The 55,797-nt window shown below is 75.7% G+C and carries 56 protein-coding genes (1 of these 56 only partly in view); 36 read left to right on the top strand and 20 right to left on the bottom strand.

What is annotated here, in order from left to right; all coding sequences use genetic code 11:
• Window positions 1–17: 17 nt before the first annotated feature.
• The 9 genes from QRT03_RS06960 to QRT03_RS07000 all read left to right on the top strand — a co-directional run bounded on the left by QRT03_RS06960 (window position 18) and on the right by QRT03_RS07000 (window position 14,283).
• Complete coding sequence (locus tag QRT03_RS06960; protein ID WP_286051782.1) at window positions 18–1,058, top strand: glycosyltransferase; 1,041 nt, start codon at window positions 18–20, stop codon at window positions 1,056–1,058.
• Window positions 1,055–2,617 carry a glycosyltransferase family 4 protein gene (locus QRT03_RS06965; protein ID WP_286051783.1) on the top strand — a complete coding sequence of 521 codons (1,563 nt, stop codon included), beginning with the start codon at window positions 1,055–1,057 and terminating at the stop codon, window positions 2,615–2,617. The genes QRT03_RS06960 and QRT03_RS06965 overlap by 4 nt, the downstream gene beginning before the upstream one ends.
• Window positions 2,614–5,337 (top strand): glycosyltransferase family 4 protein, encoded by a 2,724-nt coding sequence (locus QRT03_RS06970; RefSeq protein WP_286051784.1) that lies wholly within the window; start codon window positions 2,614–2,616, stop codon window positions 5,335–5,337. Before QRT03_RS06965 ends, QRT03_RS06970 begins: the two co-directional genes overlap by 4 nt.
• Entirely contained in the window at window positions 5,334–7,550 is a 2,217-nt protein-coding gene (locus QRT03_RS06975; protein ID WP_286051785.1) for an ArnT family glycosyltransferase, read from the top strand. The genes QRT03_RS06970 and QRT03_RS06975 overlap by 4 nt, the downstream gene beginning before the upstream one ends.
• 8 nt (window positions 7,551–7,558) lie before the next feature.
• The gene (locus QRT03_RS06980; RefSeq protein ID WP_286051786.1) at window positions 7,559–8,761 is read left to right on the top strand and encodes an acyltransferase family protein; all 1,203 of its coding nucleotides are present in this window, start codon (window positions 7,559–7,561) and stop codon (window positions 8,759–8,761) included.
• An 85-nt stretch (window positions 8,762–8,846) separates the two neighbouring features.
• On the top strand, window positions 8,847–10,166 hold the full coding sequence (locus QRT03_RS06985; protein ID WP_286051787.1) for a hypothetical protein: 1,320 nt from the start codon (window positions 8,847–8,849) through the stop codon (window positions 10,164–10,166).
• Window positions 10,167–10,233: 67 nt separating this feature from the next.
• Window positions 10,234–11,562 (top strand): hypothetical protein, encoded by a 1,329-nt coding sequence (locus tag QRT03_RS06990; protein WP_286051788.1) that lies wholly within the window; start codon window positions 10,234–10,236, stop codon window positions 11,560–11,562.
• Window positions 11,563–11,755: 193 nt separating this feature from the next.
• Window positions 11,756–13,063 (top strand): hypothetical protein, encoded by a 1,308-nt coding sequence (locus QRT03_RS06995; protein WP_286051789.1) that lies wholly within the window; start codon window positions 11,756–11,758, stop codon window positions 13,061–13,063.
• 95 nt (window positions 13,064–13,158) lie between these two features.
• Window positions 13,159–14,283, top strand: coding sequence for a glycosyltransferase family 4 protein (locus QRT03_RS07000; protein WP_286051790.1), 1,125 nt, complete (start codon window positions 13,159–13,161; stop codon window positions 14,281–14,283).
• On the opposite strand, the gene QRT03_RS07005 is transcribed toward QRT03_RS07000, so the two are convergent.
• Window positions 14,268–15,035, bottom strand: coding sequence for a PIG-L deacetylase family protein (locus QRT03_RS07005; RefSeq protein WP_286051791.1), 768 nt, complete (start codon window positions 15,033–15,035; stop codon window positions 14,268–14,270). The two genes, QRT03_RS07000 and QRT03_RS07005, sit on opposite strands and share 16 nt — an antisense overlap.
• Window positions 15,036–15,813: 778 nt before the next feature.
• On the opposite strand from QRT03_RS07005, the gene QRT03_RS07010 reads away from it, so the two are divergent.
• On the top strand, window positions 15,814–17,169 hold the full coding sequence (locus tag QRT03_RS07010) for a UDP-glucose dehydrogenase family protein (RefSeq protein ID WP_286051793.1): 1,356 nt from the start codon (window positions 15,814–15,816) through the stop codon (window positions 17,167–17,169).
• Between the two features lie 64 nt (window positions 17,170–17,233).
• Here the strand turns inward: QRT03_RS07010 and QRT03_RS07015 are convergent, their stop codons facing one another.
• Entirely contained in the window at window positions 17,234–18,094 is an 861-nt protein-coding gene (locus tag QRT03_RS07015; RefSeq protein ID WP_286051794.1) for an NAD(P)H-binding protein, read from the bottom strand.
• Window positions 18,095–18,180: 86 nt separating this feature from the next.
• Between QRT03_RS07015 and QRT03_RS07020 the strand changes: the two genes are divergently transcribed.
• The gene (locus tag QRT03_RS07020) at window positions 18,181–18,858 is read left to right on the top strand and encodes a TetR/AcrR family transcriptional regulator (RefSeq protein ID WP_286051795.1); all 678 of its coding nucleotides are present in this window, start codon (window positions 18,181–18,183) and stop codon (window positions 18,856–18,858) included.
• Here the strand turns inward: QRT03_RS07020 and QRT03_RS32145 are convergent.
• Window positions 18,821–19,549, bottom strand: coding sequence for a GbsR/MarR family transcriptional regulator (locus QRT03_RS32145; RefSeq protein ID WP_425604787.1), 729 nt, complete (start codon window positions 19,547–19,549; stop codon window positions 18,821–18,823). The two genes, QRT03_RS07020 and QRT03_RS32145, sit on opposite strands and share 38 nt — an antisense overlap.
• 180 nt (window positions 19,550–19,729) lie before the next feature.
• On the opposite strand from QRT03_RS32145, the gene QRT03_RS07035 reads away from it, so the two are divergent.
• On the top strand, window positions 19,730–20,809 hold the full coding sequence (locus QRT03_RS07035; protein ID WP_286051796.1) for a serine hydrolase domain-containing protein: 1,080 nt from the start codon (window positions 19,730–19,732) through the stop codon (window positions 20,807–20,809).
• On the opposite strand, the gene QRT03_RS07040 is transcribed toward QRT03_RS07035, so the two are convergent.
• Complete coding sequence (locus QRT03_RS07040; RefSeq protein WP_286051797.1) at window positions 20,775–21,578, bottom strand: helix-turn-helix domain-containing protein; 804 nt, start codon at window positions 21,576–21,578, stop codon at window positions 20,775–20,777. The genes QRT03_RS07035 and QRT03_RS07040 overlap by 35 nt on opposite strands.
• A 50-nt stretch (window positions 21,579–21,628) precedes the next feature.
• Here QRT03_RS07040 and QRT03_RS07045 point away from each other — a divergent pair, with 50 nt between their 5' ends.
• Entirely contained in the window at window positions 21,629–22,045 is a 417-nt protein-coding gene (locus QRT03_RS07045) for a DUF2000 domain-containing protein (RefSeq protein ID WP_286051798.1), read from the top strand.
• A 125-nt stretch (window positions 22,046–22,170) separates the two neighbouring features.
• On the opposite strand, the gene QRT03_RS07050 is transcribed toward QRT03_RS07045, so the two are convergent.
• Window positions 22,171–23,040, bottom strand: coding sequence for an adenylate/guanylate cyclase domain-containing protein (locus QRT03_RS07050; RefSeq protein ID WP_286051799.1), 870 nt, complete (start codon window positions 23,038–23,040; stop codon window positions 22,171–22,173).
• Window positions 23,027–23,665 carry a TetR/AcrR family transcriptional regulator gene (locus QRT03_RS07055; protein ID WP_286051800.1) on the bottom strand — a complete coding sequence of 213 codons (639 nt, stop codon included), beginning with the start codon at window positions 23,663–23,665 and terminating at the stop codon, window positions 23,027–23,029. The genes QRT03_RS07050 and QRT03_RS07055 overlap by 14 nt, the downstream gene beginning before the upstream one ends.
• Window positions 23,666–23,800: 135 nt before the next feature.
• Here QRT03_RS07055 and QRT03_RS07060 point away from each other — a divergent pair, with 135 nt between their 5' ends.
• From QRT03_RS07060 to QRT03_RS07075, 4 genes are all read left to right on the top strand, one after another.
• Window positions 23,801–25,369, top strand: a complete 1,569-nt coding sequence (locus tag QRT03_RS07060; RefSeq protein ID WP_286051801.1) for a class I adenylate-forming enzyme family protein — start codon at window positions 23,801–23,803, stop codon at window positions 25,367–25,369.
• Between the two features lie 99 nt (window positions 25,370–25,468).
• On the top strand, window positions 25,469–25,948 hold the full coding sequence (locus QRT03_RS07065; protein ID WP_286051802.1) for an SRPBCC family protein: 480 nt from the start codon (window positions 25,469–25,471) through the stop codon (window positions 25,946–25,948).
• A 71-nt stretch (window positions 25,949–26,019) separates the two neighbouring features.
• Window positions 26,020–26,745 carry a DUF1990 family protein gene (locus tag QRT03_RS07070; RefSeq protein WP_286051803.1) on the top strand — a complete coding sequence of 242 codons (726 nt, stop codon included), beginning with the start codon at window positions 26,020–26,022 and terminating at the stop codon, window positions 26,743–26,745.
• Window positions 26,746–26,902: 157 nt separating this feature from the next.
• Complete coding sequence (locus QRT03_RS07075; protein WP_286051804.1) at window positions 26,903–27,232, top strand: hypothetical protein; 330 nt, start codon at window positions 26,903–26,905, stop codon at window positions 27,230–27,232.
• Between the two features lie 10 nt (window positions 27,233–27,242).
• Here QRT03_RS07075 and tatC read toward each other — a convergent pair whose 3' ends face one another.
• Together tatC and QRT03_RS07085 are read right to left on the bottom strand one after the other, a co-directional pair.
• Complete coding sequence (gene tatC / locus QRT03_RS07080) at window positions 27,243–28,226, bottom strand: twin-arginine translocase subunit TatC (protein WP_425604800.1); 984 nt, start codon at window positions 28,224–28,226, stop codon at window positions 27,243–27,245.
• A 65-nt stretch (window positions 28,227–28,291) separates the two neighbouring features.
• Window positions 28,292–29,347 carry an endonuclease/exonuclease/phosphatase family protein gene (locus QRT03_RS07085; RefSeq protein WP_286051807.1) on the bottom strand — a complete coding sequence of 352 codons (1,056 nt, stop codon included), beginning with the start codon at window positions 29,345–29,347 and terminating at the stop codon, window positions 28,292–28,294.
• A gap of 141 nt (window positions 29,348–29,488) precedes the next feature.
• Between QRT03_RS07085 and QRT03_RS07090 the strand changes: the two genes are divergently transcribed.
• The 3 genes from QRT03_RS07090 to QRT03_RS07100 all read left to right on the top strand — a co-directional run bounded on the left by QRT03_RS07090 (window position 29,489) and on the right by QRT03_RS07100 (window position 32,535).
• Window positions 29,489–30,274: a hypothetical protein gene (locus QRT03_RS07090; RefSeq protein ID WP_286051809.1), complete on the top strand. Its 786-nt coding sequence runs from the start codon at window positions 29,489–29,491 to the stop codon at window positions 30,272–30,274.
• Window positions 30,275–30,437: 163 nt separating this feature from the next.
• Window positions 30,438–31,700, top strand: a complete 1,263-nt coding sequence (locus QRT03_RS07095; RefSeq protein ID WP_286051810.1) for a hypothetical protein — start codon at window positions 30,438–30,440, stop codon at window positions 31,698–31,700.
• A gap of 16 nt (window positions 31,701–31,716) precedes the next feature.
• Complete coding sequence (locus QRT03_RS07100; protein WP_286051811.1) at window positions 31,717–32,535, top strand: SCO4651 family lipoprotein; 819 nt, start codon at window positions 31,717–31,719, stop codon at window positions 32,533–32,535.
• A 7-nt stretch (window positions 32,536–32,542) separates the two neighbouring features.
• Here the strand turns inward: QRT03_RS07100 and QRT03_RS07105 are convergent, their stop codons facing one another.
• From QRT03_RS07105 to QRT03_RS07115, 3 genes are all read right to left on the bottom strand, one after another.
• Window positions 32,543–33,574 carry an endonuclease/exonuclease/phosphatase family protein gene (locus QRT03_RS07105; RefSeq protein ID WP_286051812.1) on the bottom strand — a complete coding sequence of 344 codons (1,032 nt, stop codon included), beginning with the start codon at window positions 33,572–33,574 and terminating at the stop codon, window positions 32,543–32,545.
• Window positions 33,571–35,040: a DUF2235 domain-containing protein gene (locus QRT03_RS07110; protein ID WP_286051813.1), complete on the bottom strand. Its 1,470-nt coding sequence runs from the start codon at window positions 35,038–35,040 to the stop codon at window positions 33,571–33,573. The genes QRT03_RS07105 and QRT03_RS07110 overlap by 4 nt, the downstream gene beginning before the upstream one ends.
• A gap of 79 nt (window positions 35,041–35,119) precedes the next feature.
• Complete coding sequence (locus QRT03_RS07115; protein WP_286051814.1) at window positions 35,120–35,401, bottom strand: hypothetical protein; 282 nt, start codon at window positions 35,399–35,401, stop codon at window positions 35,120–35,122.
• Window positions 35,402–35,663: 262 nt separating this feature from the next.
• Here QRT03_RS07115 and QRT03_RS07120 point away from each other — a divergent pair, with 262 nt between their 5' ends.
• Both QRT03_RS07120 and zwf read left to right on the top strand, forming a co-directional pair.
• Entirely contained in the window at window positions 35,664–36,899 is a 1,236-nt protein-coding gene (locus tag QRT03_RS07120) for an erythromycin esterase family protein (RefSeq protein ID WP_286051815.1), read from the top strand.
• Window positions 36,900–36,969: 70 nt separating this feature from the next.
• The gene (gene zwf / locus QRT03_RS07125) at window positions 36,970–38,466 is read left to right on the top strand and encodes a glucose-6-phosphate dehydrogenase (RefSeq protein ID WP_286051816.1); all 1,497 of its coding nucleotides are present in this window, start codon (window positions 36,970–36,972) and stop codon (window positions 38,464–38,466) included.
• A gap of 38 nt (window positions 38,467–38,504) precedes the next feature.
• Here the strand turns inward: zwf and QRT03_RS07130 are convergent, their stop codons facing one another.
• The 3 genes from QRT03_RS07130 to QRT03_RS07140 all read right to left on the bottom strand — a co-directional run bounded on the left by QRT03_RS07130 (window position 38,505) and on the right by QRT03_RS07140 (window position 39,389).
• On the bottom strand, window positions 38,505–38,666 hold the full coding sequence (locus QRT03_RS07130) for a hypothetical protein (protein ID WP_286051817.1): 162 nt from the start codon (window positions 38,664–38,666) through the stop codon (window positions 38,505–38,507).
• Between the two features lie 46 nt (window positions 38,667–38,712).
• Window positions 38,713–39,024 (bottom strand): hypothetical protein, encoded by a 312-nt coding sequence (locus tag QRT03_RS07135; RefSeq protein ID WP_286051818.1) that lies wholly within the window; start codon window positions 39,022–39,024, stop codon window positions 38,713–38,715.
• Window positions 39,025–39,185: 161 nt separating this feature from the next.
• Window positions 39,186–39,389 carry a hypothetical protein gene (locus QRT03_RS07140; RefSeq protein ID WP_286051819.1) on the bottom strand — a complete coding sequence of 68 codons (204 nt, stop codon included), beginning with the start codon at window positions 39,387–39,389 and terminating at the stop codon, window positions 39,186–39,188.
• Between the two features lie 314 nt (window positions 39,390–39,703).
• On the opposite strand from QRT03_RS07140, the gene QRT03_RS07145 reads away from it, so the two are divergent.
• Window positions 39,704–40,231 carry a hypothetical protein gene (locus QRT03_RS07145; RefSeq protein ID WP_286051820.1) on the top strand — a complete coding sequence of 176 codons (528 nt, stop codon included), beginning with the start codon at window positions 39,704–39,706 and terminating at the stop codon, window positions 40,229–40,231.
• A gap of 3 nt (window positions 40,232–40,234) precedes the next feature.
• Here QRT03_RS07145 and QRT03_RS07150 read toward each other — a convergent pair whose 3' ends face one another.
• From QRT03_RS07150 to QRT03_RS07160, 3 genes are all read right to left on the bottom strand, one after another.
• Window positions 40,235–42,037 carry a hypothetical protein gene (locus QRT03_RS07150; protein ID WP_286051822.1) on the bottom strand — a complete coding sequence of 601 codons (1,803 nt, stop codon included), beginning with the start codon at window positions 42,035–42,037 and terminating at the stop codon, window positions 40,235–40,237.
• A gap of 166 nt (window positions 42,038–42,203) precedes the next feature.
• Window positions 42,204–42,359 (bottom strand): hypothetical protein, encoded by a 156-nt coding sequence (locus QRT03_RS07155; protein ID WP_286051823.1) that lies wholly within the window; start codon window positions 42,357–42,359, stop codon window positions 42,204–42,206.
• A 76-nt stretch (window positions 42,360–42,435) separates the two neighbouring features.
• Complete coding sequence (locus tag QRT03_RS07160; RefSeq protein WP_286051824.1) at window positions 42,436–42,738, bottom strand: hypothetical protein; 303 nt, start codon at window positions 42,736–42,738, stop codon at window positions 42,436–42,438.
• 201 nt (window positions 42,739–42,939) lie between these two features.
• Between QRT03_RS07160 and QRT03_RS07165 the strand changes: the two genes are divergently transcribed.
• A complete protein-coding gene (locus tag QRT03_RS07165; protein ID WP_425604788.1) occupies window positions 42,940–44,043 on the top strand; it encodes a potassium channel family protein in 1,104 nt (367 codons plus the stop codon).
• Here the strand turns inward: QRT03_RS07165 and QRT03_RS07170 are convergent.
• Together QRT03_RS07170 and QRT03_RS07175 are read right to left on the bottom strand one after the other, a co-directional pair.
• Complete coding sequence (locus QRT03_RS07170) at window positions 44,012–44,359, bottom strand: hypothetical protein (protein WP_286051825.1); 348 nt, start codon at window positions 44,357–44,359, stop codon at window positions 44,012–44,014. The two genes, QRT03_RS07165 and QRT03_RS07170, sit on opposite strands and share 32 nt — an antisense overlap.
• 62 nt (window positions 44,360–44,421) lie before the next feature.
• Window positions 44,422–44,586, bottom strand: coding sequence for a hypothetical protein (locus QRT03_RS07175; protein WP_286051827.1), 165 nt, complete (start codon window positions 44,584–44,586; stop codon window positions 44,422–44,424).
• Window positions 44,587–44,812: 226 nt separating this feature from the next.
• On the opposite strand from QRT03_RS07175, the gene QRT03_RS07180 reads away from it, so the two are divergent.
• From QRT03_RS07180 to QRT03_RS07205, 6 genes are all read left to right on the top strand, one after another.
• Window positions 44,813–45,874: an LCP family protein gene (locus QRT03_RS07180; RefSeq protein WP_286051828.1), complete on the top strand. Its 1,062-nt coding sequence runs from the start codon at window positions 44,813–44,815 to the stop codon at window positions 45,872–45,874.
• Window positions 45,875–45,878: 4 nt separating this feature from the next.
• Window positions 45,879–47,384, top strand: coding sequence for a mycofactocin dehydrogenase MftG (gene mftG, locus QRT03_RS07185; RefSeq protein ID WP_286051829.1), 1,506 nt, complete (start codon window positions 45,879–45,881; stop codon window positions 47,382–47,384).
• A 136-nt stretch (window positions 47,385–47,520) separates the two neighbouring features.
• Window positions 47,521–47,736 (top strand): hypothetical protein, encoded by a 216-nt coding sequence (locus QRT03_RS07190; protein WP_286051830.1) that lies wholly within the window; start codon window positions 47,521–47,523, stop codon window positions 47,734–47,736.
• A 43-nt stretch (window positions 47,737–47,779) separates the two neighbouring features.
• Window positions 47,780–49,063 (top strand): hypothetical protein, encoded by a 1,284-nt coding sequence (locus QRT03_RS07195; RefSeq protein ID WP_286051832.1) that lies wholly within the window; start codon window positions 47,780–47,782, stop codon window positions 49,061–49,063.
• A gap of 8 nt (window positions 49,064–49,071) precedes the next feature.
• A complete protein-coding gene (locus QRT03_RS07200) occupies window positions 49,072–49,482 on the top strand; it encodes an SRPBCC family protein (protein ID WP_286051833.1) in 411 nt (136 codons plus the stop codon).
• 81 nt (window positions 49,483–49,563) lie between these two features.
• Window positions 49,564–50,298 carry a hypothetical protein gene (locus QRT03_RS07205; protein WP_286051834.1) on the top strand — a complete coding sequence of 245 codons (735 nt, stop codon included), beginning with the start codon at window positions 49,564–49,566 and terminating at the stop codon, window positions 50,296–50,298.
• 52 nt (window positions 50,299–50,350) lie between these two features.
• Here the strand turns inward: QRT03_RS07205 and QRT03_RS07210 are convergent, their stop codons facing one another.
• On the bottom strand, window positions 50,351–50,809 hold the full coding sequence (locus QRT03_RS07210; protein ID WP_286051835.1) for a universal stress protein: 459 nt from the start codon (window positions 50,807–50,809) through the stop codon (window positions 50,351–50,353).
• 177 nt (window positions 50,810–50,986) lie between these two features.
• Between QRT03_RS07210 and atpF the strand changes: the two genes are divergently transcribed.
• From atpF to QRT03_RS07240, 6 genes are all read left to right on the top strand, one after another.
• Complete coding sequence (atpF, locus tag QRT03_RS07215; RefSeq protein ID WP_286051836.1) at window positions 50,987–51,493, top strand: F0F1 ATP synthase subunit B; 507 nt, start codon at window positions 50,987–50,989, stop codon at window positions 51,491–51,493.
• 300 nt (window positions 51,494–51,793) lie between these two features.
• Complete coding sequence (locus QRT03_RS07220) at window positions 51,794–52,336, top strand: hypothetical protein (RefSeq protein ID WP_286051837.1); 543 nt, start codon at window positions 51,794–51,796, stop codon at window positions 52,334–52,336.
• 151 nt (window positions 52,337–52,487) lie between these two features.
• Window positions 52,488–53,009: a hypothetical protein gene (locus tag QRT03_RS07225; RefSeq protein WP_286051838.1), complete on the top strand. Its 522-nt coding sequence runs from the start codon at window positions 52,488–52,490 to the stop codon at window positions 53,007–53,009.
• A 76-nt stretch (window positions 53,010–53,085) separates the two neighbouring features.
• Entirely contained in the window at window positions 53,086–53,880 is a 795-nt protein-coding gene (locus tag QRT03_RS07230) for an arsenate reductase/protein-tyrosine-phosphatase family protein (RefSeq protein ID WP_286051839.1), read from the top strand.
• A 150-nt stretch (window positions 53,881–54,030) separates the two neighbouring features.
• Window positions 54,031–54,471, top strand: coding sequence for a hypothetical protein (locus tag QRT03_RS07235; protein WP_286051840.1), 441 nt, complete (start codon window positions 54,031–54,033; stop codon window positions 54,469–54,471).
• A gap of 708 nt (window positions 54,472–55,179) precedes the next feature.
• On the top strand, window positions 55,180–55,797 hold the 5' portion of the coding sequence (locus QRT03_RS07240) for an RDD family protein (protein ID WP_286051842.1). 183 nt of this gene lie beyond the right edge of the window; the window shows 618 of its 801 coding nt (coding positions 1–618); its start codon is at window positions 55,180–55,182; the stop codon falls past the right edge of the window.

The following is a 55,797-nucleotide window of genomic DNA, read 5'->3' on the forward strand; positions in this document are numbered from 1 at the left end:
TCTGAACGGTCGATTCTATGGGGGTGCAGAACGTGATGGACGGCTCCGGGGACGCCCTGTCCCCGCACCCGGCTCTGCGTGGGGCGGGCGACCTCCGCCCCGCGGACCTCGTGGACACGCTACGGAGCAGCGAGCTCGTCGACGTCGTGGACGACGCCGTCGTCGCGGCCGTCGCGCGGGAGGTCTCGCGGGCGACCGGGGAACTGACCGAGCGGACCCCCGCGTCCACCACCGAGGCGGGGGCCCGCACGCCGGTGGACCTCGAGGTGGTCATCCCGGCCTACAACGAGTCCGGGCGGCTGCCCGCGACGCTCGCGGCGATGACCGCGTTCCTGTCCGAGCAGCCGTGGACCTCGCGCATCGTCGTGGTCGACAACGGCAGCGTGGACGACACCGCGGCCGGCGTCCTCCACGTCACCGGCCGGGCGTGCAACGTCGCCACCGGCTGGTGCGTGGAGGCGGTCGCGATCGGCTGCTCGCAGGCCGGCAAGGGCGCGGCGGTGATCCGCGGGCTGCGGACCAGCCGGTCGCGCGTCGTGGGGTTCACCGACGCCGACCTCTCGACGCCGCTCGAGACCTTCCTGCCCGTGATGGGCGCGCTGGACCACGGCGCGACCGCGGCGATCGCGTCGCGGCACGCGCCCGGCGCGTCGATCGCCACGAAGCAGCCGCTCGGCCGGCGCCTCGGCGGCAACGCGTTCCGGATGCTGTCGCGCCCGCTGCTGCCCGGCATCCACGACACCCAGTGCGGGTTCAAGTTCTTCGACCGCGAGGCCGTGCAGAGCGCGCTGTGGAAGTGCCGCTCCACCGGGTTCGCCTTCGACGTCGAACTGCTGCGCCACATCCGCGACGACGGCGGCCGCATCGAGGAGGTGCCGGTCACCTGGACCGACACCACCGGCTCCACGCTGCGCCCGGTCCGCGACGGCCTCGCCGCCTTCACCGCCGTGGCCAAGCTGCACCGCCAGCTCAACCGCGGCAGCGGCCCGGCCCTGCCCGGCCGCACCACCTCCCCGGCCACCGTGACCGACACCGCGACCATCGGGAGCGCCCCGTGACGACCACCCTGTCCCGCCCGGAGGAGACGCTCCCCCCGGTCCGCCTGGTCCCCGTCCTCGGCCGGGCCACCGCGCAGCTCGCGGGGTGCCGCGTGCTCGTCCTGAACTGGCGCGACGTCCGGCACTCGCAGGCCGGCGGCGCCGAGGCCTACGCCCACGAGATCTCGCGCCGCTGGGTCGAGGCCGGCGTGCACGTCACGTGGCTGACCGCGCGGGACGCGGGGCAGAGCGCCCGCGAGGAGATCGACGGCATCGAGATCCGGCGGGCCGGCGGCACGATGGGCGTCTACCTGCGCACCGCGGCCCGGCTGCTGCGCGGCGGCCGCCGCTTCGACGCCGTCGTCGACTGCCAGAACGGCATCCCGTTCTTCTCGCCGCTGTTCACGCGCAACGCCGTCCCGGTGGTCCAGCTCGTCCACCACGTCCACCAGGACCAGTTCTCGACGCGGTTCGGTGCGGGCGGGTCCCTCGTCGGCCGGCTGCTCGAGGGCCGCGTGGCCAAGCGCGTCTACCAGGGCAAGCGCACCGTGGCGGTGTCCGCCTCGACCCGCCAGGAGCTGCGCCGCCGGCTGAAGTTCGACGGGCCCATCGACGTCGTCCCGAACGGCATGAACACCGCCATCTCCTCGGGCGTGCGCCGCCGCGCGGAGAAGCCGACGATCGTGCTGACCAGCCGGCTGGTCACGCACAAGCGCGTCGACCTGCTGCTGCACGCGATCTCCGCCGCGCTGCCGGACGTGCCGGACCTGCAGGTCGAGATCATCGGCGACGGCCCGGACCTGACGAACCTGCGCCGCATGGCCGTCGAGCTCGGGCTCGGCCGCGTCGTGCGCTTCCACGGGCGGCTCCCGAACGACGAGCGGGACGCCCTCATGGAGTCCGCCTGGCTCACCACCTCCACCTCCGACGGCGAGGGCTGGGGCCTGGTCGTGCTGGAGGGCGCCGCGGCCGGCGTGCCGTGCCTCGCGATCCGCACCACCGGCATCCGCGACTCGGTCCTGGACGGCGTCACCGGCTGGCTCGTCGACGGCATCGACGACTTCGCCGCGGCCCTCCCGCGGACCCTGGCCGAGCTCGCCGACCCCACCCGGGCGAACGAGGTCGCCGACGCGTGCCGGACGTGGGCGAGCTGCTTCTCGTGGGAGCGCTCCGCCGAGCTGCTCGCGGGGTCGGTGCTCTCCGAGATGCGCGCGTTCCACCGCACCCAGGCCGACTCGAACCTCCCACCGGCCGACCGCTCGGCGCTGCACCGCGCCGCGACCCGCCGTCGGGCCCGGTCGGACATGACGGTGCTGGCCCGCTTCACCCACGACGAGCCGACCGAGGCCGCGGCCACGCTGCGGCTCACCGACGAGGTGTCGATCTGCCTGGGCCGCAACCAGGTCCTGGCGCTGCTGCGCGGCTGCGACGAGGTGGACGCGCTCGGGGTCATCGGCCGACTGGGCGCGAAGGAGCCCCACGTGCGGCTCGCGAGCCGCCCCGAGCTGCTCGGGGGACCGGCGATCGTCGGCCTCACCTCGGGCGAGACCCTGCCCTCGGACGTCGCTCCGGCCCGATGACCGCGCGGGACACCGCCGAGCCGCTCGACGTGGGGACCGCCGCGCTGCTGGCCACCGAGGGTGCCCCGCCGCCCGCGCCCGGCAACCGCGCCACCGGCGGGACGGCGACCCTGCTCTCCGCCTCCGGCGGGCTGGTCGGGCTGCTGAGCTACGCGGTCACGCTCGTCATGGCGCACCTGCTCGACGCGGCCGCCTACACGGCCTTCGCGGCGGCGGTCGCGGTCGTCGGGACGGCAGGGGTGGCCTCGGCCGCGCTCATCCCGTTCCCGCTCGCGCACGTGGTCCGGGCCCACCCGGACGGACACCCGGAGCGGCGCGCGGCCACGGCCTTCGCGGTCGGGGTGTCCGTGCTCGTCGGGCTCGTCGCCGCGGTGGTGCTCGGGCTCGTCGTGGGTCCGGTGTCGGACGTGCCGACCGCGCTCGCGGCCGCGGTGTCGGGGCTCGCCCTGTTCGCGGTCGCCCCGATCTGGGGGTTCCTGCAGGGCGAGGACCGGTTCGGGCGGTACGCGGCGCTGACGGTCGGCGAGGTCGCGGTGCGCCTCGTCGCGAGCGTGGTCGCCGTCGTCGTGGGGGCCGGGGCGTGGGGCGCGGTCGGCGGGTTCGCCGTCGGCGCCCTCGCGATCCTCGCGGTGTCCGCCACCCCGCGCACCGGCCCGTTCCGCGGGCTCCGGTTCGCGACGATCACCCGCGCGCTCGCCGACCGGGCGCGGTGGGCGGAGACCGGCGGGGTCGCCGTGACCCAGGCCGTGCTGTCGGCGCTCGCCGCCGCGGACGCCGTCGTCGTGGCCCTCGCGGTCACCGACGCGACCGCCTCCGCCGGATACCAGGCGATCTCGACCCTCGCCAAGGCCCCGGTGTACGTCGCGGTCGGGACGGCGCTCGTCAGCTTCCCGGTGCTGCGCGTCGCCCACGGCCGGGACCGGGAACTGCGGATGCGCGAGGCCCTGGTGTCCTTCGTGCGCCTCGTCGTCCCGGCCGCCGCCGTCGTCGCGACGGTGCCGGGCGCCCTCGTCGGCATCGTGCTGCCCGAGCGGTACCTGCCCTCGGTCGCGCTGCTGCCGGTGCTCGCGGTGATGGGCGTCGGGCTGGGCGCGACGACCGTGCTCGCCAGCCTGCTGCTCGCGGTCCGGGCGCGGCGGGCCCTCACGGTGTCGCTCTCCCTCGCCGTCGTCGCGCTCGCCGTCGGGCTCGCCCTCGGCGCCTCCGGGGCTCTCGCCGGGCTCCCGCTCGTCCCCGACGACCCCGCCGGTCCGCTGGCCGCCGGCGCCGCGTCCGGCGCGCTCGTCGGCGCCGTCGCGGTCGCGGTGTTCGGCGCCGCCCACCGGCCGCGACGCATCGCGCCGGATCCCGGGCTCGGCCGCGCGGCCGCGGTCGGTGTGCTGTACGCGGCGGTGGTGACGGTCGTGCTCGCGGCCGCCCGGTCGTCGGTCCCGCTGTGGCTGCTCGCGGTCGTCGTGCTCGGTCTCGGCCTGGTCGGCCTGCCGGTGCTCGGGCGCCGGATCCTCCCCGGCCCGGACGCGGCCCTCGCGTCGCCGGACCGCGAGCACGGGGCGCTGCACGTACTGCACCTCGCCTTCGAGGACCCGGCGATGCCCGGCTCCGGCGGCGGGGCGCTGCGCACCGCCGAGATCGACCGGCGCCTCGCCGCCGCCGGGCACCACGTCACCGTCCTCACCGGGCGCTACCCGGGCGCCGAGGACCGGGTGGAACACCACGGCCGGGGCACCGTGCACTGGGTGCACCCGCACGTCGGACGCGGTCGCACCCGGCTCACCCGGCTCGTGGCCTACATGGCGGCCGCGTTCCTCGCCTCCCGCCGGGCCGGGCGCCGGCACCCGGGCGACGACGCCGGCCCGGGCCCCGTCGACCTCGTCGTCGAGGACTTCTTCGCCCCGATCTCCTCGATGGCGATCCCGCGCTGGACGCGCCGACCCGTCGTCGGGGTCGTGCAGTGGCTCAACGCGAAGGAGAAGGCGGCGCAGTACCACGTGCCCGTCCACTGGGTGGAGCGCTGGGCGGTGCGCACGCACCGGCGGATCGTCGCGGTCTCGCACGGCGTCGGGGCGGCGACGCAGGCGCTGGCCCCGCGGGCCGAGGTCGCGGTGATCGGCAACGGCGTCGACCCGGTCGCCTTCACCGTCCCGCCCGCGCCCGTCCACGCCCGGCGCGACGTGGTCTTCGTCGGGCGGATCGAGATCGCCCAGAAGGGCCTCGACCTGCTGCTCGACGCGTGGGCGCAGGCGGCGGACCGGATCGACGGCTGCCTGCTGCTGGCCGGGACCGGGCCGGACGAGGAGGCGCTGCGCGAGCGCGCCCGCGAGCTCGGGATTGCCGACCGCGTGCGCTTCCTCGGCTGGGTCGCCGGGCGGGACAAGGCCGAGCTGGTGGCCCGCGCGCGGATCGCGGCCGTGCCGTCGCGCTTCGAGACCTTCGGGATCGTCGCCGCGGAGGCGCTCGCCGTCGGGACCCCGGTCGTGGCCTACGACATCGACTGCCTGCGCGAGGTCGTCCCGGCCGACGGCGGTGTCCTCGTGCCGGCCCGCGACGGCTTCGACGCCTCGGCCTACGCCGAGGCCCTGGTGGCGATCGGGGAGGACGAGCCGTACCGCGCCGTCGTCGCGCGCCGGGGACCCGACCTCGCCCGGATCCACGACTGGGACGCGCTCGCCGCGACCCAGGACGCGTTCTACCGCCGGGTGGCGGCCGAGGGCCGACCGTGACCGGCGGATCCGCACCCCTCATCCGCCTCGACCCCCGCCCCACCCCGCGGGTCCGGACTGCGGGTCCCGACGGCCGGTGGGGGCGCTCCGAGACCCTCGGCTGGGGTCCGCCGTCGGCGGTCGAGGCCGTGCCCGGGGCGGCGCTGCGCGTGGACGGTGGCACCGCCACCCGGCCCCGGCCGGGGGGTCTCCGGCCCCACGACCAGCGGGCCCGGGAGAGCTACCGCGTCGACCCGGAGCGCACCGACCCGCACGGCACCGTCCCCCCGGTCCCCGACGGTCCCGCTCCCCGGAGCAACGGCACCGGCCGGCACCGCGCCACCCCCGCCCACCGGCGCTCCGGGGGCGCACCGTTCCCCGGCCTCGGCCCGCCGGTCCACCGCCGCCGGCGGCTGCCGCCCGGTGCCGCGCCGCCGCTCGGCCGCGTCCTGGTCACCGCCCCCGGGCCGCAGCGCCACCGGCCCGGCGGGATCGCCGGGATCGAGTGGCGGGTCCGCGACCTGCTCGCCGTCCTCGGCACCTTCCTGCTCGTGCACCGCCCGACAGCCGGGCTCGTCCGCCGGTTCTCCCGGGTGCCCGGCGCGCCGCTGACCGCGGTCCTCTACGGCACCCGGCCCTTCGCCGGCGCGCTGCCGGGACGCCGGCCGAGCCCGGTGTTCGTCGGCTCCACCCTGCTCCTCGTCGCGGCCGCGGTGTTCCTGCGCGGGTTCCACCAGGACACCGCGTACGAGATGTTCATGGACGAGGTCCAGTACGCCGACGTCGCGAACTCGTTCACCCGCGGCGACGGGCCGCAGCTGTTCCACGCGCCGTTCTTCCTGCACCCACCGCTGGCGTTCCTCTACTTCAGCCGGTTCATCAGCGCCCCGCAGGCGAGCATGACCGTCGAGTTCGTCCTCTCGCTGCGCCCGGCCGTCCTGCTCTTCGCCGCCGCGAACACCGCGCTGGTCGTCGCCTGCGCCCGACGGGTCACGCCCCGCTGGGCCGCGCTCGTCGCCGGGGCCTTCTACGCGCTCGACCCCTTCGTCATCCGGTTCGACAGCCGCCTCATGCTCGAGGCACCGATGCTCTTCGGCGTCCTCGCCGGGCTGCTCCTCCTGCTCCTCGCCGCCGAGGCCCCCACCGGGAGACGCCGGTGGGTGCTGCTCGTGGCCGGCGGCCTGCTCTGGGGCCTCGCGATCACGACGAAGACCAACGCGGGCCTCGTCACCGGCCTCCCCCTGCTGATCATGATGGTGTGCTCGTGGGGGCTGCGCCGGCGCGAGGCGGTCACGGTGTTCGCCTGCGAGATCGGCTTCTACCTCTGCTACGTGTTGTGGACGCTGGTCACCGGCCGCTTCCTCGGCTGGGCCGACCAGACCCTGGGCGGTGTCGCGCGGGCGATCGGCCTGGTCAAGGAGACCGGCTTCAACTCCGCGAACTCGCCGTCGTTCACCAGCCGCATCGCGGCGAACCTGACCCTGACCGGGACGTCGTACGCGCTCATCGCGTCCGCCTCGGTGTTCGCGGCGTTCCTCGTGCTGCTGTCGTGGCGCTCCCTGCGGCTCCGGGGAGAGCCCGGGGACCGCTTCGCCGACCCCCGCGACCTGGGCGGCCGGGTCCGTGCGCCGGGGGAGAACGCGCTGGGCGTGCTCGCCTGCTGGGTGGCGGGCGTGGTGGGCGCGATCGTCTACACCTTCGGCCTCGGCGAGGTGGAGGAGCAGACCTTCTACCTGCTCGCGGTGCCGCTCTCGGTCGTGGCGGGGCTGGTGGTGACCCGCATCGCGCGCGCCCGCCGCTGGGTGGCGACGGCGGGTCTGGCCGCGGTCGCGCTCGTCCTGGTCGCGTCGGTCGCGATCTGGTGGAACATCCGCTCGCAGACCGACGACACCTACCGCGACTTCTCCGCCTGGTTGTTCACCACGGTCGACCCGAAGACGACCCACATCGCCCTCGGTGAGCACACCGCGCAGTTCGTCATGCCCGGCTACGGCGTCTTCCCGTTCCACGACGTCGAGGACGCGCGCCGGAGCAACTCCCGCTACGGCGTGGTGTCCACCCAGCTCTCCGAGCTCGGCCTGGCCGACCTCACGCCCGCCACCATCGCCGAGCTCGATCGGCGCTACCCGGTGGTCTTCGTCGCCCACGGACGCACCGCGGGCGACCTCAAGGTCTACGACTTCAGCCGCCCGCTCGACGGGTCGGCCCCGATCGGCTCCGGTCCGCAAGGGTAGGTACCACGATGTCCGAGCAAGCCCGTCCCCGACCGTCGGCACCGACCGGGCTCATCCCGAGCCTGGTGGGCATCCGCGGCTACCTCGCGCTGATCGTGGTGATCGTCCACCTGGCGCCGTACGCGGTCGCGATGGTCCCGGCCACCGCCGGCTTCTTCGTCCCGTTCTGGCACCACGGCTACGTCGTGCTGGACCTGTTCTTCGTGCTCTCCGGGTTCGTGATCAGCTCGGGCTACGCGCGGACGTTCGCGCGGTGGCCGGGCCGCGCGACCTTCGGGAAGTTCCTCTGGGCCCGGTTGTCGCGCTTCTACCCGGTCCACCTCGCGGTGCTCGCCGTGATGGTCGCCGCGGTGCTGGTGTCGCGGGCACTCGGCGACGAGATCCCGCACGGCGGGAACCTGACCTGGGACCTGCTGCGCCAGATCACGCTCACCTCCGGGTGGGGCGGCGCGCACGCGCTGACGTGGAACGGCCCGGTGTGGTCGCTCTCGGCGGAGTGGGCCTGCTACCTCGTCCTGCCGCTGCTGCTGCCCCTGGTGCAGCGGCTGCGCACACCCGCGGCCTGCGTGATCGGGTACCTCGTGGCCTGCGCGATCCCGCTGGTCTGCTACTCGTTCCTCGGGTTCGACGACGGGACGATCACCTACGAGATGCCGCTGCCGCGGGCCTTCGGCGCGTTCCTCGCCGGGGCCACGCTGTTCCAGCTGCAGAGCGTCGGGTCGCGGATCCCGGCGGCGCTGGGGCGGGTGACCGGCCCGGTGGTGGCGGTGGCGTTCCTGTCGATCGTGGGCATCGCGGCCCTCGGGCACCCGAGCATGCTCGCGCTGCCGGTGGTGGGCCTCGTGGTGCCGGCGCTCGCCCAGCGGCACGGCGCGGTCGACCGCTTCCTGTCCACCCGGGTGTCGCTGCTCGGCGGCGAGTACAGCGTCGCGCTGTTCCTGGTGCACGTGCCGTGGATCATCGCGGCGTCGATGCTGATCAACCCGCGGACGTTCCCCGGCTCCGGCTGGGGCGTCGTCGGGATCCTGCTCCTGGTGGCCGGGTCGTTCGTCCTCGCGTGGCTGGCCTACGTCGTGGTGGAGCGTCCGGCGCAGAAGTGGATGCGCCGGCTCGTGAAGCGGGCCCCGGGCGCGCCGCGCAAGCCCGTGGAGGAGCGGGTGGAGGAGCGGGTCGACGTGACCTCGCACGGCCGTTCCGACGCCGGGAAGTGACCTTTTCGGAGTAGTTGTACGCCCGATCGGGTGACAGGCTGACGCTCCCGCTGATGCGCGGGTCGGCCCTCCCGATCGGACTCACGTGACGACCCTCCTGCGCCTGCTCCCCGTCGCGATCGTCGTCGCGCTGCTCGTGTCGGCCGCGCTGCCGACCGGTCGCGCGCAGGCCGCCGCCGGCCCGGCCTGGGGCCTGGTCGCCTCCACCTGCACCGCGTCCTCGCTCGCGGCGAACCGTGCCGTCGGCATCACCGTGGTCGAGGTCGAGGCCTACTGGGACCGCTACATGCCCGCCCGGGCCGGCGCGGTGGACACCGCCTACGTCGCCGACCTGCGGGCCCGGATCACCCGCTGTCTCGACGCCGGCCTGCGCGTCGTCCTCGGCCCCGGGATGCAGTACCCGCCGGCCTGGGTGCGGTCGCTGCCCGGGGCGGCGCTGGTCGACCAGCGCGGCAAGCGCCCCACGAACGGCGCGATCGACACCGTCTTCTCCGCCGCCGTGCGGGCCGCCCAGGCCGACTACCTGAAGCGCCTCGTGACCGACCTCCCGGCGAAGCGCATCGAGGCGGTCCGGGTGGGCACCAGCACCGAGGGCGAGATCGGCTACCCGGGGCCGAACGAGGCGGGCGACGGGTTCCTCCAGAGCTGGTGGGCCTTCTCGCCCGCCGCCCAGCAGGGCACCGGGCTCGCGGCCGGGACGGCCCGCTCGCCGATGCCGGGCTGGATCCCCGGGCAGAAGGCATGGCAGGGGAAGGCGGTGACCGCGGCCGCCGCCCGGTCCTGGTTCCTCTGGTACTCCCGCGCGCTCACGTCCGCGGTCAAGGGCCAGCACGACGCCCTGCGCGCCGCCGGGTTCACCGGCCAGGTCCACCTGCCATCGCCCGGCAAGGGGGTGCTGCCCGCCGACCTGACGACGGCGGCGAACGCGCTGCTGAACGGGACCGGCGACCGCGACGGCTCGCTCGGGCGCGGCCTGAACTACACCGACCAGTTCGCGGTGCTGGCGGGCAGCACGTCGAAGATGGTGATCGACCTCAGCGGGGTGGACGACGCGTCCGCCGTGCTCGCCCGCCGGCAGTCGCCCGCCCAGGACGCCTGCCGGTCCTCCGACCCGTCGACCAGCGTCGCGGCCGGGACCCCCGTGCACCTCTGGTCGAACCTGCGCTTCGCCCGCGCCCAGGCGACCCGGGCCGGCCTGCCCGCGATCGGGGAGAACCCCGGGCCGCCCGCGGCGCAGACCGGCGGCACGTCGTACTCGGACTCCCTCGCCGAGCAGGTCCGCCGCGCACCCGGCTACGCCCGCAGCTGCGGCCTGTCGGCCCTGCTGGTGGCGTTCGAGTGGGCGCTCGACGACCCGGGCTCCGGGGTCACCCGCGACGACTACCGCCGCGCGGTCCTCGGCTGAGCCACGATCGGGCGGTTCCCGGCGTCCGTCCCGACGACGGGTGCGGCCGGTCGGCCAGGCTGCCCCGGTGAGGTCCGCACGACGGCGACGCGCACCGGCCCGCTCGCTGGCCGTCCTGCTCGCCCTGGTCGCGTCGTGCGGCGCCGCGCCGACCGCGCCGACCGCACCGGCCCCGCGCGCCGACCCGGCCTGGGGCGTCGTCGACTCGACGTGCGCCCCCGAGCGCCTCGCCGCCCGCGTCCCCGGGGTCGACGTCGCCGTGGTCGAGGCGCACTGGGACCGGCTGGAGCCGCAGCCCGGCGTGACGGATCCGGGCTACGCCGAGGGGCTGCGCGCCACCGTCACCCGCTGCGTCGACGCGGGGGTCCGGGTGGTCCTCGGCAGCGGGCTGCAGTACCCGCCGGGCTGGGTCCGCGCGCTGCCGGGCGCGGAGATCCGGGACCAGGCCGGCCGCACCCCGACCACCGGCGCCGTCGACACCGTCTTCTCGGCCGCGGTCGCCGCGGCGGCGGACGACCACCTGCGGCGGCTGGTCGCCGCCGTCCCGCTCGACGGCCTCGTCGGGATCCGCGTGGGCACCTCCACGGCGGGCGAGCTCGGCCACCCCGGCCCGGAGGCGTCGGGTGCGGCGTTCGACAGCTGGTGGGCCTTCGGCGACGCCCCGCAGCACGGCGTCGGCCTGGCGCCGGGCCAGGTGTCCTCCCCGATGCCGGACTGGGTCCCCGGGCAGCGCACCTGGCAGGGCCGCGCCGTGACGCCGGACGACGCCCGCGGCTGGTTCACCTGGTACTCCGGCGCGCTGGTCCGCGCCGTCGCCGACCGGGCCCGGTCCCTGCGGGAGGCCGGGTACCGGGGGCCGGTGCACGTCCCCGCCGCCGGGCGCGGGGTCCTGCCCGCCGACCTCGACGCCGCGGTCGGCGTCGTGCTCGACACCGCGGTGCGCGACGGCGCCCTGCGCCGCGGGCTGGACTACGTCGGCGACCTGCCCGCGCTCGCCGCGGCCGTGCCGGGCGCCGTCGTCGACGTCACCGGGCTCGACGACGCCACCGCGGTCCGCGCCCGCCGCCTCGACCCGCCGCAGGACCGCTGCGCCCCCGGCGACGCCGAGGCCCTCGTCGCCGGCGCACCGTCCCTCGACGACTGGCCCAACCAGCGCGTGACCGTCGCCGCGGCGGCCCGGGCCGGGCTGCCGACCGTCGGGGAGAACCCGGGCCCGCCGGGGCCGACGACGGGCGGGGTCGCGGACTCCGACAGCGAGGCGGACCAGGTCCGGTACGGCGTCGAGTACGCCCGCGTCTGCGGCCTCTCGGCCTTCCTCCTGGCGTTCGAGGACGACCTGTACACCGGCCGCAGCGGGATCACCCCGGACGACTACCTCACCGCGATCCGTCGCTGACCCTGCCCGTCATCGTTCGGCCGAGTGGAGCTGCGCACGTTGAGCCGGCCGCGTGGATTCGCTGGGCCGACCGATCGTCAACCTCGTCGCGCTGTGCGATCCGGGCCCGGACGACGCGATGGCAGAGAGCGTGTCCCTCCTCGCGTATCACCCGTCCCTCCCGCCCCGGTCGTCCCTCCGGTCCCGCGCGGCCGTGGCCACCGTGCTCGCCCTCGTCGCCGCCCTCCTGCTCGGCCAGCGACCGCCGACCGCCCACGCGGCGTCCGACCCCGCCTGGGGCGTGCTGGCCTCCGGCTGCACGACCTCCGACATCGCCGCGAACCGCGCCGTGGGCATCGGGCTCGTCGAGGTCGAGGCGTACTGGGACCGCTGGCTGCCGACCTCGGCCGGCGTCGAGAACACCGACTACGTCGCCGACCTGTCCGCCCGGGTCACCGCCTGCCTCGACGCCGGCCTGCGCGTCGTGCTCGGGACCGGCACGCAGTACCCGCCGTCGTGGGTCCGCGGGCTCCCCGGCGCGACGCTGGTCGACCAGCGCGGCGACAGCGCGGACACAGGCGCGATCGACACCGTCTTCTCCGCCGCGGTGCGCAGCGCCCAGGACGACTACCTGCGGCGCATCGTCGCGGCGCTGCCCGTCGCGCGGCTCGACGGCATCCGCGTCGGCACCAGCGCCGCGGGCGAGATCGGCTTCCCGGGGCCGAACGAGTCCGGCACGGGCTTCCTGCAGAGCTTCTGGGCCTTTGGCGCCGACGCGCAGCAGGGGACCGGGCTGGCCGCCGGGATGCCGCGTACCCCGATGCCGGGCTGGGTCCCCGGCACGCGGACCTGGAACGGCACGACGGTCACGCCGGCCGCCGCCCGGAACTGGTTCCTCTGGTACGAGCGCTCGCTGATGTACGCGGTCAAGGGCCAGGCCGACACCCTGCGCACCGCGGGCTACACCGGCGCCGTGCACGTCCCCGCGCCCGGCAAGGGTGTGCTCCCGGCCGACCTCACCGCGGCCACGAACGCCCTCCTGAACGGCACCGGCGATCGCGACGGCTCCCTCGGCCGCGGGCTGTACTACGTCGACCAGTTCCCGGTGCTGGCCGGCAACGTCGCGAGCACCGTCGTCGTCGACCTGACCGGGGTCGACGACGCCACCGCCGTCACCGCCCGCGCGCTGACCCCCGCGCAGGACACGTGTCAGGCGAACGACGCCACCACGAGCATTCAGAGCTCGACGCCGGTCGCGAGCTGGTCGAACCTCCGCTTCGCGCGCGCCCAGGCTGCCCGCGCCGGGCTCGCGGCCGTCGGGGAGAACCCGGGGCCGCCCGCCGCGCAGACCGGCGGCACCTCGAACTCGGACTCCGAGGCCGAGCAGATCCGCCGCAGCCCCGCCTACGCCCGCGGGTGCGCGCTGGCCGCGTTCTTCCTGGCGTTCGAGGACGTGCTCGACGACCCGTCGTCGGGATCGGACCGGCAGGACTACGTCGACGCCGTGACCGGGACGAGCTGACGGGCCGTGACGGGCGCCTCCCCGGTCGGTACGCGATCAGGTGGCGCTCCGGTCCGTGGCGCGCGATCCGTGGCCGGAACGGGTGCAATGTCGGAATGGGTGTCGGGGCCGGCGGGGGCCGACGGGTCGTCCTCTCGATCTACGACGACGTGGACAACCCCTACTACGCCGGAGGCGGTCCGGCCGTGGTGGCGCGGGTGGGCCAGCGCCTCGCGGCCGAGGGGTACGAGGTCACGGTCTACTGCGGCTCCTACCGCGGCGCGGTGTCCGGCGACCGCGACGGCGTCCGCTACGTCCACCTGCCCGTCGGCTGGGCCGGCCCCCGCGGCGGGCAGGTCCTGTTCTGGCTGCTCCTGCCGCTGATCGCGCTCGTGGTCCGGCCGCACGTCTGGATCGAGAGCCTCACCCCGCCGATCTCGGCGAGCCTGCTCCCGCTGACGGCACGCTGCCCGGTCGTCGGGCTGGTGCAGATGCTGTGCGGCGCGGACATGCAGCGCCGCTACCACCTGCCGTTCGAGGCGATCGAGCGCCGCGGTCTCGCGCTCTACCGGCACTTCGTCACGCTGAACGAGGTCGACGCCGGTCTGGTCGCGGCGGCGTGCCCCCGCGGGAGGGTCCGGCTGATCCCGAACGGGGTGGACCTCCCGGCGGAGGTCACCCCCGCCGTCGGGACGGGGCTGCTGTTCCTCGGACGCCTCGACGTGCGGCAGAAGGGGCTCGACCTGCTCCTCGAGGCCCTTCCCGACGGCGGGTCGCTCGAGATCGCAGGGTCCGGCACCGCCGCCGAGGAGGCGCGGCTCGCCGGGCTCGTCGGCGGGGACCCGCGGGTGCGGATCCTCGGCCGGGTGCAGGGGGACGCCAAGGAGGCGGCGCTGCGGCGCTGCGCGGTCGTGGTGGTGCCCTCGCGGTACGAGACGTTCAGCCTGACCGCGCTCGAGGCGATGGCCCACGGCCGGCCGGTGATCCACTTCGACCTGGCGCGGCTCGCCTGGATCGGCGCCGAGGCCGGGGTCGCCGTGCCGGCGTTCTCCGTGCCGCAGCTGCGGACCGCGATCACCGGGCTGACGTCGGACGGGGCGCGCCGGGCGGCGATGGGCCGCGCGGCCCGGCGCCACAGCCGCGGCTACGACCGGCGGATCACCGAGGAGCGCTACGTCGACCTGGTCGCCGACCTGGTCGGGACCCGCCGTCCGGCGCCGTCGGGTCAGGCGGCCCAGTAGGTCTCGGGGGCGCGCGGGACGACGCCGTCCGGGAAGAGCGCGTCCACCTGCGTGCGATAGCCGCGGATCAGCTGCTCCTTCGCGTCGAGCCCGTCGTCGACGACGTGCGGCCGCAGGCCGGCGCGCCGCACGAAGGTCGGGTCGGGCTCGTGGGTCAGGGAGTACGGGAAGTCGGCGTAGTGCACGACAGGGGTGCGGGTCCACTCCGCACCCAGGTCACGGGTGATCAGATGGTCCACGTGCCGGCCCACGCCGAGCGGGGCGAGCAGCAGGTCGACCTCCCCGGCACGCTCGGCCAGGTCCCGCGCGAGTCCGGCGCGCAGGGCCCGGTCCCCGCCGGAGATCCGGCCGCGCGCGATGTCGAAGCGGTACGTGGGGTAGCGGTGCGCGAGCTCCGGGAGCACCCGGCCGACCGCCTCCGGGACGTCCCGGCGCCGGAACAGGGCGTCGGCGTGCCCGGCGTGCTCGGGGCGGGCGCCGAGGCGCTCCACGACGTCCCGGTCCTCGTCCCGCCGCGCGGTGAACAGGGTGGCGGCGTCGGGATGGCTGCACTGGCGCAGGAACGACCGCGCCGCCCGGGTGTGCGGACCTGCCGTGCACGCGGTGAACAGCGTCAGCACCGTGATCTCGCACCCGCCCAACGACCCGAGCAACGCCCCGCACGAGAGCACGGCGTCGTCGAGGTGCGGGGAGAGGACCAGGACGCGCGCGCCCGAGGTGCGGGCGTCCTCGATCACGGCGGGGAGGGTCACCCCGGCACCGTAGGGACGACCGGCGGGCCCGCGTCGGCGTTCCCGCTCCGGACCGCCCGATTCGGGGACCTCGGCGCCCTGCGCGGTCGGCGTTGCGTGGCGCACACGGCCAGAGGTGCCGGAGTGCCGTGCGGTGGGCGTTGCGTGGCGCACACGGCCAGCGGGGTCGGTGTGCCGTGCGGCCGGCGTTGCGTGGCGCACACGGCCAGCGGTGTCGGCCTGCTGCCAAGGCCGCGTTGCGTGGCGCACACGGCTGGAGATGTCGGCCTACTGCCGGAGGCGCGTTGCGTCGCGCACACGGCCAGCGGTGTCGGCCTACGGCCAGGGGTGCGTTGCGTGGCGCACACGGTCAGCGGTGTCGGTGTGCTGTGCGGGCGGCGTTGCGTCGCGCATCGCTGTCGGAGCCGACCGACGCACGTAGCACGCGCGGCGGTGGTCGAGGGATGACGCGCGACGTAGCGGTGCATGATCCACATCAGGGCGGTGTACCGCCCGCGTGGTGGGGCACTCTGCCGCCCGGATGTCGATCATGGATCGCAACGGGCAGGACGAACCTCGCCGACCGTGTGTGGGGCGCAACGCCGGTGCGGCGGTCGACGAACCTCGCCGACCGTGTGTGGGGCGCAACGCCGGTGCGGCGGTCGACGAACCTCGCCGGCCGTGTGCGCGCCGCAATGCCGACGGCTCCCGGCCGCCGTGAACTGCACCGCAGGCGTCCGCTCACCCACCGTGATCTGGCAGCGTGACCCCGATCGATCCCGATGGAAGGACTTCTGGGGTGTTCGCACGGCGGGTCATGGTGGTGGGGACGGGCTACGTCGGGCTGACGACGGGAGCGTGTCTGGCGTCGTTGGGTCACGAGGTGGTGTGCGCCGACATCGACGAGGCGAAGGTGGGGCGCCTGCGTCGGGGGGTGGTGGACATCGTGGAGCCGGGGCTGGCGGAGCTGGTCGCGGAGCAGACCTCGGCGGGTCGGTTGACGTTCGTGGTCGGGGCGGGGGCGGCGCTGGCGGCGTTCGAGGACGGTCGGCCGGCGGAGGTGCTGTTCCTGTGCGTGCCGACGCCGATGGGTGCGGGTGGGGTGGCGGACCTGCGCGCGGTGGAGTCGGTGATCGAGGAGGTCGGCGCAGAGCTGGCGGCGGGCACGGTGGTGGTGAACAAGTCGACGGTGCCGGTGGGGACCGCGGCGCGCACCGCGGAGCTGCTCGAGCGCACCGACGTGGCGGTGGTGTCGAACCCGGAGTTCCTGCGGGAGGGGTCGGCGGTCAAGGACTTCCTGGGGCCGGACCGGATCGTGGTCGGTTCGGACAACCAGGACGCCGCGGAGCGGGTCGCGGCGCTGTACGCGCGTCTCGGTGCTCCGACGGTGTTGACGGACGCGGCGTCGGCGGAGTTGATGAAGTACGCGGCGAACTGCTTCCTGGCGATGAAGCTGTCGTACGTGAACGCGATGGCCGAGCTGTGTGAGCGGGTCGGGGCGGACATCGGGGACGTGACCGAGGGGATCGGCTACGACCGGCGGATCGGGCAGGCGTTCCTGTCGCCCGGGCCCGGTTGGGGCGGGTCGTGTCTGCCGAAGGACACGCACGCGTTGCTGCAGGTGGCGGACTCGGCGGACTTCGAGTTCCGCCTGTTGCGGGCGACGATCGACACGAACACCCGGCAGCGGCAGCGGATCGTGGACAAGGTGCGCCTGGCGGTGACCGGGAAGCGGACGGGGTCGCTGTCGCGGGTGCGGCTGGCGCTGCTGGGGCTGACGTTCAAGGCGGGCACCGACGACCTGCGGGACTCGCCGGCGTTGGCGATCGCGGCGCTGCTGCGTCAGGCGGGGGCGGAGCTGGTGGGGTTCGACCCGGCGTTCGTGGAGGGCAAGGACGGCGCGGCGCCGCCGACCGAGATCGATGGGGTGCCGCTGGCGGCGGACGCGGTGTCGGCGGCGCAGGGCGCCGAGGCGGTGCTGGTGCTGACCGAGTGGCCGATGTTCCGCACGCTGGACTGGTCGGTGATCGCGACCGCGGTGAAGCGCCCGATCGTGATCGACACCCGCAACATCGTCGACCCGGCCACCCTGCGCCGCGCCGGCCTCACCGCCGTCGGCCTCGGACGCCGCGGGGAGGGCGACGTCGCGGCGTGACTCCCTCTCCGACCTGCACGAACGGCACTCCCGCAACCTCTAGGTGAGCGAGAGTGCCGTTCGTTCAGACGGTGATGAGCGACTCCCGCAGGACGTCCGCGACCGGCGTGGCGGGTCGGCCGATCAGGTCGGCGAGCGTCGGATCGGCCGGCGCGAAGTCGCCGCGCGCAGCAGCGGGGAAGAACCCGAGCAGCAGGTCGGCGGCCGGCGCGGGGACACCCCGCCCGAGCAGGATCTCCCGGTACTCCTCCGGCTCCACGACGATGCGCCGGACCGGCCGGCCCGCGAGCTCGCCGACGAGCGCCGCGACCCGGGAGAAGTCCACGGCCTCCGGGCCCGTGAGGGGTGCGGTCGGCCCGTCGGGGGCGCCGTCGACGAGCAGCCGGGCGGTCGCGGCGGCGAGGTCCTCGCGGGTGGTCCAGGCGGTCGGCCCGTCGGCGGGGAGACGGAGCTCCCCGGTGCTCGCGGCGTCCGCGACGAACATCGGGACCGTGTTCGCGTAGAAGCCGTTGTGCAGCGACGTCCACGCGATGCCCGACGCCGCGAGGATCTCCTCCGTGGCGGCGTGGTCGGCCGCCGCCGCGAACGGCGAGTCGGCCCGGGCGCCCTGGTGGGCGGTGTAGAGCACCCGTCCCGCGTCGACGGCGACGGCGGCGTCGATCGCGGCGCGGTGCTGGGCGACGCCGTCCGGGCCGAGGGTGTTCGCGCTGACGACGAGCACCTGGTCGGCGCCCTCGAACGCGTCCGGCAGCGTGCCGGGCTCGGTGAAGTCCCCGCGGCGCACCCGCACGCCGCGGTCGGCGAGGTCCCGGGCCTTCTCCGGGTCCCGCACGCTCACCCCGACCCGCTCGGCGGGCACGAGGTCGAGCAGCCGGTCGACGACGAGGCGGCCCAGAACGCCGGTGGCTCCGGTGACGACGATCATCCGTCCTCCTGTTTCCAGTGGTAGCAGTTGAACGCTAGCACCGGAAACGAGCGACCGCTAACGCGAAGCTGTTACCGTCGATACTCGTGGAACCCCGAGTCCGGATCGTCGCCGCCGCGGCCCGCCTGCTCGAGGACGGTGGGGAGGACGCGGTGTCCACGCGGGCGGTCAGCGCCGCGGCCGGGGTCCAGGCGCCGACGATCTACCGGCTGTTCGGCGACAAGCAGGGTCTGCTGGATGCCGTCGTCACCCACGGCTTCGAGAGCTACCTCGCCGAGAAGACCGTGCGCGAGCCGACGGACGACCCGGTCGCCGACCTCCGGACCGGGTGGGACCTGCACGTCGGGCTCGCGCTGGAACGGCCCGCGCTCTACCGGCTGATGTACGCGCGGCCGCAGGCCGGCGGGTACTCGCCCGCCGCCCGCGCCGCCTTCGCGGAGCTCGCGGCCCTGGTGCACCGCATCGCCGTCGCCGGCCGGCTGGCGGTGCCGGAGGGTCGGGCCGTCGGCCTGCTGCACTCCGCGGGCTCGGGGGCGGCGTTCTCGCTGATCGCGGTCCCGCCGGAGAAGCGGGATCCCGGGCTCGCGGACGCCGCGCGCGAGGCCGTCGTCGCGGCGATCACGACGGACGAGGCCCCGTCCGGCACCGGCCCGGTCGCCGCGGCGGTGACCCTGCGGGCCTGCGTGGACGACCTCGACGGGTTCACGACCGCCGAGCGCGGCCTGCTCACCGAATGGCTCGGCCGGGTGACGTCGGGGTCCTGACGGCGGCCGCGCGCAGGAGTTCGCGCGCCTCCTCGGCGGCGCGGGCGATCCGGTCGGCGACGAGCTCGGCGCCCGCCGCGGTCGCCGCGAGGCGAGCGCCGGCCGCCGTGTCGGCGCCGAGGACGTCGAGGCCCTCCCGGGCGAGCGCGCCCAGGTGGGCCGTCGCCCGCGCGCTCGCCGTCGCCGACCGGTACAGGACGTCATCGTCGACGAGGTAGCGGTCCCGACGGTGCCCGTCGCGCTCCCGCCGGATCTGGCTCTGCCGCTCGAGCAGCGTGACGGCCTTGGAGATCGACGCCGGGCTGACCGACAGGTCGCGGGCGAGCTCGGCCGCCGTGAGACCGCCGGCGCCGGCGGTGTAGAGGTTCGCGAGCACCCGGGACGCCGTCCGCGGCAGGCCCGCCGCGGCGAACACGGCGGCGAACCGCTCGCGATACGCGCGGAGGGCCGCGTCCCCCGTGACCGGGACCGGGTGGGACGTCGGAGCGTGCCGCCGCCGAGGGCGGGCGCCGGATGCGAGGTGGGCCAGGTCGGCGCGGTAGGCGGCGGCCCCGCCGTGCCGGGCGACCTCGCGCGTCACGGTCGACGTCGGGCGGCCGAGGGTGCGGGCGATCTCGGCGTAGGGCCGGTCGTCCCGGAGCCCGGCCTCGATCCGCCCGCGCTCGCGTTCGGTCAACCTGCCGCCCGGCACGAGCCCACGCTACCGTTCGATTCTCGGCGGGTGCAACGACCTCGTTGCGTTGCCTTCACTCCTCGCGCAACATTATCGGCCCTGTGAGCAGTGTCGATATAGGTAAGAAGCAACGAGGACGTCGTTGCACCGGCCGTCGCGGCCTAGCGTTTCGCAGGATCGAAACGAGAGGAGTGCGCCATGGCCGGCCTGGAAGCACTGATGCGGACGCTCGTCGACGACGGGGTTGCGATGGGGGTCCAGCTCCGAGTGCACGAGGGCACCGACGAACGGGTCCTCACCGTGGGGTCGCGGGAGCGCGGCAGCGACGTGCCGCCGCCGGTCGACGGTCGGTTCCGCATCGGCAGCACCGCCAAGACGTTCACCGCGGCCCTCGTCCTGCGCCTCGTCGCCGACGGGGCGCTCGAGCTGGACGGAGCGGTGTCCGACCACCTGCCCGCGCTCGCCCCCGACCCGCGGATCACGGTGCGCATGCTGCTGCAGCACACCAGCGGGGTGTTCAACCACACCGGTGAGTACGACGCGGACGGCACGTTCACCCCGGGCGCCGTCCCGGGCCTGGGGCCGGAGTGGGTGGCGCGCCGGGAGCGCGTGTCCGCCCCGGAGGACCTCGTGCGCGACTCCCTGGCGCGGCCACTGCGCTTCGCCCCGGGGACGTCGTGGAGCTACTCCAACACGAACTACGTCCTGGCCCGGCTGCTCGTCGAGCAGGCGACCGGGAGCCCCTTCCCCGACGCGATGCGCCGGCACGTGCTCGAGCCGCTGCGCCTGACCGACACGGTGCTGCCGGAGACCTCGCCGGAGATCCCCGGGCCGCACGCCCACGGCTACTACCGGTACCTCGACGGCGACACCTGGCGCACGGCCGACACCACGGTGTCCGACCCCACCTGGATCTCGGCCGCCGGCGACATGATCTCGACGACGGCGGACCTGCACGCCTTCGTCTCCGGGCTGATGTCCGGCGCGCTCCTCCCGGATCGCCTCGTCGCCGCGATGCGCACCCCGCACCCGGCGTCGGGCTACGGGCTCGGGCTGTTCGTGGCGCCCACGCGCTGCGGCGGCACCGTGGTCCACCACCACGGCAACTTCTGGGGCCGGGCGACCCTGATGGTCAGCAGCCTCGACGGGGCCCGGACGCTGACGGGGTCGGTGACCTGCGGCGAGGCGGACCTCGACCTGGGCGCGCAGAGCACGGCGTTCGAGGCGTTCACGCAGGGACTGGTCACCGAGGTGTTCTGCGGCGGGCGCTCCGCGTGAAGCCCCCGGGCGGCACGCCGAGCAGCCGCCGGAAGTGCCGCGTCAGGTGCGCCTGGTCGTGGAAACCGGACTCGACCGCCGCCCGCGCTGCCGGCACACCGGCCAGCAGCAGCCCCCGGGCGAGCTCGACCCGCCGTCCCACCAGGTACCGGTGCGGCGGCAGCCCGAACTCGGTGGAGAACGCCTTGACCAGGTGGTTCGCCGTGACGTGCAGCCGGGCCGCCGCGTCGTCGAGCGTGAGGCCGTCGACGACGTGGGCGTCGAGCAGGTCCCGCAGGCCGCCGGCCGTGCGCGGGTCCCGCACCGGGCCGTCGTCGGGAACGCCTCCGCCGAGGTGCGTGGCGAGCCGGTCGGTCACCAGGGCGAGCCCGGAGCTCGCCGACAGCTCGTCGCCGGGCCGCTCGAGGACGTGGTGCAGCCGGTCGACCGCGTCGTGCAGGGCGTCGTCGACGACGGCGGGGGAGTCGACGGCACGCCCCACGAGGGAGTCCGGGAAGTCGGACAGGTAGAGCACGCGCTTGCGGAAGCCGCCGGCCGTGGCCGATCGGCCGTCGTGCGCCACCCCGGGCGGCAGCAGCGTCACCGCCCGGCCGAGCGCGCCGTGCTCGCTGCGGTCGAGGTCGTAGCGGACCGCGCCGTCGTCGACGACCAGCAGCGTCCAGGTGGAGTGGGTGTGCAGCGGGTAGGCGTGCTCGACGAACCGGGCGTGGAACACCTCCTCGATGCCGCGCACCCCCGGGTTCCACGCCCGCACCTGCTCCGGACCCACCCCAGGAAAGTACAAGAACCGGTAGGCGCCAGACGGCGATCGTGGGCGGCATGAGCAGCCGATGGGAGACGAAGATCGTGATCGTCGTCCGCGACGACCTGGCCGGGTGGCAGCGCAGCAACGTCGTCGCGTTCCTCGCGAGCGGGATCGCCGCGACGACCCCGGAGCTGATCGGGGAGCCGTACGCCGACGCGGACGGCACCGCCTACGCGCCGATGTTCCGCCAGCCGGTCGTCGTGCTGGAGGGGGACGCCGAGACCGTGCGCGCGGCCCACCGGCGGGCCGTCGACCGGGGACTGCGCGTGCCGGTGTTCACCGCGGACCTGTTCGCGACCGGCGGCGACGAGGAGAACCGCGCGGCCGTGGCGGCGGTGCCGCGGGAGAAGCTGGACCTGGTCGGCGTCGCCGTGCACGCGCCGCGCAACGCCGCCGACAAGATCACCAAGGGAGCGCGGATGAGTTCCTGACAACGCCGCGGGTCGGGGTCCGGACCCCCGGCACCTGCGCGGAATCCGCTTCCGGCGGAATCGGATTCACGACGGTGTGTCGGACCCGGGGTCACGTGCCGGGCGTGCCCGCGTCGACGGCGGGCTCACCCGTCGGCCGGCTCCAGGCCGTAGACCTCCAGCCCGTCCGGCACGCCCTTGAGGTTCAGCCGGCGACGGCGGCGGGCGGTCACGGTGCGCGCGTCGAGGCGGCCGAGGAACTCGCCGCTGGCCAGGATCTCGTCCGCCCGGCCCGCGTCGCCGAGCCGCGCGGCGACGTTGACCGCGACTCCGAGGTAGTCGCCGCCCACGCGGCGCGGCCGCCCGAGGTGGAGCCCGGCGCGCATCCGTGGCGACCAGCCGGGGACGTGCAGCCGCCCGAGCCGGCGACGGGCCTCCACGACCGCGTCGAGGGCGCCCCGCGGATCGGCGAACGCGACCATGAGGCCGTCGCCGAGCCGCTTCACGACGGTGCCCGCGCGCTCGGTCATGGGCGGTTCCCAGGCCTCGCCGACCTGGCGCAGCACCCGCAGCACCTCGTCGTCCCCCGCCGCGAGCGACCAGCGGGAGAACTCGACGAGGTCGGTGAAGACGAGCGTCACCTCGTGCTCGCCGCCGCCCCGCCCGAGGCGCTCCAGGACCGACTGCCACACCTGCACCCCGCCGAGCCCGAGCTCCCGGGTGACGCCGGGCCGGTCCCCGGTGAGGCCGACGATCGCCCGGCCCGCGGCCTCGGTGTGCCGGGCGCCGCCGAGCGAGAGCGGGTCGCCGAAGTGGGCGTCGCCGGGCAGCGCGTCGCGCAGCCGCTTCACCGCCCGTTGCAGCGCCGGGGACCGGTCGAGCTCCTGCGCGCGCGTCGCGCCGCGGGCCGCCGCAGCCCGGAGCCGGTCCATGCGGGTGGCGGCCGGCTCCGACCCGTCGTCGGGAACGGGGTGGTCGGACCCGTCGGGCGGCTCGGCGGGCTCAGACGTCGTCACGGCGCAACCCCTCGAACACCTGCCGGTCGACCGCGTCGACCAGGTCCTCGAGCGGCACCCGGCCCGGGCGGTACCACTCGATGAGCGAGTTGACCGTGCCCGAGAGCAGGCGGGCCGCGACCACGGGATGGACGTCCGGGCGCACCGCGCCCGCGTCGACGGCTGCGGTGACCAGGCCCGCCACCGTCTGGTCGAACTCGCGGCGCCGGTCGAGGGCCCAGCGCTCGGTCTCGGTGTTGCCGCGCAGTCGGAGCAGGAGGGTCACGTACGGCAGCTCGGTGGCCAGCACCTCGACCTGCCGCCGGACGATGTGCCGCAGGCGTGCGAGCGGGGCCCCGTCGACCGCGGCCGGCTCGGCGAGGATGTCGAAGAGCCCGTCCAGCGCGCGGTCGAGCGCGGCCCGCAGCAGAGCCTCCTTGCCCGCGACGTGGTGGTAGAAGGACGACTTCGTGATCCCGGCGGCGCGGGACAGGTCCTCCATGCTCGTCGCGTCGTACCCGCGCTCGTTGAACGCCCGCGCCGCGACCTCCACCAGGGAGGCCGGCGTGTAGGGCTCGGGGTTGCCCGAGCGGCGCCCGGGACGACCGGCTCGTCCCGCCCCCTCGCCTCGTCCGTCACTGGTCATGGTGCGGCGACCCTAGCGTCGGGGGTCCGCATGGTTGACGCTGTCCACGAGACAGGTGTCCGTGGTCACGCGGCGCTGCTACCGTGGCCATCCGACCGAACGATCGTTCGGCACCTCGCACTCCCCGGAGAGGCCATGACGACGACCGAGGCGACGCCGCACCTCGCGCCCGCCGGCGATGCCCGCAACGCGACCCGCACGATCGGCGCGCCGCTGGCCCGGGCCCTCGCCGTGGCCCCGGGCGCGACCGCGGTGGTCTGCTCCGGGGTGGAGCTCACCTACGCCGAGCTCGGCGTCCGGGTGCGGCGCCTGGTCGGGGCCCTCGCCGGGCTGGGCCTGCGCCGCGGTGACCGCGTCGCCGTCCTGGGGGCGAACGGCCACCGCTACCTCGAGCTCTACCTCGCGGTCCCCGCGGCGGGCCTGGTGATCGTCCCGCTCAACACCCGGCACTCCGACCCGGAGCGCTGCTACGCGATCGCGGACTCCGGCGCCCGCGTCCTGGTGACCGACCGGGACGTGGCCGGGCTCGACGCGGAGGTCCGGGTCGTGGACCTGGAGTCGGAGTACGACCGGCTGCTCGCCGAGGCCGACGAGGTCGACCTCCCCGACGGCGCGGACGCCCCCTCCGAGCACGACCTCGCCGGCATCTTCTACACCGGCGGCACCACCGGGGCGGCCAAGGGCGTCATGCTGACCCACGGGAACCTCGTCGCGAACGCCTTCCACTTCATGGCGTGCTGGCCGTTCACCGGGGACACCCGGTTCATGGTCGTGGCGCCGATGTTCCACGCGGCGGGCACCATCGGCACCCTGGCCACGATCTGGGCGGCCGGGACGCAGGTGATCGTCCCGGCGTTCACCCCGGCGGGGGTGCTGGACGTCGTCGAGCACGAACGCGTCACCGCCACGCTCGTCGTCCCGACGATGATGGACGCGCTCGCCGTCGAGCAACGGGAGCGCCCGCGCGACGTGTCGTCGCTGCGCTGGCTGTCCCACGGCTCGTCACCCGCCGCCCGCGAACTGCTGCGGCGCACCCACGCGACCTTCCCCGACGCGTCGATGCTGCACATCTACGGCCTGACCGAGACCTCGCCGATCGTCACGCTGCACCCCGACGAGCAGCTGCGCCTCGACTCGCCGCGCGCGATGTCGTGCGGGCGGCCCGCCGTGGGCGTGGAGGTGCGCGTCGAGGACCCGGTCGAGCGCGGGCCGCTGCCCGCCGGGCAGGTCGGGGAGGTGGCGATCCGCGGGGCGAACGTGACCCCGGGCTACTGGAACAAGCCGGAGGAGACCGCGAAGGTCCTCGACGGCGGATGGTTCCGCTCGGGGGACCTGGGCTACCTCGACGACGCCGGCTACCTGTTCCTCGTCGACCGCGCGAAGGACATGATCGTGTCGGGCGGGGAGAACGTGTACTCGGCGGAGGTCGAGAACGCGCTGTACTCGCACCCGGCGGTGGTGGAGGCGGCGGTCTTCGGCATCCCCGACGAGCGCTTCGGCGAGGCCGTGCACGCGACGGTCCAGGTCCGGGCCACGGTGACGGCGGACGAGCTGACCGCGCACTGCCGGCTGACGATCGCGGGCTACAAGGTGCCGCGGTCGGTGAGCCTGACCGACGACCCGCTCCCCAAGTCCGGCGCCGGGAAGATCCTCAAGCGGAACCTCCGCGACGCGTACTGGGACGGACGGGAGCAGCGCATCTGACCCCGCGTGGTGAGTCGCGCCACCGGGGCGGCCGTTCCGATCGGACGGGGACGGTCTCTACGCTCGGGCGGACGGCGGACCACGACGAGGAGGCCCCGCGTGCACCAGCACCTCGAGGTGCGCATCGGCGCATGCCCGGACTACGTGTGGGCTGTGCTCACCGACGTCGCGCGCTGGCCCGAGTGGTCGTCCTCGCTGCGCGCGGTGGAGGTGTTCGACGGCGGCCCGCTCGTGGTCGGCGGCGGCATGCGGGTCCGCCAGCGCGGCCTGCCCGACCGGACGTGGCGCGTCACGGAGCTCCGTCCGCACCGGGGTTTCACCTGGGAGGGCGGCGGTCTCGGGTCGGCGTCGCGGCTGCGGGTCCGGATGGGGCGCTCCGTCGAGGGTCGCGGCACGGACGTGACGGTCGACCTGGACCGGTCCGGCTGGGTCGGCGGCGCGGTGGGGGCGATGACGGCCGCCACCTCCTCGGCGCACCTCGAGGAGCTGTTCGACGGGCTTCGACGCCGGTGCGAGGCCGGGCAGTGCGCCCCGGCGGCGCCCGCGGCCTCGGCGCCCGGCGCACGTCACGGGTCCTGACCCGCGGGTTGCGGGTATCCCGGGGCGTGCACATCGTCCCCGGTCCCCGTCAGGTCGTCCGCGAAGCGCGGATGCTCACGTCCGCGCCCCGCGCACTCCTCGCGCTCGGCCGGATCTGGGGCCTGCCGGGCGTGCGGGTCAACCACCGCGAGGAGCCCGGGGACCCGGTCACGGACGCCCCGCCGGCGCTGCCGTCGTCCGGCCCGCGGGACCAGCCCCTGTCCGCCGGGCACGGTCCGATGCTGCACCGGGTCTTCACCGTCCACGTGCCCGACGCCCGGCTCGGCCCGCGTGAGCTCGTCGCGGTGCTGGTCGCGGACATCAACGCCGCGATGATCCCGGGGGCCGCCCGCTTCGACCGCGTCACCGGGTCCGCCCACGCGCTGACCGTCGGCGACGAGTACGTGGTCCGGATCCCCGGGCCCTGGGACGGGCCCGTCCGCGTGGTCGACCGCACCGACGAGACACGGCGCTCGTCGTTCCGGCTCGCCACCCTCGAGGGTCACGTGGAGGCCGGTCAGATCGAGTTCGCGGCCGAGGGTGCCGGGGACGAGGAGGGCGGGGAGCCCGCGCTCCAGTTCAGCATCACCACGTGGGCCCGCGCGGGGGACCTGCTGGCCGACCTGATGTACAACCGCCTCCGCGTCGCGAAGAACCTCCAGTTCCAGCTCTGGGTCCACTGCTGCGTGCGGGCGGCGGAGCTGGCGGGCGGCACGCCCGAGGGCGGCGTCGAGGTCGTGACCCGCTCCGTGGAGTGGACCGACGAGGTCGCGGAGGATTTCTCGGCCGCCGGGTAACGCCGGGAGCCTCGCGGACGAATCAACGGGTGGCCCCGGCGGGCCGCGGGACCCCCGACCTCGCGGTTCACCGGGGCCGTCGTCGTTCCATGATCAGCATCCGGACGACCGGCGCGCCTGCGCGGGGTGACGGCGGGGCGGACCTAGCCTCGATCGGGTGTCCTCCGGTCGAGCCCGCATCCCCGTCCCGGGTGGCGTCATCGGCGTGGTGATCGCGCTGTGCGCCGTCCTGCTGCTCAAGTGGCTGGCGATCGTCGCCCTGGTCGTGTGCGGGCTCACGCTGCTCGCCCGCTGGGCCTGGCGCCGTCACCGGGGTTCCGTCGCGGGGATCGCACCCGCCACCACGTCCGCCGATGCCGGCCTCGACCTGGTGCTGCCCGCCCCGCGCCCGCACGCCGCGGACGACTGCACCTGGTGCGGGCTGGTCGGCGGGCACCGCGACCTGCGCGGGCGGCCCGTCCGGCCGCGTCACGCGCACGCGGCCTGAGGACGCGGGCTCAGGTCACGTCGTCGAAGTCCGGACGTCCCGACGACGGCGCGGGTCGGCTCGCGCCCGGGTCCAGCGCACTGGCCGCGACCGGCGCGGACGCGCTCACGGTGCTCGCCCGCTCCGGGCCGCCGGCCACCGGGGACGGGCCCGCCTCGTCGTCGTCGAGGTCCGCCCACGGCGAGGCCTTCGCCGCCCGTCGGTCGTGGATCCGGCAGACCTGCGCGGCGATCTCGAACAGCACCGTCAGCGAGACCCCGAGGGCGAGCATCGAGAACGGGTCCTGCCCGGGCGTGACGACGGCGGCGAACACGAAGATCGCGAAGATCAGCCCGCGGCGCCAGGCCTTGATCTTCGCGTACGGGAAGATGCCGACCCGGTTGAGCATGATCATCAGCAGCGGGAGCTCGAAGCTCACGCCGAAGATGACCAGCAGCGTGATCAGCAGGCTGAAGTAGTCGTCGCCGCGCAGCGCGGTGATCTGGATGCCGCCGCCGACCGTGACCAGGAAGTACAGGGCCTTCGTCAGGACCAGGTAGGCCATCACGGCCCCGCCGACGAACAGCACGGTCCCGGTCCCGATGAAGACCCGGGCGAACTTCCGCTCGTGGGCGTGCAGGCCCGGCGTGATGAAGCCCCAGAGCTGGGAGAGCCAGACCGGGCTGGACAGCACCACCCCGGCGGCCACGCCGACCTTGATCAGCAGCGTGAGCTGCTCGAACGGCGCGAAGGCGACGAGCTGGCAGCGCGTCGGGTCGCCGAGGGTCAGGCGGGCCCCGGGCGGCAGCGCGCAGTACGGCTCGGTCAGCAACTCACCCAGCGACGGCAGCCCGAAGACGTGGAACTGGTACCAGAGGACGCCGACGATCGTCCCCAGGACGATCGCGATGACCCCGATCATCAGCCGACGACGGAGCTCGTGGATGTGCTCGAGCAGCGTCATCGTGCCGTCGGGGTTGCCCGTGCGCGGGCGCAGCCAGCGGGGGACCCGCATCCACGACGGTCGTGCCACGGCTGATCAGCCTACGGACGCCGTGTGTACCCCGGGTGACCCGGGAGCTACAAGCGCAGGTGGACCAGGAGTGCGCGGTGGTCGGACCCCGGCAGGTCGAGGACCTCGGTGGACCGCGCCCGCGGTCCGGAGCCGTCCGGGGCGGCCCGGGTGAGGACGTGGTCGATCTGGGTGCCGAGCCACCGTGGCACCCCGGAGTACCAGGTGCCGACGAGCGAGCCGCCGGTCGCGGAGCCCGCGTCCACGCAGCCCGCCGTGCCGGAGCGGAAGGTGGAGTGGTCGGGGGAGGCGTTCAGGTCGCCGACGACGAGCGCCGGGCCGGGCGCGGCGCACCAGCGCTGCAGCATCTCCAGCTCTCCTGGCCAGTGGCCGATCCACCGCGGCACCGGGGACACCAGGTGCACCGCGACCAGCCGCGTCGGGCCGAGGACGCCGCCCGTGACCTCGGCCCACGGGTAGCGGGTGTCGGCGTCGACGCGCCGGGCGGTCACGTCGCCCGCCCGCGGCGCGCTCGCGACGACGATGCCGCGGACCTCCGCGGCGGAGGCGGGGACGTTCGTCCAGGTCCGCCAGCCCGGCAGGAGCGCGGCGAGCGAGCGCCGCATCCGCTCCCCGGCCTCGGGGAGCACGACGAGGTCCGCACGGGCCGCCGTCGCCGTCGCCGCGATCGCGGCCGGGTCGGCCTTGCCCTCGAACGAGTTCAGCTCCAGCACGGCGAGGTCCGTGCCGCCCGGCGGCGGCCCCGGCTCCGGGACCGCCCGGGGGAGCACCACCGCGACCGCCACGACCGCGACCGCGAGCACCGCGGCGAGCGCCGGCCACCAGCGCGGACGCAGGGCGAGCAGCCCCACCCCGGCCACCCAGGTGACCACGGCCAGCGGCAGGCGCAGCGCCGCGAAGACCGCGAACGGGAGGACGCGGTCGAGGCCGACGAGGTCGGGCAGGAGGACGAGGACCGCGACCACGGCCGCGACGACCGCGGCGAGCACGCGTCGGGAACGGCGCGCGCGGGGGAGCGCTCGCGCCCGGTGCCACGGCGCGCTCGCCGGGCGGGAGCTCCACGCCGACCCGTCGTCGGGAGCGGGCGGCGCGGTCGCGGACATCCGATCCAGCGTAGGGAACGCGTGTCGGGTGACGGTGCGGTGCAGCGGAGGACGTGGTGAAGCGGACGTCGATCGGGTACCACTGGGTCTTACGGACGAGGGGGACACGACACGGTGGGCGATCGACGGGCTGCGGCTCAGGTGTTCCCGCTTCCGGAGGGCATCGACTGGTCCGGGGTCGTCGACAGCGACGCCGATTCGGTGGAGCTGAAGATGCTGCTCGCGCTCGACGGCGCGCCGGTCCCCACGGAGTCGGGTCGTCGCCGCGGCGCGCGGCGGGTCTACCTGCTCGACACCCCCGACCTCACGCTCTGCCGTGCGGGCGTGCACCTGCGGGTCCGCCGCCGGGGCACGCGCCGCGACGAGCTCGTGGTCCGCGTGCGCGACCGCGGCCGGCTGAACGGCCGGCGGGGCCCACGGGAGGCCCGGGTCGAGCTGGACGTGCTCCCGGGCAGCCTGCTGCGCACCACCGAGCTGCGCGGTGTGGTCGACCCGGAGACCGCGGCGGCCTGCCTGGACGCCGATGCGCCCCTGCGCCGCCTGCTCTCCGACGCCCAGCGGCGCTGGTTGTGCACGCTGCTGGGAGAGGGCGTGCCGGAGACGGTGATCGACGAGCTCGTGCTGCACGGCCCGCTCACCACGCACCGCTACCGCGTGCCGCGGGCCCGCTTCGCGGTCGGCCGGGCGTTCCTCGAGCACTGCCACTACCCGAGCGGGCGCGAGCTGCGCGAGGTCTCGGTCAAGTGCCGACCGGCGGACGCCCCGCGGGCCGCCGTCGCCCTGGCCCGCTTCCTCGCCGACCACGACATCGCGGTCGCCGACGGGCACCGCACGAAGACCGCCCTGTGGATCGAGGAGATCTGCCGCGACGTCGGCGGGGCGGCCGATACGGACCGACCGCTCGGCGATCGCCAACCGGTCACCTGAGAGGCGCTGCGGCCGGTCCGTCGGCTCCTCCGGGGCTCGATTGGGCCGGACGGACGAGGGCCCCGACCGGTGAGCGCGTGATGACCTCCCGTGGTCGCGTCGGTCTCCGGGTGCTCTCAGATTGGACACGAACGGGTCACGGCGGGCTCTAACTTCCTGCGCCGTGAAGACGACGGACGGTGCTGCGCTCCCCCCGGTGCCCGTGACCCGGCAGGGCCTCCTGCGGGTCGGCCTGCACGTGCTGCTCGCCGCGTTGCCGCTGCTCGCGATCTCGGCGCACGTGTTCGGGCTGATCACCATGAACTGGTCGGCCGCGTTGCTGGTCATCCCGCTCGCGACGACGATCATCGCGCTGTCGATGTTCGACCCGCACCCCGAGGACCGCGTCATCCTGCACGGCTTCGTCTGGGGGATCATCGCCTGCGCGCTGTACGACGTGTTCCGCCTGGACACCGTCTACATGCTCGGCTGGTGGGCCGACTTCATCCCGACCATGGGCACCTGGATCGTCGGGAACGGGGCCTCGACCTCCGCCGGGGCGTGGGTCGGGTACCTGTGGCGCTACCTCGGGGACGGCGGCGGGATCGGCGTGACGTTCTTCGTCGGCGCCGCCTTCCTCGGTCTGCACAAGCGCCCGGCCTCGGTGGTCGTCGCGGCGTCGGTCGGGTTCGCGGTCTTCCCCGTCTGGGCCGGCCTCATCGGGACGGTCTGGCTCGCCCCGCGCGGCCAGACGATGATGTTCCCGCTGACGCCGACGACGATCACGCTCTCCCTGATCGGCCACCTCATCTTCGGCCTGATCATGGGCCTGGGCTTCGTCCGGACCCGCGCCGCGCACCGGTGGTGGCCCTGGACCCCGGTCGTCGACTGGTTCTCCCCGGCCGAGGCGCGGGCCGAGCGCACCCTGCGCGTCGCGCACCCCTCGACGTCGGGAATGTCCTTCGGGCGTCCGGCGGAGCGCCCGCGCGCGGACACCGGCCCGCGTCCGGTCGTGGCCGCCGCCGAGCCGCAGCCCGCCCGGGAACGGCCGCACGTGGTGCCGCCGCCACCGCTGCCCGCCGGGCACCCCTCGGCACCGATCCCGCGGCAGCACCCATCCGGGCCGGTGCCGGTGGCGACCGGGTCCGGCTCCTCGACGGGGTCGCAGCCCACGACCGGCGCCCACCCGTCGGGCCCCGGGCCGACCACCGGGTCGCACCCACGGACCGGCTCCGGTCCGGTCCCGGTGGCCGCGGCGGCGCGGTCCGCGGCCACCGGCTCCTCGACGGGGTCGCACCCACGTACGGGCCCGACCCGCACCGACCCGACCCGCACCGACCCGTCGTCGGGAACGGGCAGTACCACCCTCGACCCGGAGACCTGGGCCCTGTGGCAGCGGCAGCTGGCCACCACGGTCAAGGGCCGCCGCACGCACCGCTGGCGCTGACGGTCACCATGAGGGCGTGACCCGCCGCCTCCTCCCCGTGCTGCTGCTCGCCGTGCTCGCCGGCTGCGGCACGGGGCTCCCGGTCAGCCCGGTGACGACGGTGCGCGCCGCGATCGTCGCGACCGCGGCGGCGGGCCCGTCCCGGGTGACGGTCGCGGGCGAGACGGCGGCGGCCGGTCAGCGGATCCCGCTGCAGGGGTCGGGGGTCCTCGACCCCGCGGGCCAGGCCGCCGACCTGGACCTGCAGGTGCCGTCCCTGGGCGACGTGCGGGTGGTGTTCTCCGGCGGCCGCCTCGACGCGCAGCTCCCGCCCGCGGCCGCGGGCCTGATCGGGATGCTCGCGGGCGGGAAGCAGTGGGTGTCGGTGGACGTCGAACGCCTCGCCCGGTCCAGCTACGGGGCGTCGCTGGGGGCGCTCGGCGTCGGGACCTCACAGAACCCGGCCCGCCAGCTCGCCTACCTCGGCGCGCTCCGCGACGACGTCCGTGAGGTCGGCCCCGAGCCCGTCGACGGGAAGCCGGCGACGCACTACGCCGGGGTCGTGGACCTCGACCGCGTCCCCGGCGCGCAGGACCCGGCGACGCGGCCCGCCCTGGACCGCCTGAAGGCCCAGCTCGGCACCTCGACCCTGCCCGTGGACCTGTGGCTGACCCCGGACGGGACGCTCGCGAAGGTCGCCCAGACGGTGACCGTCCCGCCGCAGCCGGGCGCGCCCACGGGCCCGACCTCGGCGACGACCAGCCTGACGTTCACGCAGGTCGGGGGCGCGCCCGCCGTCGTGCCGCCACCCGCGGAGGAGGTCGCCGACCTGAGCGCGCTGCTCCCCGCGGGCTGAGGGGCCCTCACGGCCGGGCGTGCACCGTCACCAGCACGCCGCGGTGATCGGTGCCCGGCACCTCGACCACGTCGAACCCGTCCACCCCGACGCCGCCCGAGACGAGCACGTGGTCCAGCTGCGCGCCGAGCCACCGGGGCAGCGCCTGGGGCCAGGTGGCGAGCAGACCCTTGCCGGCGGCGTCCCCCGCGTCGGTGCACCCCGCGGTCCCGGCGCGGAAGGCGCGGAGGTCGGCGGTGCCGTTGAGGTCCCCGACGACGACGGCGGGTCCGGCGCCGGGCGCGCACCACCGGGCGAGCGAGGCGAGCTCGACCGGCCACACGTCGATCAGGCCGGGGACCGGCGAGGCGAGGTGCGCCCCGACGAGGCGGGTCGACCCGAGCGCGCCGCCGGTGACCTCGAGCCACGGGAAGCGGGCCGGCACCGGACGGACGACGACGTCGCCGAGCGACGGGCGGGCGAGGACGGTCGTCCCCTGCGCGTCGGCCTCGCTCGGCGGCACCGACGACCACGACCGGTAGCCCAGCTCGCCGATCGCGGCGGTCAGCCGCGTGCGGAACGGCTCGCCGGCCTCGGGCAGCACGACGACGTCGGGCCGGCGCTCGCGCAGCACCGCGGCCAGGGCCGGGACGTCCGCGCTGCCGCGGTCGACGTTCTGGACCATGACGATGATGTCCGGTCCCGGGTCGGGCGCGGGCCCGTCCGGGATCAGGCGCGGCACGAGGGCCGCGGTGGAGACGCCCGCGATCAGCAGGACCGGCACGATCGTCGGCCACCACCGGGCCCGGACCGCGAGCGCGAGCAGCCCCAGGACGACGACCGCGAGCGTCGCGGGGGTCCGGACCAGCACGAACCCGACGAAGGGCAGGCTCTGGTCGAGCCCGAGGGAGTCCGGGACCAGCAGGAGGCCGACGGCGATCACGACGACGAGGCCGGCCGCGAGCCGGGAGGCCCGCGGGAGGCGCCGCCGCCGCACGGCGACGGGCCCGGTGGCGGGGTCGGCGGGGTCGCCGGAGCCGTCGAGGTCGGACCGGGTCACGCGCGGCCCACGGTCAGCGTCGCCGCCCCGGAGTTCCCGCCCTGCCCGAGCCAGGAGTCGTTCGCGAACGCGTAGAGGTACCCGGGCCGCGGCACCTCGAGCACCTCGTCCCCGACGGCGGCGCTGGTCCCGCGGGTGATCGCGCCGTCCGGGTCCAGGCGTGCGTTCGCGACGGCGGCGATCATCGCCATCCGGCGCGCGTCGCCGTCGCGGGGCGCGCCGGGGATCTCCGCGACCCGGCTGGTGGTGCGCCGCACGAGGCGACGGACGCCGTCCAGGGCCGCGCCGAGGGCGTAGTCCGGCCACGCGCGCGCCGGCCAGTGCCGGAACCCGCTCGGCGCGGTGGCCGCCCCATGGTCGGTCCAGCGCCCGGACGCCGTCAGGACGTACCGGCCCGCCTCGAGGTAGAGGCCGGTCTCGGCCCAGGCCTCGTCGGCGGGCACCGGCGTGCTGGTCGCCGTGTCCGCGACGACGCGGCCGGGTCGGTAGTCGCCGCCCGCGCGGCGGATGACCGCGGAGGGGTGCACGTCGGGGGCGCCCTCGACGACGTGCGGCACGGAGCGCGGCTGCGGGGAGAGCACGGCCCACGGTCCGGTCGGCTCCGTCTCCAGCGGACCGAACGGGTCGCCGTCGGCCGTCACCGGGCGGTCCCACGAGAGACCGACCGCGCCCGTGGCCTCGTCGGCCATCCAGCGCAGGGTGATGTCGGACAGGGCGCGCGGACGGTCGTGGGAGCCGCCGACGTCGCCGTGGGTCCCCACGAACCAGAGCTGGCGGAACGAGTCGTGCGCCTCCGGCGCCGGCGTCACCCAGACCGCGGGCACGAACGGGCCGCGCCGCTCGTCCAGCGCGAGGGCCTGCCGGGCGTGCCGGACGTCCGGGGCGAGGGTGAGGTCGTGGAAGCCCTGCACCCCGCGGCCGACCAGGGAGGAGAGCAGGCCGAAGGTGCGGGGCACACCCAGGGCGCCGACGGTGTCGAAGACCCCGAGGAAGGCGATCGGCGCGGTGTCGTCGGGACCGAAGCCGGGGGCGTAGGAGAGGTCGTCCAGGCGCTCCCCGCGCTGGTACCCGTCGAGGAAGAGCCGCCGCACGACGCGGTTGCGCTCGCGGCGCGAGGTGCCCGGGGCGAAGGCCACCAGCCCGGTCGCGGCGAGCATGCCGGCGAGGCTGCGGACGGTGAAGGCGCCGCGGGAGAAGCCCAGCAGCACGATGCGGTCGCCCGGGCGCCAGGTGTCGGCGAGCCAGGAGTACGCCTCCCGGACCCGCGCGTTGAGGCCGAGACCTAGGGCGCCGCCGAGCAGCCGGGAGATCGGGTCGCCCGTGGCCCCGACCCCCGGGAAGTACCGCACGACCTGCTCCGCGTCGTCGGTCAGGGCCTCGGCGAGCAGGGAGACGTTGGTGCGGTCCGACGGCGAGTCCCAGGTGCCGTCGCAGCAGACCACGAGACGTCGCGCGGTGTCGGCCATCGACGCGGGAGGTTAGCGGAGGTGTGCCGTGGACCTCGCCGCGCGGCTCACCAGGTCAGTGGCTCACGAGGTCAGTGGCTCACCAGGTCAGCGGGGAGCGGCGCGGCAGGTCCTCGGCGGACCGCTGCTCGGGGATGGCGGCCGTGGCGGCGCGGACCTGGGCCTCGCGGACCCGGGCGCGGCGGACGGCGGCCTGGTGCCGGGCCTCGGCGTCGGAGTAGTCGATGCGGGCCTCGCCGCGGATCGCGGCGATCTGCTGCTCGTCCAGCGTGCCCTTGCGGCGCATGGTGACCATGGGCACGGCGAGCCACGCACCCAGCGCGGCGACGGCGGCAGCGGCTCCGGTCGCGGGCTTCGACATGGTGAGTACCCCCAAGAACTCTTCGGCGCGCCCCGCGGTCACGGAGCGCTCACCGTGGATGTCGTGCCACTCCGGGTAGCCGTTAGTCCACTTGGAGTAATGTCACCCGAGCGAGTGATGAGGCTCGGGCCGGCGCGCCGGGTCCGCGAGGTCGACGTGGCGCAGGTCTCCGGGGCCGTCCGGCCTGCGTGGTGGCGCACTCGCGCGGGAGGGCCCGCACACCCGCCGTCGGGAAGGAACGGCCGGTCCGTAGGGTGCGGCCATGGACGACGGGGTCGCCGACGAGCTCGCCGCCCGGGCGGTACCCGTCGACGCCGTCGGGCTCGACGCCTGGCGCCCGGCGTTGCGCGACGTGCAGGTCCTCGGCGTGGGGGCCGCCGCCCACGGTGCCCGTGAGCTGCTCGAACTGGGGCGGCGGGTCCTCGAGTGGGCCGTCGACGAGCTCGGGGTCCGGGTCGTGGTGATCGGGGCGAGCGAGGGCGGGGCGACAGGGCTGGACGCCGCCGCGCGCGGGGTCGGGGTGCCGGGCGAGGCGGTCGCATCGCTCGGCGGGTGGGAGTACGACACCCGCGAGGTGGTCGACCTCGTCTCCTGGCTGCGGGACCGCAACGAGATGGTGGACCCGGACGACCGGGTGCGGGTGGTCGGCGCGGACCCGGTGCGGCCCGCGCGTTCGGTGAAGGTGCTCGGCGCCTACCTCCGCGCGGTGGCCCCGGACCTCCTGCCGGCGGCGCGGGACGCGCTCGCGGAGCTGCTCGACCGTGAACCCGACGAGCGCCCCCTCAAGGCCCACGAGCGCGACGCCGTGGTGGGGCTGCACCAGGAGATGGTGGGCGCCCGGGCCCGGCTGGTCGCGGAGAGCTCGCCCGACCGCTACGCCGAGGCGCTCGACCACGCGTGGATCCTGGCGCGGGCCGCCGAGGTCGCCGCCGCGCCCCGCGGACGGCCGTTCCCGACGGCGGAGGAGGCCGAGCAGCTCTCGGACACCAGCGCCCCGGTGCTGCGGGCGCGGCTCGCGGCCGAGGCGGTGGCCCGCGCGGCCGACGGGGCGACGGGCCGGCCGGCCGCCGTGTTCTGGGGCCACGACGACCTCGTGCGGGTCGGCGACCCGACGACCGCGGGCCGGCACCTGCGCAGCCGGCTCGGCGCCGGGTACTACGCGGTGGGCGGGTTGTTCGTCGAGGGGAGCGCGTCCGCGGTCCGCCGGCGTCTGCTGCGCCCGATCCGCGTCCGGCCCTCCACCCACAAGCTCCCGGCGCTGGCGGGGACCGCCGAGGCGCAGGTACAGGACGCCGTGGGCGCGACCGACAGCCGCCTCGTGGACCTGCGGGGCGCGTCCGGGGAGCTCGCCGACTGGGCCGCGACCCCGACCACGACGCGCCGGATCGGCAGCGTCGTCGACTCGGGTCAGCTGCGGGAACGGATCCCCGTCGTACCGGCGCGGGAGTACGACGCCCTCGCCCTCGTCCCGCGCGTGCATCCCGCCTGGATCCGCTGAACTCCACGACACCCGCCCGTCACCGAAGCGGGCTACGGTCCTCCCGGCACTCGACGAGCGGGAGGCTCCGTTGTCCGAACGCAATTCCGACATCGCCTATCCCGGACCCGGGTCGCGCCCGTTCCGCCGGGACCTCGACCCGATCGCGCCGCACGTCATCGTGCTGTTCGGGTGCACGGGCGACCTGGCGAAGCGCAAGCTGCTGCCGGGTCTGGCGTACCTGTCGGAGTCCGAGCTCGCACCCGACATCCGCATCGTCGGGACCGCGATGGAGGACCTCGGCACGGACGACTTCCGTGCCCTCACCCACGACGCGGTGCAGAACTTCGGGATGCACCGCCTCGCCGAGTCCGAGTGGCAGGACTTCGCGGAGAAGCTGACCTACGTCCCGCAGGGCGAGGGCCCCGAGGCGCTCGCGTCGGCGGTGAAGGAGGCCGCGGCGGCCCTCGGCGACGGCGTGCGGATGCTGCACTACCTCTCCGTCCCGCCGAAGGCGGCGCAGGCCGTCATCGCGATGCTCCGCGACGCCGACCTCGTCGGCGGGGCGCGCGTCGTCATGGAGAAGCCCTTCGGCTACGACCTGCCCTCGGCGGTCCAGCTCAACGACTTCGTGCACCAGGTCTTCGACGAGTCCCAGGTGTTCCGCATCGACCACTTCCTGGGCAAGGAGGCGGCCCAGAACGTCCTCGCGTTCCGGTTCGCCAACGGCCTGTTCGAGCCGATCTGGAACCGCAACTTCATCGACCACGTGCAGATCGACGTCCCGGAGTCGCTCGGGCTCGACCAGCGCGCGAGCTTCTACGAGGCGACCGGCGCGTTCAAGGACATGGTGGTCACCCACCTCATGCAGGTGATGGCCTTCGTGGCGATGGAGCCGCCGACCGCCCTCGAGCCGCGCGCGATCAGCGAGGAGAAGAACAAGGTCTTCCGGTCGCTGCTGCCGATCCACCCGTCGGACGTCGTCCGCGGCCAGTACGGCGGCTACCGCGACGAGCCCGGCGTGGCCCGGGACTCCGACACGGAGACCTTCATCGCCCTGCGCGTGGGCCTGGACAACTGGCGCTGGGCGGGCGTGCCGTTCTACCTGCGCACGGGCAAGAAGCTCGCAGAGGGGCAGCGGATCATCTCGATCGCGTTCAAGGAGGCGCCGCGCACGATGTTCCCGCAGGGCTCGGGCGTCGGCACCCAGGGCCCGGACCACCTGACGTTCGACCTGGCCGACTCGTCGCGCGTGTCGCTGTCCTTCTACGGCAAGCGGCCCGGACCGGGCATGCGCCTGCAGAAGCTGTCGATGCAGTTCTCGACCCAGGAGACCGGCGAGGCGGGCGACGTCCTGGAGGCCTACGAGCGGCTGATCCTCGACGCGATGCGGGGGGACCACACCCTGTTCACGACGGCCGAGGGCATCGAGTCGCTCTGGGACCGCTCGCAGCCGCTGCTCACCGACCCGCCGCCGGTCAAGCCCTACCCCACGGGGTCCTGGGGCCCGAACGCGATCCACCAGCTCATCGCCCCGAACGCGTGGCGGCTGCCGTTCGAGCGGGCCTGGCGGGAGAAGCAGACCTGACGCCGACCGGGCCGGGGCACCGCCCCGGCCCGGTCCGCTCAGCCGGACGGTTCCGCGGCGGCGTCGGCCGTGCCCTGGTCCTCCGGCTCGAGGTCGATGTCGAAGGCGGGGTCGGCGTCGTCGTCGGCGCCGGCGTGGGCAGGGGGATCCGCGGGGTCGGTCGTCGCGTCCTCGGGGGTGCGGTCCTCTGGATCGATCACACCGGACGGGTTCCCCCGGAACGACCGGAGCACGCGCCCGAGCGGCTCACAGCACCCCGACGGCCTCCGGGCGCCTCCGGTGCACGGGGAGGGGCGCGGACGGGGCACGGCGCGCGTCCGGCAGGGCCGGGGCGGCCGGGATCGGGCGGGTGAGCGGGTCACGGCGCGCCACCGCGTTGTCGATGACGAGCCGGTGCCCCGCCTCGCTGCGCTGCGCTGGCGTGCCCTCGACCGGCGTCGTCGCGCCGACCTGCTCCGCCCGTCGCTGGGCGCGTTCCACCCGGGCCAGCCGCAGTCGCGCCTCGCTGCGTTCCCGCTCGAGGTGGGAACGCTGGTGACGACCACTGGTACGGGACATCGGCGATCACGTCCTGGGCTCGGGGAGGCGGGTCTCCCTCTCCATCGCCCGCCACCCGTCCGAGCTGGTTCCGCCGATCCGGTCACGTCCGGTGCCGCGCGCCGCTCACCCGGGGCGACCCGGTCGGGTCGCGGTGCGCGGAGGGGTGATGGTGGCGGTGATCAGGCGTGGCGGGCGGGGGCGTCGAACCCGCCGTCGGGCCGGTCGTCGAGACGCGGCAGCGGGATCGGCCCGGTCTCGTCCTTCCACGACGCCAGCGTGCGCTGGTCGGTGGTGCCGTGGACGGCGGCACTGACCAGCGGCGCGGTGAGCCAGGCGGCGACGGACGAGCCGGCGGCGAGCAGGGCGTTGCTGGCGAAGGACATCGGGGACTCCTCGGAGGGCGGCAGCGGGGAGCGGGGGTCGGCGTCGGCCCCGAGCGGTGCGGGATCAAGATAGGGCTTCCGACCTCCGCAGCACTAGGCCGACCGGGTGAGAGTCCGGGTGGTTGCGGCCAACTGCATCACGATCAGGTCACGGCGTCCTCGGTCGTGTCACGTAGACCGGTCGTCCGGGTACGTCCGTCCGGGGGAAGCGGGTCGCGATCTCGTAACGACACCGTCTCGGCGGACGACGACCTCGTCACACGCAGTGGCGGCACCGAGGCCGCACACCGCACCCGGGTCGAGGGGGCCAGATCATGATCGTGGGGATCACCGCCGTCGTCGTCATCACGCTCGTCGTGATCGCGGTCGTGCTGCGCGCCGGGCCGACGTCCGCGCCCGTCGCCCCGCGGCTCTCGCCCGGCTACGCGCCCACCCTCCTCGCCCGGGCCGGTTTCCCGGCGACCGCGCACAACGTGGCCGTGCTGCACGACCACCTCGGTGCGGCGTTCCTCGACGCCGCCCGCGACGCCCTCCCCGGCGAGGCCTTCACCGCGCTGCGGGCGCGCTGCGCCGGCGCGCGGGGCGGCGTCCCGGTGGTCGGCGGTTCGTCGCGCTCCTGGCCGCAGCGGGTCCTCGACGAGACGGCGGCCGGCGGTGCGGACGTCACGGCCCTGCCGCGGTACGCGCAGGACGCGCTGCTCGCGACGGCCGGCACCGGCCACGGACTGTTCGGCGGGTCGGTCTTCGCCCCGCTCCCCGCCCTGCCCACCGATCTCTTCCCGACGACGGGTGCGGTCCCGTCGCCCCGTCCGGCGACCACGCCGGTCGTGACGCCCGCCTGACGCTCAGCCCGGGCTGCTCGGGGTGCGCGGCGGGACCGTCGGGCGCTCGGCGGGGCCCGCGGAACCGCCGGAGCCACCGGTCCCGCCGTCCCGGGGGAGGGGCGGCCCGTCGGAACCGGCGCGCTGCTCGGGCAGCGGGTCGGGGACGAAGCCGGCCGGGGGCTCGTCGTCGGTGTCCTCGCTCTTCTCGGCGTCCTCGGAACCGTCGCCGGCGTCCAGCTCCGCCAGCGCCCGGGCCGCGGTCAGTCCCGCCGGCTCGTCGGGGTCGACCAGCTCGCCGACCCGCTCGTAGCCCGCCCGGGCCTCCGCGAGCCGGCCGCTGTGGCGGTCGAGGTGGGCGAGGTCGAGCGTGGCCTCGGCCTGCCGACCGACGTCGGCGGCCGTCCGCGCGGCGGCGACGGCGGCCCGCAGGCACCCGCGCTGGGCGTCGAAGCGGCCCGCGTCGCGTTCCAGGCCCGCGAGCAGCAGGGCCGCGTCCGAGGCGTCGCGGGGCGGACCGTCGCGGACGACGAGCTCGAGGTGGCCGCGCCGGTCGGCCGGGTCGGCGTCCCGGTCGAGCCCGAGCCAGAACGCGGCCCGGGCCCGGAGCTCGCGGCGGGACCCGTCGTCGGGCGTGGCGGCGAGGACCGCCGCGAACCACCGCCGACCCTCGGCGGCGCGTCCGGCCTGCAGGGAGGCGATCCCGAGGCGGTAGGTCTCGGTGGGTTCGAGGGCCCGGGGGGCGTCGGGCGCCGTGGGCGGGCGCAGGAGGGCGGCGGCGAGGTCGTCGAACCCGCGGGTCACGGCGAGCACGCCGACGGTGCGCCGGTCCGCCCGGTCCGCGGCGGTGCCGAGCAGGTCGCCCACCACCTCGCGGAGCCGGTCCGGCGGCTCCCAGCCCTCGCGGCCCAGCCGGTCGGCGGCGGCGGTCAACAACGGGTCGGGGACGTGGTGCACGCCCTCGGGCAGGCGCAGACGCCGCAACGGCGGGGCCGGCCGCCCCTTCCCGCCCGGCGCGACGAGCTCCTCCACCGCCCGGGTCAGGTCCTCCACGCCCGGCGTGGTGGTCGTGTCGGGCATCGCGCGGGCGTAGGCGAGCGCGAGGCGGGCGAGCAGCGGTGTGGGGAGGGCGTGCGGCACCCCGAGGCGGCTCCAGTCCACGGCGGCGCGCAGGACGGCGGCGCGGGCCGGAGCGGGGACCCGGCGCCCGGGCAGCCCGAAGCGGGGAGTGGTGCCACCGCGGCCGAGGAGCAGCCCGCGCGCCGCGGACAGGTCGACCGCGGGGCCCCCGGGGAGCCCGTCGGACAGGCGCAGCAGGGTCACGCCGGCACCCGGCTGCACCGGTGTGACGTCCGGGTGGAGCAGGGCCTCGTCGACGGTCGCGAGGATGCGCACCCCGGCCGGTGGGCGGGCGACGAGCAGGGCGGCCAGCAGCGCCGGGCCGACACCGTCGAGCCAGATCACCGACCCGTCGTCGGGATGGTCGGCCAGGGCGTCGAGCAGGCCGGGATCCGCGGGCCCGGACAGCGGCGCGGACCCCGCGAGCGAGGCCGGGTCGGGCCGGACGACGCGGTGGTCGCCGAGGAGCAGGCGGGCGGCGCGGGCGAGGGCGAGGGTCGCGCCGGACAGGCGCGGGGCGGCCACGACGACCACCGGCACGTCGCCGCCGACGGCGGTCTCGATCCGGTGGTCGGCCTCGCGTCCGGCCGGTGGAGCGGGCAGCGGCCGGTGGACGCCGAGGGCCACGAGGTCGACCTCGCGCAGGCGCGGGAGGGGCTCGGTGGCGGCCGGGTCGTGCAGGGCGCGTCGGCGGCTCGTCGTGGTCATCGCCTCGACACCCCCGCCCGTCGGTCTCGACACCCACACGGGTCGTCGACGCCGGTGTTCTACCCGGCGCCGTGGCGATGAGGAAGCGTCAAGGCCGCGTGGCCGCGCGAGTTCCGCCGGACGGTCGACATGGCCAGGGTCACAGCAGGGGTCACGTCCGGCCGGGTCAGCGCGTGCGCGGCCCGCCCGGGGAGCACCGCTGTGCGGGCACCATCGAGGCGACGAGGTGGCGGACGCGGGCGGCGGCCTCGAGCCGCTGCTCACCCGCGGACTCCCGGCCGACCTGGGCGGGGAGCCGGTACGAGGCGTGGTCACCAACCATGCCCTGCTCGTCGTCGGCGAGGTCCGGAACGTTTCGCGGTGGCCCGCACCTCACCCGTCCGCGCCGCGTGTCGTGCTCAGGCGGCGCGGGCGGGCAGGTGCAGGCGCACGATGCGTACGGCCACGTCGTCGAGACCCTCCGCGGTGAGCGAGGACCGCAGCGCGTCGGCGGCGACGGCCGCCTCCGGCCCGCCGTACGGGCCGTGCGCGTCCACCTCCGAGGTCTGCGGGTCGACCATGAGCACGACGTAGCCGTCGCACTCGTCCAGTGCGGCCAGGGCCTCGATCCAGTCGTGCTCGCCGTCGGGCCCGTCCCCGGGACCGACCGGGTCGCGGTGGTCGAGGTCGGTGAGGGGGTGGCTGGCGAACCGGTCTCCCATGACGTCCAGCTCCTTTCAAGCTACGGCCAGTGATCGTCTGGGCGACCCTCCGTGTCTCCGGAGAGTGGATTCCCTGGCCTCGTCACTAGCAGTGACCCGATTCGGCAGGGTTCCTGACAGCGCACGACGCTTCTTCACTCGATCGTGGCAACGGGCCCGGACGTTCCAGGTGCGGTGGTGATCATCGCTACGCTGCGCGCCGTGTCTCCCTCTCCCGGCCCGCACGACCGGGTGGTCCGGCGGGGACCGCTGGGTCGCGAGACGGCCGAGCCCCACGGGACCGGGGTCTCCGTCGTCATGCCCGACCGCCGGGTCGGCCCGCTGATCGCCCTGGTCCGGCGGCTGACGCTCGCGATCGGTGCCCTCGCGGCCGCGGCGATGATCGTCTACCTGCAGCGCGACGGGTACGTCGACAACAACACCGACGGCCCGATCGGCCTGATCGACGCCTTCTACTACGCGACGGTGTCGCTCTCCACGACCGGCTACGGCGACATCGCCCCGATCACCGACAGCGCGCGGCTCTGGACGATCCTCGCCATCACACCGCTGCGCGTGCTGTTCCTCATCGTCCTGGTGGGCACCACGGTCGAACTGCTGACCGAGCGCTCCCGCCAGGCGTTCCGCATCCGTCGTTGGAGGTCCCGCGTGCGTGACCATGTGGTCGTCGTCGGCTTCGGCACCAAGGGCAAGGCGGCGGTCGACACGCTGCTCGGCGACGAGGCGGAGGCCGAGCGCATCGTCGTCGTCGACACCGACCGCAGCCGGCTGGACGCGGCGTCGGCGATGGGCCTGGTGACGGTGCGCGGCGACGCGACCCAGTCCTCGGTCCTGCGCACCGCGGGCCTCCCGCACGCCTCCGCCCTCGTCGTGGCCACCAACCGCGACGACACCGCCGTCCTGGTCACCCTCACCGCGCGCGAGCTGGCGCCGCGGATCACGATCACCGCCGCGGTCCGGGAGACCGAGAACGTGCACCTGCTGCGCCAGTCCGGGGCCGACTCGGTGGTGGTCTCGGCCGAGACGGCGGGCCGGCTGCTCGGCACCGCGACCTCGAGCCCGAACGTGGTGGCGGTCGTCGAGGACCTCCTCACCCCGGACGCCGGCATGAGCCTCTCGGAGCGGGACGTCGAGGCGTCCGAGCTCGGCGGGTCACCCCGCCACCTGCGCGACATCGTGCTCGGCGTGGTGCGCGGCGGGGAGATCCACCAGATCGACTCGCCGGAGGTGGACGCCCTCGAGCGCGGCGACCGCCTCCTGTTCGTGAAGCGGGTCAGTGCGGCGAAGCCGCCGAAGAACCCCTGAGCCGGCACTCCGGGCAGTCCGCCTGCTCGGCGCGCAGGCCCGGCACCACCTGCTCGACCGGCGCCCCGCACCGCGCCCGCAGCCCCGTCGGGTCGCCGGCCTCGCCGAAGGGCACCTCGACGACGTGGCGGCGCCCGTCGTCCTTCCCGACCGCCACGAACATTCCTTCCCGACGCCGGGTCGGCTCGTCGCGCCGGCCCGGTGCGGTGGGGTCGGGGATGTCGTCGGGCGGGTCGCCGGGCAGCGGCGCCCGGGGTCGGCGCGACGGCATCGGGTCCATGCCCGAGGTGGGGCGGGACGGGTCCGGGATGGTCATGGCGCCCTCCTTCGTCCTCGCCGCCCACTGTCCCCGCGGCCGGGGGCGGGCGCCACGTGGCCTCAGCGCCGGCGGGGGAGCGGCACCTCGGCGTCGGTCGCCCCGGGAACGGGCTCCGACCCGCCGTCGGGAACGCGCCGCGTCTGCTCCGGCAGCGAGCGCAGCCCGTCGAGGACCCGGGCCAGCACGGCGGTGTCGGGCGTCTCGGGCAGCTCGGGGGCGCTCATACCGGACGACCGTAGGAGCCCCGCGCCGCCGGACGAATCCGCCGAGCGGGTAGCGGTCGACGGTGCGCGACGAACGACCACCAGCGAGTGACGACCACGGAACGTTCGAGTCACACTGGGCCGAACGGGCTACGCCACGTAACATCGGCCGCCGGGGGCGCGACAGCGTTCACACGACCCGGTGATGCGCCGGGCCGCGTCGGGGGATCAGAACGTGAGGACTGGCATGAGCGTCGACCACCTGCTCCGCACCGAGGACCCGGAGCCGCCGGCCGCCCGCCGTCGACGGGGTCTGCGGGCCCTGGTCTACCTCCTGGTGGGGGTCCTCATCCTGGTCCTGCTGGCCGCGGCCGGCATCTTCCTCGTGACGAACAAGCTCGGTGACCAGGTCGGCCGCTACCCGTCGGTGTTCGCGGGTCTCGACCAGAACCAGCGTCCCGCGGGCAAGCTCGGCCAGACCTTCCTGCTCGTCGGCACCGACTCCCGCTCGCCCGAGGCGACCACCGGATCCGACGCGACGGCCCCCGACTTCGTCTTCGGGGCCCAGCGCAGCGACGTCATCATGCTGGCCACGATCGCCGACGACGGGAAGAGCGCGAGCGTCGTCTCCATCCCGCGCGACTCCTGGGTCGACATCCCCGGCCGCGGCATGAACAAGATCAACGCCGCGTACTCGTTCGGCGGGCCGACGCTGCTGATCAACACCGTCGAGCAGCTCACCCGCGTGCGCGTCGACCACTTCGCCGTCATCGACTTCGCGGGCTTCCAGCAGATGACCGACGCCGCGGGTGGCATCGACGTCAACGTCGGGCAGCAGACCGAGCGCGGCGGCGTCGTCGTCCCCGCCGGGCCGCAGCACCTGAACGGCGAGCAGGCCCTGGTCTACGTCCGGGAGCGCAAGTCCCTCGCCGAGGGCGACTTCGACCGCGTGCGGCGCCAGCAGAACGCCCTGCGCGCCCTGGTGTCGCAGGCGCTCTCCGCCGGCACGCTCTCCAGCCCGACCACGGCGTACGGCCTCGTGGACACGGTGACCCAGCACGTCGGCGTGGACGACTCGCTGTCCAACACCGGCCTCGCCGAGCTGGTGTTCAACCTGCGCGACCTCCGCGCGTCGAACATCGAGTTCCTGACGGTGCCCACCACCGGCACCGGCATGGAGGGTGCGGCGTCCGTCGTCTACCTGGACCGTCAGGCCGGCGACGACCTGTGGTTCGCGGTGAACAACGACCAGGTCACCCAGTGGGCCGCGGCGCGCCCGAGCGAGCGGCTCTCCGACACCCCACGATGACGGGATGGGGCCGGGACCCGTCTGGGACACGCTGATCGTCGGCGGGGGTTCGGCCGGCTGCGCGCTGGCCGGCCGCCTGTCCGAGGACCCCGGTCGCCGGGTCCTGCTGCTCGAGGCCGGACCCGCCTATCCCGACGCCGGGTCGTACCCCACGGAGGTCCGCGACGTCGGGTCCCTCGCGAGCGCGTCCGAGGGGCACGCCCTGAACTGGGCGTTCGCCACCGAGCTCGCCGCGGGACGCCGGGCGTCGACCACGCGCGGCCGGTTGCTCGGCGGGTCGTCGGCGATCAACGGGGCGAACCACCTGCGGGCCACCCCCGCCGACGTCGAGGGCTGGTACGGCTGGTCCTGGGAGGACGCCCGGGACGCCTACGTGCGCGGCGAGGACGACCACGACTTCGACGGTCCGGAGCACGGTCACGCCGGCCCGGTCCCGGTGGAGCGCCCGGCGGGCGAGCTCCTGGCCGGCCTGACGCAGCGGGTCGTGCGCGGCGCCGCGGGGCTCGGGGTGCCGGTGGAGCGGGACAAGAACGCGGGCGGGCCGCCCGGCGTCGGCCTGGTCCCGGCGAACGCGGTCCGCGGGGTGCGGGTGAACGCGGCGATGGCCTACGTCCTGCCGCACCTCGACCGCCCGAACCTGACGGTGCGCGGCGACACCCCGGTCGCCCGCGTCCTGCTGGACGGGACGCGGGCGGCGGGCGTCGTGACGTGCGCGGGGGAGCGCATCGAGGCCGGCGAGGTGGTGCTGAGTGCCGGGGCGGTCAAGTCGCCGCAGCTCCTGGCGCTCTCCGGGGTCGGCCCGGCCGACGAGCTCCGCGCGGCGGGGGTCGCGGTCGTCGCGGACCGGCCCGGCGTGGGGCACGGCTGGAGCGACCACCCGTCGGTCTTCCTCGGCTTCGGCTACGACGAGTCGCTCCACCCCGAGGCGGTCTCGACGCAGGCGGTGGTGCACCTCGACGCCGGGACGCTCGACCCGTCGTTGCCACCCGATCCGGCCGGTGACCTCGAGGTGCTGCTTTTCGCCCGGCCCTTCTCGCCCGGCGGGCCCCGGCACCTCATGTGCGCGGTGCAGCGACCGGACAGTCGGGGCTCCTCGGTGCTCGTCGACGACGACCCGTCGACCTGCCCCCGGATCTCCCACCACTACCTCGCGTCGGCACTCGACCGGGCCCGGATGCGGGCGGTCGTCCGGTTCGCCGGCGAGCTGCTCTCCAGCACCGGGATCACGATTCCGGCCGTCGCCGGGATGTCGGACCCCGAGCTGGACGCCTGGGTGGCGGGGTCGCTCACGACGTCCTCGCACCTGTGCGGCAGCGCCGCGACCGGCGCCCCCGACGACCCGTCCGCCGTCGTCGACCCGCAGTTCCGGGTGTACGGCGTCCAGGGGCTCCGGGTGGTCGACACCTCCGTGCTCCCGGTCGTGCCCCGTCGTGGGCCGGCCGCGACCGCGCTGATGCTCGGGGAGGTCGCGGCCCGGCTGATGAGCGCCGCCGGGGTGGACGCCCGGTGACGCTCCGGTCACGTCACGGTTGCGACACGATGGTGTGATTCACGGCGCCGATCCGGCGTGCCGGGCGGACACTCCTCGATGGCCGTGCTGCGGGGAGCGCGCCGCGGGGTCCGACGGGTGAGAGGCAGGCCTGGCGATGGGGCTGTGGGGACGCAAGAGCGAGCAGGTGCTCCGCCTGACGCGCAGGGAGCGCAAGGAGCTGCGCGCCCGGGCTCGTGAGGACGCCGAGCTGCTCGCCCGCATCCAGCGGGCCCAGCGCCGGCTCGCCCAGGCCACGGGTCCGCTGCCGGTGATCGAGCCGCGCGAGCCCGTCGATCAGCCCGCCCGCCGCTCGGAGATCGTCGAGCACTGACCCGCCTCGTCCGAGGACCGGCCGGGGCTGCGACGCTGAGGGTGTGCGCCGGGTCGGGGTCCTGCTCGTCGGCCTCCTGACGGTGCTCACGGCGGCCTGCTCCGCCGGCCCCGCCCCCGCTCCGCCACCGTCCTTCGACCCGCCGACCGCCTTCGGTCCCCCGTCGGGGACGCTGCTGCGCGGCACCTCCGGCTCCCTCACCGGGAGCTACGGTGCCCGCCCCGAGCTGCCCGTCGCCCTCGACGGCACCACGGTCTGGTTCACCGACTCCGGGGGGCTCTCCCGGGCCGACTCCACCGGCGTGGCCGCCGCAGTGCCGGTGCCCCCGGGCCGGTGGGTGAGCGGGGCCCCGCGGCCGGTCCCGGGCGCCGGTCTGGTCCTGGCCGGCTCGTCGAGCGTCGTGCCCGGCTCCGGGACCACGCCGCCCGGCCTCGCCGTCGAACTGCTGGCCGTGGCCCGGAGTCGGGCGGGCGAGCCCGACCCGACGGTCGCCTGGACCGCCGCCGCCCCGGTGCCGTGGACGGAGAACCCGCGGTCGGTGCGGACGGCGGTGGTCGGGGTCGCGGCGGTGGGGGACGGCCGTCGGGTCGCGGTCCTGACCGCATCCACCAGCACCCGCCGCAGCACGGTCGCGGTCGACCTCGACGCGCGTCGCGTGCTCTGGGTCGCCGACGGTGTGCTCGCCGGCGCGGTCCTCGACGGGCGGGACCCGGACGGGGCGCCGGTGGCGGGCGCGACCCTGGCCGGCGGACCGGTCGTCGTCGGCGCCGCGGTGCCGCCCGGTGGTGGCGGGGGGTACTCGCCGTCGGAGACGGTCGGGCTCGACGTGGTCACCGGGGCCCGACGCTGGGCGGCCGACGGCGGGTCCACGGCCCTGTCCGTGCACCGCGCGGGCCCGGCGACCGTCACGGTCGCGGGACGCCGGCCGACGTCGGCGAAGGCGTTCCTGACGGTGTACGACGCCGGCGGCGGGAGCCGGAACGCCGTCGACCTCGGGACGGCGACGGCCCCGCCGGAGTGCGCGTGGGACGAGGCGGCGACCACCGTGTGCTCGGGCTCGAACCGGGCGTTCGGGCTGGACGCGCCGACCGGCGCGCTGCTGTGGTCGTTGCCGGCCGGCGGACGGGTCGCGCCCGCGGTCACGACGGCCTGGCACGGGGCGGTCTACGGCACCACGGTGAACGGTCCGGTCGTGGTGGACGCCCGCACGGGGCGGGACCGGAACGCGGCCCCGGGAGCCGCACCCGTCGTCGTGAACGCCTATCTCGGGGTGGGCGCCGGACCCGGACTCCTCTCGGGCGTGGTGGTGACCCCCGCCACCGGGTAGCCGCGGCGATGGCCGACTACGAGCACACCGCCCACCTCGAGACCGATCCCGACACCACCTTCGCCTACCTCGCCGACGTGTCCCACCTGCCCGAGTACTTCTCCGGCCTCGAGTCGGCGCGCTCCACTGGCGGCGAGTCGGTGCACGTCGTCGCCGTCGTGGAGGGCGAGCGCTACGAGGGCGAGGCATGGATGCACGGCGACCCGGACTCGCGGGCGCTGCGCTGGGGCGCCGACCGGCCCAGCGGCTACCACGGCGAGCTGTTCGTGCGCTCGGTCGGCGACGAGGCGTCCTCGGTCACGGTCACCCTGCACACCGAGAAGGCCGACGGCCCCGGGATCGAGGCGGGCCTCGCGGACACGCTGGCGCAGCTGAAGAAGATCCTGGACGGCCGGACCACCGACCGCACCGACGGATGATCGAGTTCGTGACCGATCCACATGAGCAGCGTCACTCTGGCACACTGGGGTGATCCTGCTCACGTCAAGGGTCCGGTGATCATGCGCAACCCCCTCGCCGTCCTCGCGCCACGTCGCTTCGGGGCGGTCGCGGGCGACTCCTCGCCGCGCGTCCCCGCGCCCCGGCGGGTCCCCGCACCCGACGTCCTGGAGGGCGTCGAGTTCCTCCACCACGGGTGCACGGGGGACGGCGAGGACGACGCGCCGGAGGTGTCGGTGCGCGGGATCGACCCGCGCAACGACCGCGGGCCGGGCGCGGCGTCGGTGCACCTCGCGGCGCGCACCGACGGCCCGTGCCCGGACACGGTGGAGGAACTGCTCGCGGTGGCCGGTCCGGGCGACTTCCGGCTGCGCCGCCTCACCTTCGACGTCCGGACCCTGGACGAGGTCCTGGAGACGCGGGGCGGACGCGCGCTGCTCGAGCAGTTGGTGGCCTCCCCCGCCGACCGGGTGACCAACGCCGTCTTCCGGGCGGCCGTCGGCGACGACCCCGAGGGCGACCTGGACTGCGACGTCCGCCTCGTCGGCGAGGGCGACTCCGTCGCCGGACGCTGCCGCATCGACCTCGGGCGGGCGCGCCTGACCCTGACGCCCGTGCTGACCGGGTCCGAGCGGCTCGCCCGCCGGCTCGCGGAGGCGCGGGCCCGGCCCCGGGACCGGGCCGTCCGCCGCTGCCTGGAGCACGCCCTGGCCTGCGAGCTCACGTCCGTCCCGCTGGCCGACCTGGTCGGGGTCCACCCCGACGCGCCGGCCTGTGCGGTGCCGCTGAGCCGCTGAGCCGGCCCGGGTCCCGCCCGGGTCCGCCGGGCGTCGTCTGGACCGGGCGGACTCAGACCGTGTGGACGATGAGGACGTCGGTGCGGGAGCGGCGGGACACGCCCTGCGGCACCGACCCCAGCAGGCGGCCCGCGAAGCTCGCGAGGCCCTTGTTGCCCACCACCACGAGGTCGGCCTTGTAGAGCTCGGACTTCTCGATGATGGCGTCGGCGGGGTCGCCCTGCACCGCGACGGTGTCGACGTTCGTCGCGCCGGCGCGGATCGCCTCGTCGCGCGCGCCGCGCAGCGTCTCCTCGGCGGGGCTCGCACCGATGATCTTGTAGGCCTCGTCGCCGAGGGCCCGCTCGGCCTCGGCCTGGTCGCGGTTGCGCGAGGCGTCGCGCGTCTCGTAGGCGCAGATGATCATGAGGTGGGCGCCGGAGTCCGCCGCCACCTCGGCCGCGCGTACGACGGCCTTCCTCGCCGACGAGGAGCCGTCGGTCCCGACGGTCACGACCTTGTAGTCACCCATGTGAGCCAGCCTCTCGGGGTCCGCAGCGCGGGCTCACCCTAGTGACCCACCGGTAACGGGTGATCGCGACACCCCGGGGTCGCCACCCGGCCGGGGATCCGACAGACTGTCATCACCCGGACGGCGGCCACCGTCGCTCCGTCATGTTCACGTCAAGAGGGGCAGGTGCGCGGGCCCATGGTCCTGGCGAGCGGCAGCTACTTCGTGCTGACTGCCATCCCCCACGAGATCGTCGTGGGACTCGTGGTGTTCGCGGTGCTGTTCTTCGTGCTCAGCAAGGTGCTGCTGCCGAAGCTCGACGCGGTCTACGCCCAGCGGCACGACCGGATCGACGGCACGCTGGAGCGCGCCGAGCAGGCCCGCGCCGAGGCACGGCGGGCCGACCAGGAGTACCGCACCCGGATCGGCGAGGCCCGCGAGGAGGCGTCGCGCATCCGGGACGCCGCCCGCGAGGAGGGCCGCCGCCACTCCGAGGAGGTGCTCGCGGAGGCCCGCGAGGAGGCCTCGCGCCTCGTCGCGGAGGGCCGTGGCGAGCTGGACGAGGAGCGCTCGCGGCTGCGGTCCGACCTGCAGCCCGACATCGCGCGCCTGTCCCGCGACCTCGCCGGTCGCATCCTCGGCCGTCAGGTCGGCGAGGACGAGTACCGCGACACCGTGGACTCCTACCTCGCGCAGCGCGCCTGACCACATCCCGACCACGGACGCCGTCGGCCACCTCGGTGGCCGGCGGCGTTCGTCGTCCGTGGGTCGGCGGCGAGTGCGACGTGGTGCAGGTTCCGCGGGGCCGGGACCTGCGTGGTGTCGCACTCGGGTGAGCGCGCGGGCCGATCGTGTCCGGTTCGCCCGGTTCTGGTCACGGCGCGGTCTCGATGTCGCATCCGATCTCGCGAAACGGTCGTGAACCGGTAACGACGACCACACCTCCCGGCGATCCCCGGTCGAATGGCTCTCGGGGAGGCGGACGGGATGACGGGTCGGGGTTGGATGCGCAGGGTTCTCGTGGGGATCGTGCTCACCGTGCTGGCGGTGCTCGGGACGGTCGGCGTCGCGTCGGCGCAGACCCCGCCGGCCACCCCGCAGCCCTACGGCGGTCAACTGGAGCAGATGGACCCGGGTGACGAGGTCAGCTCCGAACAGGTGCTCGAGGTCGGGATGCTGACGTTGGGCACCGTGAACGGCCTGGCGTTCGTCGTCGCGATGGTGGCCAGCCGCCTGCGCGGTCCGACGACGGCCCAGACCCGGCGCGCGCTGATCAGCCGCACCGGCGCCGGCACCGTCTCGGAGTCGCGCCGCGCCCGGCGGCGGCCCCGCGGCGGCGTCGTCCCGGTCGGCCGTCCGGTCGCCCCGCAGGGCGGCGTCCCCCCGCACGCGCCCGTCGGCGTGGTGCCCGAGCAGATGGGCCCCGCCGCGCCCGAGGGGCTGATCCCGGCCGCCCGCGCCGTGCCGGGGCCGTCCCTGCGGCCGGCCGGTGCCCCGCCCGCTCCCGCGTCCCCGCCCGCCGGGGTCCGCAGCCCGGTCCGTCACTGAGGGGCTGCTCCGCCGACCGGACCACAGCGTTGGTCCGCACTACGCCTGGCAGCGGCGCGCGGCGCCATTACGCTCGGTGGGATCGACGTCCGGTCACCGGATCGTCCCCTGCGGCACGGCCGCCCCACCATCCCCTCCGGAGGAGCGTCGCTTGACCGGCAACCTGGCCACCCGACGAACCGAGGCCGCCACCGACGTCGGGCTCTCCCGCCACGTCACCGAGGCGCGTACCCGCCTGGAGCCGCCCTCGGTGTCCGTGCCCGCGCCGCGCAGTGCCGACGGCGTCGCCGCGCCCGTGGTCCTGCGGACGGACACCCGGGACCCGTCGCCGGAGCTGGTCACCGAGCTCGACGAGCTGGGGAAGGCCGTCGCCGCGGTCGAGTCCGCCGGCGAGGAGGACGACACCCACCGGGTGCTCTGCCGGATCGCCGAGCTGGTCACCGGCGGGGTGCCGGACGCGGGATGGTCCGCGACCGAGGAGATCGACGTGGAGGTGCTGCGGGCGACCTCGGACGCCGCGCGGGAGCTTCACGAGCGCACCACGAAGCTGGTCGAGCGCCTGGACACCGAGGACCTCCCGGGGCCGGCCGCCGCCCTCGGGGGCCTGTCGACCACGCTGCAGGTGGTCGTGGTGGTCGCCGACCTCGAGCTGTTCGAGCGCGCCCGCCGCTGACGCCGGCGTCGCGACCCCGGAGGTGACCTGGGGCGCACGACTCGCATCCGGGGCACGGGCCTGGGACGATCGCCGCATGAGCGCAGCCACGAACGGGTCGCCGGAGGTCTTCCGGCTGCTCTTCGTGTGCACCGGGAACATCTGCCGCTCGCCCTTCGCGCAGTTCCACACCCGGTTCCTGCTGGGCGCGCGGCTCGGGCCCTGGGCGCGGGCCTTCGCGGTGCACAGTGCCGGCACGTCCGCCGTGCGGGGCCACGGGATGCACGACGACTCCCGGGCCCAGCTCTCCACCCGGCGTGACCATCCCGACGTCGCCGCCTTCGCGGCCCGCCAGCTCCCCGACCGGGACGTCCTCCTGGCCGACCTGGTGCTGACCATGACGCGCGAGCACCGCTCCACCGTGCTCGGTGACGTCCCGAAGGCCCTGCCGACCACCTTCACGCTCCGCGAGTTCGCCCGCCTCCTCCGGGCGGCGGGTCCGACGGAGCTCGGCGCCCTCCCGCGCCACCCCGTCCTGCGCGCGCACGCGCTGGTCGACCTGGCGCGTGGCGCGCGGGGGACCGTGCCCGCGGTGTCGGCCGACGAGGACGCGGTGCCCGACCCGGTGTCCGGGGGCCCGGAGGCGCACGAGGCCGCGGCCCGGGTGGTCGACCAGTCGGTCCGCGTGTTCCTGGACCTGCTCGTCCCGCCGCCCCCGCCCCGACCGCCGATGCCGCCCGGAGCCGGACGGCCCGGCGCCGCGAGCGGTCCGCCGCCCGGGTGGCGGCCCACCCCGGTCTCCCCGCCCGCGCCCACCCAGCGTACCCCGGGGGAGGCCGAGGCCCCGGCCCACCGGCCGTCGGCCGACGACCTGGTCCCCGAGCGTTCCTGACCGCCCGGGCTGCGCCGAACGGGTGGCGGGAGCCGGACCGGACGATCCGCCGGGCTCGGGGTGCAACGTCGGGGCCGCGCCCGGCGATGACCCGGACGTCCCGGCAGCGTGGCGCCCCGCCACGCGACGAGGGCGAGCAGGGAGCGTGGGATGGACGGGGGTGCACCCGGGCCGGTGGTGCCCACGTGGCGGTCGTTGCCGGGCCGCGCCCTCGAAGCGCTCGCCGACGCCCGGTGCTGCGAGCGCGGTCCGGACGGTCCGAGCCTCGACGGCGCCCTCGTCGCCACCCTGGCCCGGGGCGTCGAGACGCTCGCCGCGGCGCTCGGCTGCGTCACGCCCCCGGCCACCGGCGGCGACCGGGACCGGGTCCGGGCCTCGCTGGCCGCGGCGGCCGAGCTGACCGCGGCGCTCGCGGAGGCCGCCCGCCAGCTGGCGTGGACGGCCGGGTTCTCCGGTCAGGAGCAGGCGGCCGAGGTCGCCGACGCCGTCATGACGACGGCGTGGGCGCTGCGGGTCCTCGCCGAGCTCGGGCTGCGCGCCGTCCCGGCGCCCGACGCCGGGGAACCGTCGCCCCCTCGGGATGCGCCCTGACCAGCAGGGCCCGCCAGGTCGCGGCCGCCTCGAGGTCGCCGCGGGTGGCGGGCAACCCGGAGGCGTCGGCGACCGCCTCGACGAACGCGGCGCCGGGTTCCACGGCCCCGGGGGGCCGCACGACGTGGACGCGCAGGCGCTCGCCGCCGATGGTGACGCGGATGCCGCCGCGGCCACGCCACGGCAGGCCGATGCCGAGCCGGGGGGCGTCGAGCGCCTCGTCGAACACGACGCCGCGGCTGGAGAGGAAGCTCAGGCGCCCGTGGGAAAGCCGCAGGATGCCCGGGACGTGCGTGACCTCGCGGACGATCCACGCGGGGCCGATGCAGCCCGGCTCGTCCGGGTCGACCACTCCCGGATCCCCGGAGCCACGGGGATGGGGGAGCTCCACCGGCACCCGCGAGGCGGGGTGGTCGACGACCGGATGCGCACGCGGCGCGGACGGGTGCACGGGTGTGCCTCCCTCCGCGTACCGGGTGCCGGGGCGCAGTGTGGCCGCCCGGCCCGGGGGGTGTCCATCCATCGACCACTCAACGCCCGACCGGGGGGTGGTGTCATGCTCCGGCCGGGGGAGGCGCGTGCGGCAACGGGGTGGACCTGCCCCCGGACCTCATCGGTGACCGGTCACTGCGCCGAACGGGTGGCGAGGAGGACACGAATCCGGAACGGACCTCCCCGTCGTCACACAGCGCTGGCAGGATGCCGCCCATGAGTGGACCAGGTGCTCCGTACGGCTACGGGCCGGCGGACGGACAGGGTGGGGCCCCGAGCTACGGGCCGCCCGGTGACTACCCGGCGCAGTCGTCGACCGCGTCCGGTCCGGGGACGGGAGGGCAGCCCGCGTACGGCGCCCCGTCGTCGGGCTCCTACGCCCAGCCGGGCTACGGCGCGCCCCAGCCGGGCTACGGCGCCCCGCAGGGCGGCTACGCCCCGCCGCAGGGCGGGTACGGCGCCCCGCAGGGCGGCTACGGCGCGGGCTACTCCGCGCCGGGGTACTCCCAGCAGCCGCCGGGGTACGGCCAGGCCCCCGGCTACGCCCAGCAGCCCGCGGGCTACGGCGTCCCGGCCGGCGCCCCCGGCTCGGTCGAGGTCGTCGGGCTGCGGGTCGGGCAGTACCTGCTCGACGCGGTCTGCATCGTCGTGCCCCTGCTCGTGGTCGCCTTCGTCGGCGGGTTCCTCGGCGCGATGATCGACGGCGGGTACGGGTTCGTGAGCCTGCTCGTGAACCTCGTCGTCTGGGTGATCGCCCTCGGTGGCTCCTTCGGCGTCTACGCGTGGTGGCCCTCCACCCACGGCGGTCAGACCCCGGGCATGGGCTGGCTCGGT

Source organism: Actinomycetospora termitidis, from assembly GCF_030286555.1.
Classification (GTDB): domain Bacteria; phylum Actinomycetota; class Actinomycetes; order Mycobacteriales; family Pseudonocardiaceae; genus Actinomycetospora; species Actinomycetospora termitidis.

Bases quoted from the DNA above. Each gene is read 5' to 3' on its own strand.
- QRT03_RS06960 (WP_286051782.1), top strand. From the start codon at position 18: ATGGGGGTGCAGAACGTGATGGACGGCTCCGGGGACGCCCTGTCCCCG.
- QRT03_RS06970 (WP_286051784.1), top strand. From the start codon at position 2,614: ATGACCGCGCGGGACACCGCCGAGCCGCTCGACGTGGGGACCGCCGCG.
- QRT03_RS06980 (WP_286051786.1), top strand. From the start codon at position 7,559: ATGTCCGAGCAAGCCCGTCCCCGACCGTCGGCACCGACCGGGCTCATC.
- QRT03_RS07000 (WP_286051790.1), top strand. From the start codon at position 13,159: ATGGGTGTCGGGGCCGGCGGGGGCCGACGGGTCGTCCTCTCGATCTAC.
- QRT03_RS07015 (WP_286051794.1), bottom strand. From the start codon at position 18,094: ATGATCGTCGTCACCGGAGCCACCGGCGTTCTGGGCCGCCTCGTCGTC.
- QRT03_RS07035 (WP_286051796.1), top strand. From the start codon at position 19,730: ATGGCCGGCCTGGAAGCACTGATGCGGACGCTCGTCGACGACGGGGTT.
- QRT03_RS07045 (WP_286051798.1), top strand. From the start codon at position 21,629: ATGAGCAGCCGATGGGAGACGAAGATCGTGATCGTCGTCCGCGACGAC.
- QRT03_RS07055 (WP_286051800.1), bottom strand. From the start codon at position 23,665: ATGACCAGTGACGGACGAGGCGAGGGGGCGGGACGAGCCGGTCGTCCC.
- QRT03_RS07060 (WP_286051801.1), top strand. From the start codon at position 23,801: ATGACGACGACCGAGGCGACGCCGCACCTCGCGCCCGCCGGCGATGCC.
- QRT03_RS07070 (WP_286051803.1), top strand. From the start codon at position 26,020: ATGCTCACGTCCGCGCCCCGCGCACTCCTCGCGCTCGGCCGGATCTGG.
- tatC (WP_425604800.1), bottom strand. From the start codon at position 28,226: ATGCGGGTCCCCCGCTGGCTGCGCCCGCGCACGGGCAACCCCGACGGC.
- QRT03_RS07085 (WP_286051807.1), bottom strand. From the start codon at position 29,347: ATGTCCGCGACCGCGCCGCCCGCTCCCGACGACGGGTCGGCGTGGAGC.
- QRT03_RS07110 (WP_286051813.1), bottom strand. From the start codon at position 35,040: ATGGCCGACACCGCGCGACGTCTCGTGGTCTGCTGCGACGGCACCTGG.
- QRT03_RS07115 (WP_286051814.1), bottom strand. From the start codon at position 35,401: ATGTCGAAGCCCGCGACCGGAGCCGCTGCCGCCGTCGCCGCGCTGGGT.
- QRT03_RS07120 (WP_286051815.1), top strand. From the start codon at position 35,664: ATGGACGACGGGGTCGCCGACGAGCTCGCCGCCCGGGCGGTACCCGTC.
- QRT03_RS07135 (WP_286051818.1), bottom strand. From the start codon at position 39,024: ATGTCCCGTACCAGTGGTCGTCACCAGCGTTCCCACCTCGAGCGGGAA.
- QRT03_RS07140 (WP_286051819.1), bottom strand. From the start codon at position 39,389: ATGTCCTTCGCCAGCAACGCCCTGCTCGCCGCCGGCTCGTCCGTCGCC.
- QRT03_RS07145 (WP_286051820.1), top strand. From the start codon at position 39,704: ATGATCGTGGGGATCACCGCCGTCGTCGTCATCACGCTCGTCGTGATC.
- QRT03_RS07150 (WP_286051822.1), bottom strand. From the start codon at position 42,037: ATGACCACGACGAGCCGCCGACGCGCCCTGCACGACCCGGCCGCCACC.
- QRT03_RS07155 (WP_286051823.1), bottom strand. From the start codon at position 42,359: ATGGTTGGTGACCACGCCTCGTACCGGCTCCCCGCCCAGGTCGGCCGG.
- QRT03_RS07160 (WP_286051824.1), bottom strand. From the start codon at position 42,738: ATGGGAGACCGGTTCGCCAGCCACCCCCTCACCGACCTCGACCACCGC.
- QRT03_RS07170 (WP_286051825.1), bottom strand. From the start codon at position 44,359: ATGACCATCCCGGACCCGTCCCGCCCCACCTCGGGCATGGACCCGATG.
- QRT03_RS07175 (WP_286051827.1), bottom strand. From the start codon at position 44,586: ATGAGCGCCCCCGAGCTGCCCGAGACGCCCGACACCGCCGTGCTGGCC.
- QRT03_RS07180 (WP_286051828.1), top strand. From the start codon at position 44,813: ATGAGCGTCGACCACCTGCTCCGCACCGAGGACCCGGAGCCGCCGGCC.
- mftG (WP_286051829.1), top strand. From the start codon at position 45,879: ATGGGGCCGGGACCCGTCTGGGACACGCTGATCGTCGGCGGGGGTTCG.
- QRT03_RS07190 (WP_286051830.1), top strand. From the start codon at position 47,521: ATGGGGCTGTGGGGACGCAAGAGCGAGCAGGTGCTCCGCCTGACGCGC.
- QRT03_RS07200 (WP_286051833.1), top strand. From the start codon at position 49,072: ATGGCCGACTACGAGCACACCGCCCACCTCGAGACCGATCCCGACACC.
- QRT03_RS07205 (WP_286051834.1), top strand. From the start codon at position 49,564: ATGCGCAACCCCCTCGCCGTCCTCGCGCCACGTCGCTTCGGGGCGGTC.
- QRT03_RS07210 (WP_286051835.1), bottom strand. From the start codon at position 50,809: ATGGGTGACTACAAGGTCGTGACCGTCGGGACCGACGGCTCCTCGTCG.
- atpF (WP_286051836.1), top strand. From the start codon at position 50,987: ATGGTCCTGGCGAGCGGCAGCTACTTCGTGCTGACTGCCATCCCCCAC.
- QRT03_RS07220 (WP_286051837.1), top strand. From the start codon at position 51,794: ATGCGCAGGGTTCTCGTGGGGATCGTGCTCACCGTGCTGGCGGTGCTC.
- QRT03_RS07230 (WP_286051839.1), top strand. From the start codon at position 53,086: ATGAGCGCAGCCACGAACGGGTCGCCGGAGGTCTTCCGGCTGCTCTTC.
- QRT03_RS07235 (WP_286051840.1), top strand. From the start codon at position 54,031: ATGGACGGGGGTGCACCCGGGCCGGTGGTGCCCACGTGGCGGTCGTTG.